The sequence below is a fragment of the Shimia sagamensis genome (genome assembly GCF_900182745.1).
Taxonomy (GTDB): domain Bacteria; phylum Pseudomonadota; class Alphaproteobacteria; order Rhodobacterales; family Rhodobacteraceae; genus Shimia; species Shimia sagamensis.
Genome location: NZ_FXTY01000002.1, coordinates 282,869 through 340,539, shown reverse-complemented (window position 1 = coordinate 340,539; position 57,671 = coordinate 282,869). Strand labels below are relative to the sequence as shown.

At 55.4% G+C, this 57,671-nt stretch carries 44 protein-coding genes (2 of these 44 running past the window's edge); 15 read left to right on the top strand and 29 right to left on the bottom strand.

Features of this window, described 5'->3' with window-relative positions; translation table 11 throughout:
• The 3 genes from QOL67_RS06085 to QOL67_RS06075 all read right to left on the bottom strand — a co-directional run.
• On the bottom strand, positions 1 to 1,512 hold the 5' portion of the coding sequence (locus tag QOL67_RS06085) for an ATP-binding protein (protein WP_283425077.1). The gene continues 1,197 nt to the left of window position 1, outside the view; only the first 1,512 of its 2,709 coding nucleotides appear in the window; the start codon lies at positions 1,510 to 1,512; its stop codon lies beyond the left edge, outside the window.
• On the bottom strand, positions 1,512 to 2,255 hold the full coding sequence (locus tag QOL67_RS06080; protein ID WP_283425076.1) for a substrate-binding periplasmic protein: 744 nt from the start codon (positions 2,253 to 2,255) through the stop codon (positions 1,512 to 1,514). Before QOL67_RS06080 ends, QOL67_RS06085 begins: the two co-directional genes overlap by 1 nt.
• A gap of 215 nt (positions 2,256 to 2,470) precedes the next feature.
• Positions 2,471 to 3,079: a hypothetical protein gene (locus tag QOL67_RS06075; protein WP_283425075.1), complete on the bottom strand. Its 609-nt coding sequence runs from the start codon at positions 3,077 to 3,079 to the stop codon at positions 2,471 to 2,473.
• 448 nt (positions 3,080 to 3,527) lie between these two features.
• Between QOL67_RS06075 and QOL67_RS06070 the strand changes: the two genes are divergently transcribed.
• The gene (locus QOL67_RS06070; protein ID WP_283425074.1) at positions 3,528 to 3,920 is read left to right on the top strand and encodes a BlaI/MecI/CopY family transcriptional regulator; all 393 of its coding nucleotides are present in this window, start codon (positions 3,528 to 3,530) and stop codon (positions 3,918 to 3,920) included.
• Positions 3,910 to 5,025 carry a M56 family metallopeptidase gene (locus tag QOL67_RS06065; RefSeq protein ID WP_283425073.1) on the top strand — a complete coding sequence of 372 codons (1,116 nt, stop codon included), beginning with the start codon at positions 3,910 to 3,912 and terminating at the stop codon, positions 5,023 to 5,025. The genes QOL67_RS06070 and QOL67_RS06065 overlap by 11 nt, the downstream gene beginning before the upstream one ends.
• Before the next feature lie 356 nt (positions 5,026 to 5,381).
• On the opposite strand, the gene QOL67_RS06060 is transcribed toward QOL67_RS06065, so the two are convergent.
• The 6 genes from QOL67_RS06060 to QOL67_RS06035 form a co-directional block, all read right to left on the bottom strand.
• A complete protein-coding gene (locus QOL67_RS06060; RefSeq protein WP_283425072.1) occupies positions 5,382 to 5,660 on the bottom strand; it encodes a DUF2160 domain-containing protein in 279 nt (92 codons plus the stop codon).
• A 1-nt stretch (position 5,661) separates the two neighbouring features.
• Complete coding sequence (locus tag QOL67_RS06055; protein ID WP_164642124.1) at positions 5,662 to 6,459, bottom strand: carbohydrate ABC transporter permease; 798 nt, start codon at positions 6,457 to 6,459, stop codon at positions 5,662 to 5,664.
• 11 nt (positions 6,460 to 6,470) lie between these two features.
• A complete protein-coding gene (locus tag QOL67_RS06050; protein WP_164642126.1) occupies positions 6,471 to 7,334 on the bottom strand; it encodes a carbohydrate ABC transporter permease in 864 nt (287 codons plus the stop codon).
• A complete protein-coding gene (locus QOL67_RS06045; RefSeq protein ID WP_283425071.1) occupies positions 7,331 to 8,422 on the bottom strand; it encodes an ABC transporter ATP-binding protein in 1,092 nt (363 codons plus the stop codon). Before QOL67_RS06045 ends, QOL67_RS06050 begins: the two co-directional genes overlap by 4 nt.
• A gap of 12 nt (positions 8,423 to 8,434) precedes the next feature.
• A complete protein-coding gene (locus QOL67_RS06040) occupies positions 8,435 to 9,496 on the bottom strand; it encodes an ABC transporter ATP-binding protein (protein ID WP_283425070.1) in 1,062 nt (353 codons plus the stop codon).
• A gap of 142 nt (positions 9,497 to 9,638) precedes the next feature.
• Positions 9,639 to 11,375 (bottom strand): ABC transporter substrate-binding protein, encoded by a 1,737-nt coding sequence (locus QOL67_RS06035; protein ID WP_283425069.1) that lies wholly within the window; start codon positions 11,373 to 11,375, stop codon positions 9,639 to 9,641.
• A 502-nt stretch (positions 11,376 to 11,877) separates the two neighbouring features.
• Between QOL67_RS06035 and QOL67_RS06030 the strand changes: the two genes are divergently transcribed.
• The 3 genes from QOL67_RS06030 to QOL67_RS06020 all read left to right on the top strand — a co-directional run bounded on the left by QOL67_RS06030 (position 11,878) and on the right by QOL67_RS06020 (position 19,690).
• A complete protein-coding gene (locus QOL67_RS06030) occupies positions 11,878 to 15,624 on the top strand; it encodes a calcium-binding protein (RefSeq protein WP_283425068.1) in 3,747 nt (1,248 codons plus the stop codon).
• A gap of 90 nt (positions 15,625 to 15,714) precedes the next feature.
• Entirely contained in the window at positions 15,715 to 16,413 is a 699-nt protein-coding gene (locus QOL67_RS06025; protein ID WP_283425067.1) for a fumarylacetoacetate hydrolase family protein, read from the top strand.
• Between the two features lie 64 nt (positions 16,414 to 16,477).
• A complete protein-coding gene (locus QOL67_RS06020) occupies positions 16,478 to 19,690 on the top strand; it encodes a 2Fe-2S iron-sulfur cluster-binding protein (RefSeq protein WP_283425066.1) in 3,213 nt (1,070 codons plus the stop codon).
• 139 nt (positions 19,691 to 19,829) lie between these two features.
• On the opposite strand, the gene QOL67_RS06015 is transcribed toward QOL67_RS06020, so the two are convergent.
• From QOL67_RS06015 to QOL67_RS06000, 4 genes are all read right to left on the bottom strand, one after another.
• Entirely contained in the window at positions 19,830 to 20,462 is a 633-nt protein-coding gene (locus QOL67_RS06015; RefSeq protein WP_283425065.1) for a MarC family protein, read from the bottom strand.
• A 151-nt stretch (positions 20,463 to 20,613) separates the two neighbouring features.
• Positions 20,614 to 21,774: an acetate/propionate family kinase gene (locus QOL67_RS06010; protein WP_283425064.1), complete on the bottom strand. Its 1,161-nt coding sequence runs from the start codon at positions 21,772 to 21,774 to the stop codon at positions 20,614 to 20,616.
• Complete coding sequence (locus QOL67_RS06005) at positions 21,774 to 22,715, bottom strand: bifunctional enoyl-CoA hydratase/phosphate acetyltransferase (protein ID WP_283425063.1); 942 nt, start codon at positions 22,713 to 22,715, stop codon at positions 21,774 to 21,776. Before QOL67_RS06005 ends, QOL67_RS06010 begins: the two co-directional genes overlap by 1 nt.
• Before the next feature lie 162 nt (positions 22,716 to 22,877).
• Positions 22,878 to 23,378, bottom strand: coding sequence for a flavin reductase family protein (locus tag QOL67_RS06000; protein WP_283425062.1), 501 nt, complete (start codon positions 23,376 to 23,378; stop codon positions 22,878 to 22,880).
• Positions 23,379 to 23,682: 304 nt separating this feature from the next.
• On the opposite strand from QOL67_RS06000, the gene QOL67_RS05995 reads away from it, so the two are divergent.
• On the top strand, positions 23,683 to 24,384 hold the full coding sequence (locus tag QOL67_RS05995; protein ID WP_283425061.1) for a trypsin-like serine peptidase: 702 nt from the start codon (positions 23,683 to 23,685) through the stop codon (positions 24,382 to 24,384).
• 64 nt (positions 24,385 to 24,448) lie between these two features.
• On the opposite strand, the gene QOL67_RS05990 is transcribed toward QOL67_RS05995, so the two are convergent.
• From QOL67_RS05990 to QOL67_RS05975, 4 genes are all read right to left on the bottom strand, one after another.
• Entirely contained in the window at positions 24,449 to 25,054 is a 606-nt protein-coding gene (locus tag QOL67_RS05990) for a LysE family translocator (protein ID WP_283425060.1), read from the bottom strand.
• A gap of 352 nt (positions 25,055 to 25,406) precedes the next feature.
• The gene (locus QOL67_RS05985) at positions 25,407 to 26,510 is read right to left on the bottom strand and encodes a linear amide C-N hydrolase (protein WP_283425059.1); all 1,104 of its coding nucleotides are present in this window, start codon (positions 26,508 to 26,510) and stop codon (positions 25,407 to 25,409) included.
• A 399-nt stretch (positions 26,511 to 26,909) separates the two neighbouring features.
• Positions 26,910 to 27,524, bottom strand: a complete 615-nt coding sequence (locus tag QOL67_RS05980) for a pyridoxamine 5'-phosphate oxidase family protein (RefSeq protein ID WP_283425058.1) — start codon at positions 27,522 to 27,524, stop codon at positions 26,910 to 26,912.
• Between the two features lie 153 nt (positions 27,525 to 27,677).
• Positions 27,678 to 28,679: an alpha/beta fold hydrolase gene (locus QOL67_RS05975; protein ID WP_283425057.1), complete on the bottom strand. Its 1,002-nt coding sequence runs from the start codon at positions 28,677 to 28,679 to the stop codon at positions 27,678 to 27,680.
• A gap of 128 nt (positions 28,680 to 28,807) precedes the next feature.
• Here QOL67_RS05975 and QOL67_RS05970 point away from each other — a divergent pair, with 128 nt between their 5' ends.
• On the top strand, positions 28,808 to 29,722 hold the full coding sequence (locus QOL67_RS05970; RefSeq protein ID WP_283425056.1) for a LysR family transcriptional regulator: 915 nt from the start codon (positions 28,808 to 28,810) through the stop codon (positions 29,720 to 29,722).
• Between the two features lie 344 nt (positions 29,723 to 30,066).
• Here the strand turns inward: QOL67_RS05970 and htpG are convergent, their stop codons facing one another.
• The 3 genes from htpG to QOL67_RS05955 form a co-directional block, all read right to left on the bottom strand.
• Positions 30,067 to 31,932, bottom strand: a complete 1,866-nt coding sequence (gene htpG, locus QOL67_RS05965; protein ID WP_283425055.1) for a molecular chaperone HtpG — start codon at positions 31,930 to 31,932, stop codon at positions 30,067 to 30,069.
• Positions 31,933 to 32,315: 383 nt separating this feature from the next.
• Positions 32,316 to 33,302, bottom strand: a complete 987-nt coding sequence (locus QOL67_RS05960; protein ID WP_283425054.1) for a hypothetical protein — start codon at positions 33,300 to 33,302, stop codon at positions 32,316 to 32,318.
• A 16-nt stretch (positions 33,303 to 33,318) separates the two neighbouring features.
• Positions 33,319 to 33,603 carry a hypothetical protein gene (locus QOL67_RS05955; RefSeq protein ID WP_283425053.1) on the bottom strand — a complete coding sequence of 95 codons (285 nt, stop codon included), beginning with the start codon at positions 33,601 to 33,603 and terminating at the stop codon, positions 33,319 to 33,321.
• Positions 33,604 to 34,000: 397 nt separating this feature from the next.
• On the opposite strand from QOL67_RS05955, the gene QOL67_RS05950 reads away from it, so the two are divergent.
• Genes QOL67_RS05950 through QOL67_RS05935 form a run of 4 tightly spaced genes read left to right on the top strand, consistent with a single transcriptional unit; the run spans position 34,001 to position 38,292 of the window.
• Positions 34,001 to 34,585 (top strand): alginate O-acetyltransferase AlgF, encoded by a 585-nt coding sequence (locus QOL67_RS05950; RefSeq protein ID WP_283425052.1) that lies wholly within the window; start codon positions 34,001 to 34,003, stop codon positions 34,583 to 34,585.
• Positions 34,586 to 34,589: 4 nt separating this feature from the next.
• A complete protein-coding gene (locus tag QOL67_RS05945) occupies positions 34,590 to 35,966 on the top strand; it encodes an MBOAT family O-acyltransferase (protein ID WP_283425051.1) in 1,377 nt (458 codons plus the stop codon).
• 11 nt (positions 35,967 to 35,977) lie between these two features.
• Complete coding sequence (locus QOL67_RS05940; protein ID WP_283425050.1) at positions 35,978 to 36,991, top strand: alginate O-acetyltransferase AlgX-related protein; 1,014 nt, start codon at positions 35,978 to 35,980, stop codon at positions 36,989 to 36,991.
• On the top strand, positions 36,988 to 38,292 hold the full coding sequence (locus QOL67_RS05935) for an alginate O-acetyltransferase AlgX-related protein (RefSeq protein WP_283425049.1): 1,305 nt from the start codon (positions 36,988 to 36,990) through the stop codon (positions 38,290 to 38,292). The genes QOL67_RS05940 and QOL67_RS05935 overlap by 4 nt, the downstream gene beginning before the upstream one ends.
• 849 nt (positions 38,293 to 39,141) lie before the next feature.
• Here QOL67_RS05935 and QOL67_RS05930 read toward each other — a convergent pair.
• Positions 39,142 to 41,769, bottom strand: a complete 2,628-nt coding sequence (locus QOL67_RS05930; RefSeq protein WP_283425048.1) for a response regulator — start codon at positions 41,767 to 41,769, stop codon at positions 39,142 to 39,144.
• A gap of 372 nt (positions 41,770 to 42,141) precedes the next feature.
• Here QOL67_RS05930 and QOL67_RS05925 point away from each other — a divergent pair, with 372 nt between their 5' ends.
• Complete coding sequence (locus QOL67_RS05925) at positions 42,142 to 42,657, top strand: fasciclin domain-containing protein (RefSeq protein ID WP_283425047.1); 516 nt, start codon at positions 42,142 to 42,144, stop codon at positions 42,655 to 42,657.
• Positions 42,658 to 42,802: 145 nt separating this feature from the next.
• Here the strand turns inward: QOL67_RS05925 and QOL67_RS05920 are convergent, their stop codons facing one another.
• From QOL67_RS05920 to QOL67_RS05905, 4 genes are all read right to left on the bottom strand, one after another.
• The gene (locus QOL67_RS05920) at positions 42,803 to 43,984 is read right to left on the bottom strand and encodes an HlyD family type I secretion periplasmic adaptor subunit (protein ID WP_283425046.1); all 1,182 of its coding nucleotides are present in this window, start codon (positions 43,982 to 43,984) and stop codon (positions 42,803 to 42,805) included.
• Complete coding sequence (locus QOL67_RS05915) at positions 43,981 to 46,308, bottom strand: type I secretion system permease/ATPase (RefSeq protein ID WP_430458937.1); 2,328 nt, start codon at positions 46,306 to 46,308, stop codon at positions 43,981 to 43,983. The genes QOL67_RS05920 and QOL67_RS05915 overlap by 4 nt, the downstream gene beginning before the upstream one ends.
• Positions 46,305 to 47,660, bottom strand: coding sequence for a TolC family protein (locus QOL67_RS05910; protein ID WP_283425045.1), 1,356 nt, complete (start codon positions 47,658 to 47,660; stop codon positions 46,305 to 46,307). The genes QOL67_RS05915 and QOL67_RS05910 overlap by 4 nt, the downstream gene beginning before the upstream one ends.
• Positions 47,661 to 47,726: 66 nt before the next feature.
• The gene (locus QOL67_RS05905) at positions 47,727 to 50,936 is read right to left on the bottom strand and encodes an Ig-like domain-containing protein (RefSeq protein ID WP_283425044.1); all 3,210 of its coding nucleotides are present in this window, start codon (positions 50,934 to 50,936) and stop codon (positions 47,727 to 47,729) included.
• 843 nt (positions 50,937 to 51,779) lie between these two features.
• On the opposite strand from QOL67_RS05905, the gene QOL67_RS05900 reads away from it, so the two are divergent.
• From QOL67_RS05900 to QOL67_RS05890, 3 genes are all read left to right on the top strand, one after another.
• Positions 51,780 to 52,895 carry a porin gene (locus QOL67_RS05900; RefSeq protein ID WP_283425043.1) on the top strand — a complete coding sequence of 372 codons (1,116 nt, stop codon included), beginning with the start codon at positions 51,780 to 51,782 and terminating at the stop codon, positions 52,893 to 52,895.
• A gap of 283 nt (positions 52,896 to 53,178) precedes the next feature.
• Complete coding sequence (gene tig / locus QOL67_RS05895) at positions 53,179 to 54,513, top strand: trigger factor (protein WP_283425042.1); 1,335 nt, start codon at positions 53,179 to 53,181, stop codon at positions 54,511 to 54,513.
• Positions 54,514 to 54,650: 137 nt separating this feature from the next.
• On the top strand, positions 54,651 to 55,064 hold the full coding sequence (locus tag QOL67_RS05890) for a DUF1330 domain-containing protein (RefSeq protein WP_283425041.1): 414 nt from the start codon (positions 54,651 to 54,653) through the stop codon (positions 55,062 to 55,064).
• A gap of 48 nt (positions 55,065 to 55,112) precedes the next feature.
• On the opposite strand, the gene QOL67_RS05885 is transcribed toward QOL67_RS05890, so the two are convergent.
• The 4 genes from QOL67_RS05885 to rplI form a co-directional block, all read right to left on the bottom strand.
• Positions 55,113 to 56,345 carry an HlyD family secretion protein gene (locus QOL67_RS05885; protein WP_283425040.1) on the bottom strand — a complete coding sequence of 411 codons (1,233 nt, stop codon included), beginning with the start codon at positions 56,343 to 56,345 and terminating at the stop codon, positions 55,113 to 55,115.
• A 3-nt stretch (positions 56,346 to 56,348) separates the two neighbouring features.
• Positions 56,349 to 56,765: a hypothetical protein gene (locus QOL67_RS05880; RefSeq protein WP_283425039.1), complete on the bottom strand. Its 417-nt coding sequence runs from the start codon at positions 56,763 to 56,765 to the stop codon at positions 56,349 to 56,351.
• A 72-nt stretch (positions 56,766 to 56,837) separates the two neighbouring features.
• Positions 56,838 to 57,311, bottom strand: coding sequence for a lytic transglycosylase domain-containing protein (locus tag QOL67_RS05875; protein ID WP_283425038.1), 474 nt, complete (start codon positions 57,309 to 57,311; stop codon positions 56,838 to 56,840).
• Between the two features lie 156 nt (positions 57,312 to 57,467).
• A protein-coding gene (gene rplI, locus QOL67_RS05870) for a 50S ribosomal protein L9 (protein ID WP_283425037.1) crosses the window boundary here: on the bottom strand, positions 57,468 to 57,671 show its 3' portion. 423 nt of this gene lie beyond the right edge of the window; 204 of the gene's 627 nt are visible here — the last part of the coding sequence; its start codon lies off the right edge, out of view — the gene reads right to left on this strand; the stop codon is at positions 57,468 to 57,470.

The following is a 57,671-nucleotide window of genomic DNA, read 5'->3' as shown; positions in this document are numbered from 1 at the left end:
CAAGGTTCCATGCATAGAGTGCTCAAAGCCGGTCACTGAAACTTCACTCCAGAACAGGGATCCATCTTTGCGAACATTGAGCACGTCGCCACCCCATCGGTCGCCCTTCAAAATTTTGTCGGCAATGGTCGACGACACTTCTTCAGGTGTGGTGTCCATTTTAGCATTAAGCAGGCTGACAACCCGACCTGCAAGTTCTCCGCGATCGTAGCCGAACGTGGAATCAAGAGACGCGTTTGTGTAGATAATCACCCCATCAGACACCCGCGAAACAAGTACACCTTCGCCAACAACTTCTATGATTTCACCTCGGAACGTGAGTTCTGTTTCCGCATTCTTGAATTCGGTAATATCCAGAATACTGACGGGAATACTGCTGAACCCTGCGTCTGTTGCAGGCAGGGGGAGCGAGATCACGCCAATAATTTCTTCGCCGGTTAAGGTGTAAAAAACTGTTTCTGCCCGAAACATTCTCTGTTTTTCCCAAATGGCGCAAAGCTGTTCCTCAAACATGTCAATTGTTTCTGGACCAAACGTTTTTTTGGACTGCTGCATCAGCTCGTTCTCAGACGCCGCCCCGAACAGTTTCAGAGTTGCGTCATTGGCACTCAATACTTCTATTGTTGTGAACAGCTGCCAGGCCGCATCCTTGTTCACGTCGAGATAGTGCCGAAGATCATCCACCCCTTCGTTGCGAAGGTGATTGAGTGATTTAATGACCTCCGAATAGTTGGCATTGGATAGCGAAACCTGACTGTTTGCGATCAAACGCCGGTACCTCCGCTCCTCCTCTTTGAGCCGCGTGACTGCCTGCGCGCGGGCGTGAGAGAGTTTGTTGTACTCAAGCGCAATTTCACTCAGTTCGTCGTTTTCGTGCGCTTTGGAAACAGGAAGTTCCGTTGCTCCCCGGTGGATGTGGTCAGCAATCTCCCTAAGCGGCTTGGTCAACATTTTATGGTAAATCAAGGCAAGGACCGTCGCCAATAATAGGTTTCTTAGGACACCAAATCCAAGGACGAGCCCAGAGCGTTTGAAAAAGTCTCTGGCAATAACATTTGTATCGACGCGAATAATCAACTCACCTGCGTAGAAGCCGGTTTCCTTCTCTAGCAGTGGCGTGGAATACGATTTGACCTCACCAAATATTCCTTCAGCCAACCAAGATAGGGACGTCTTCAATTGCGGGCGCGTCCTTGAATACATCGTGTCGCCATAGCTATCGATAATCGTCGCTTCAGAAATCGCCAACTGATGGAACACCCCATTCACAACGGTTTGGGCTAACACCTTGTCGAGTCCAAATGCCGCCTGAAACGCTGACTCTTCCAGTATTTTGAGAGACTGCTCAAATGTCGTGTCAATTTGTTGAATCTCTCGTCGCAGATCCGACAATATCTGGATGGCACTGAAGCCAATCCCCAATACAAACCCAACAAGCACCGCAACACGTGCCTGTCGAAACGAAAGGCTATTCGTAAACTTTTTGGGCGACGTGCTGTCCAGATCCGGCACTATTTGAACTCTGGCGGAATGTAACGCTGCACAAAGGCCTCAATGGCACCTTCGTCTCGCAAGGCAGTGGTCGCCTGATCCATTTTTGCCAATATATCGTTCGACACCTGACCTTTGGCACATTGCAGCCACAAGGAGTTGTTTTCCACAGGAACGACAACACCGATGTCACCCCGTGTCACGTTCTCGGTTGCAAAACTATGGTAAAGACTAACCGCAGTTCCAGCAATTGCATCAACCCGTCCAGCCCTCAACAAGTCGATGCTTTGCTCGTAGCCATTTGTCAAAACACGTTCAATATCTGGCTCGGTCGTGACGGGGGAACCTCGGAAAGTGCCGCGCGGAATTGCCAGTCGTCGGCCGTGCAGATCACTGATGCCGGTAATGTCAAGTTGGGGCCGTGTCGCAAAAATGATTTCCATTCGATCGTGGATTTCGGAAACCTGGATCAAATGCTCCAATGTCCACGGAGTTTCCAGCGCAACCACACAATCGGTAAGGCCGTGTTCCAGGTTTTTTATCACACGTGCAATGGGCAGTACGCTGTTGATAATAGGAACTTCTGCTCGATCAGCAATGGCCGTGGTGATATCCACAAAAAGGCCAAGGCGGCCTTCTGGATCATCGTGAAGAACATAAGGCGCAAAGTCGAATGTTCCGAACTCCACAGTTTCGGCAATACTCGAGTTTGTTCCGAACAATACGATTGTCAAAGCCAACATATAGCTCAATGAATGTTTCATAGCAAAATGTCCCGACTTAATGTCCGTTTCGACGCTGGCTCTCCTCAGGGCCGTGATTTGTTTACGTATGTTGTTACCTTTTCGGGCTCTGATCAAGCCCTCGAAACTCGACTTTTGAGCCGTTGGATGAATGCAGGCCGTCACAGCCGCGTGAGTGGCTCTACTCGAGTACTATGGCTCGCCAGGCAGTTTCGACGTAAGGTTGCTGTTATTGGTCAAAAAACTTTACAAAGTCCGCTTCCTGCGCATTGCCGCCACTCGCAAGCATGGTGGGGGGTGCGCTTCGCAAAGTCAAAATATGCAGTTTCGCACTTTCCCTTTCTGTTCGTCGTTGTCCTGTGAGAAAGGTATTCTAAGTTGTTGATATAGTGTAACCTTCGCTGTGAGGGCAAGTACGCCGGTACATCTGTAACCAAGTAAGCATGGGCGTTGGCTGCGGCGGCGTTCATCAAGGTGAACCGTTTGAAAGCTTCCTGTGTGTCGCCGAGCTTGTCAGCAATAGCGGCGTCCAGCCAGAGATGGGACGTTCGTTTGTCAGGCTCCAGTCCCGACACAGCGACATCTCCTGCAGCCCGTTTTGCTGCAGCGTAGTTTTTGTTTCGGAAGTGCAGCAGCGCAGTGAAATGTGCAACGGTGTCGGTAGCGGTTGGGCCGAGTGTTGCTACAAACTCCATGCGCGCTTGCAGATCTGCAAGCCTGTTGCGCTTTTCATAGAGCTCCAGAAGGCTCCAGGCGGCGTCTAGAGAATTTGGTTTGAGCGACAGGCAATTTTGGCGGTCGACATTTCGCCCGAAGCTTTTGTGGACATGCCCGTCAAGTTCCACAGAAAAGCCGAGGTGGGGTATTCGGCCACGGCGACAGAAAGTATCTGTGAAAGGTCCGTAAACTTGTTGGAATGTAGTGGTGCAAGTATCTGTTGTTGCAGACCTTTGGGCGGGTGGCTCAAATTTGGATATCTATTTTCTGGCTGAGTAAGAGCGGATTTTGCGCGCGGGTTTTTGTTGGAAATTTGCAGAGAACATTGCGGTAGAGGACGCGCCGTACGCAGCTCGCAAGATTTTTCCAACTGTTTGGCTTGTGCCAGAGTGCGTTGAACATTGAGTGCACCCATTCTGAGCCTCTGTACTGTGGTTTTGTTCTGGTTAGCCTACGAGGTTGAAGGGAGTCTGAATCTGACGCGCAAGGCGTGTTTAGATGCCGTACATAAATCTCTTCCCCCCAGAGCGCCAATGAAGTACTAATTTTCTAGTAATCAAACACGGAGTGGCCACGTTGGCACGTCGACGCAGTGAGATGCTCACGGATGTTGAGCTGGAATTTATGATCGCCCTTTGGGAGATCGGCACAGGATCTGTGCGGGATATCATGGGAGCGCTGGATGGTGAGCATCAGCGTGCCTATACGTCGGTGGCGACCGTGATGAAAATTCTGGACGACAAGGGGTTTGTGACCTCGGACCGCAAGGACCGGGCGCTGGTATATTCTCCTGCCGTTGAGAAAGGCGACTATGAAGGTCGCAGCCTGAAAAATCTGTCTAAAACCTTGTTTGGAGGAACCCCGACTGCGCTGGTGGCGCGACTGGTGGATAATGAGGATCTGACAGACGAAATGATCCAGGAAATCAAAGAGATCATCGACACAAGGATCAGAAAGGATGACGGTTGATCAAATCGTAGGGGGGGCGATCTGGGTTCAGCTTTTGATCCTGTTGGCCGCATGTGTTTTTGCCTTCTTTGAGGGCCTTTTTGTGCTGTCCGGCGGACGGCGCAGTTTTTCGACGCGACGACGATTGGGCATGGCGGCCATCGCCTGTCTTGCATTGGTGCCATTGGTCACGCCGTATCTAATTACAACGACCTATGCAGCCTCGGTGAACGCCACAGATGTGGTGGTTTCTCAGGTGCTTAGCGGGAATATCGCGCTTTCCGCACAGGAGATGTCTGCACTGTTGGCGATGAAAGCCCAGTGGCTGGATCAGATGTCTACCGGCGGGTCTGTGTTTGCACAGGTGTTGATTGCCACGTTTGCTGTCGGATTTGTGGTTCGCGCTATTTATCTGGCCATAAACATCGGACGTATTCGGCGCGCCATCACCGCAGGTCGTGTCGTGCAACGCACCAAATGGGTGTCTGTTGTTGTATCGCCTGCGGTGGAGGTGCCATTTTCGACTCGAGGTCTCTTCCGATATTACGTGGTGTTGCCCGTGTCGCTTTACCGTGATGCTTCGGGCGTGCAGATGGCCCTTGGGCATGAGATGCAACACATTCGCCAAGGGGATGTGGATGCGGAAGTTTTGTTGTCGTTGATCTCACCTCTGGCAGTGCTCAATCCCGGTTTCTGGTTTCTTTCCAGCCGGTTGCGAAAGCTTGGAGAATTGGCCTGTGATCGGGCTTATCTGGCGCGAAAAGGCTTTGATGCACATGGATACGCTTTGCGGCTTTTGGAAATTGCACGGTTCTCGCAGGCACAGGCCAAGGCGCAGCCGGCGGCGTTTGGGGTGCCTTTGGTGGGACGCAAAGTGCCGTTCCTGTCGCGCCGCTCAATGCTGAAAGACCGCATTGTGGAGATCGCGCGGGATCAGGATGAACCAGCCAAAGAGGCATTGATTTTGGGCGCGGGCATGTCGGTTTTGATGGCTGGCGTGGTGTTGCTTGGTGCGGTGTCGTTGACTGAGCCAGAAGACTGGAGCCATGAGCGGATCATGCTCAGCACGGTGGCCAATCTGGACCGTCTGAACGAGCTCAATACGCTGGCGCAGCGCAGCTGGTAACACTGTCAGAAACTTAGAAAACGGCCTCGTCACAGTGCTTTGTGGCGGGGCCGTTAACCTTTGAAATCAACGTCGGTATGGCGTCTGTATCGCGGCTGTTTTGCGGCGGTGCGTCTTTTGGGACGCCGGCCGCGTTAAGAAGTGTTGCCGGTGGGTAAGACATGGGGGCGATGCCCCCGTCGCCGGGGGCGACTCCCCCGGGATATTTGGCGAATGAGAAGACAGGGCGGGGCTCTGGCGGATTCTTGTCGTCAAAGTCCTAGTTGGAGGACCTATCGTGGGAGGGTGCCAGAGAAGGCAAATACAAAGGGCAGCGCTGTGATCGGCGCTGCCCTTTGCTGTTCTTCGTATGTGGGTCAGACCTTCCAGAAGCAGAAAGTGCCCCAGCACATTGCCAGACCAAGTGGCCACCAGAGCGGTTCGCCCATCAGACCCAGCCAGGCGAGGAAGATGAAGCTTCCCCCCAGACAGGTGAGGAACAGTCGGTCGCCGCGGGTGGTGACCAGACCCAGCACACCTTTGCGCTCGGCCCCGCCGGGATATTTTATTTCCAGCACAATCAGCAGGCCAATTGTGGAGAACAAGCAGATGAAGATTGCGGCCGTGGGCCAGGTCCATGCCATCCAGCTTAACATATCAAACTCTCCCCATCGCGAAGCCCTTCGCGATGTAGTTGCGGACAAAATAGATCACGATGGCGCCGGGGATGATGGTCAAGGTTCCCGCAGCGGCGAGCAGACCAAGTTCATAGCCCGCAGAGGACGCTGTCTTGGTCATCGTGGCGGCGATGGGTTTGGCGGCTACGGCCGTCAGGGTTTTGGCCAGCAGCAACTCCACCCATGAGAACATAAAGCAGAAGAAGGCCGCGACGCCGACACCAGCTTTGATTGTTGGGATGAAGATGGTCAGGAAGAAGCGCGGGAAGGAGTAGCCGTCGACATAGGCGGTTTCGTCCAGTTCCTTCGGTACGCCGCCCATGAAGCCTTCCAAGATCCACACCGCGAGCGGGATGTTGAACAGGCAGTGTGCCAGCGCCACGGCGAGGTGCGTGTCAAACAGGCCCACAGCAGAGTAGAGCTGAAAGAAGGGCAGGGCAAACACAGCCGCCGGGGCCATGCGGTTGGTCAGCAACCAGAAGAACAGCTGCTTGTCACCCAAGAAGCGGTAGCGGCTGAAGGCATAGGCCGCGGGCAGCGCCACCGCGATGGAGATCACCGTGTTCAGGGACACGTAGATGATCGAGTTGATGTAGCCCCAATACCATGTCGGATCGGTGAAGATCGTGATGTAGGCCTCCAGCGTGAAGGTCTGTGGGAAGAGCGAAAACCCGGAGAGAATCTCGTTTGTGGTTTTGAAGCTCATCGCCACCAGCCAGTAGATCGGCAGCATCAGGAAGAAGATATAGAGGATTGGAACGAGTGATCTTTTACGCATGATCGCTCTCCTTAGTTCAGGTCGTCTTTGGTCATCAGCGTGTAGAACAGCCAGGACACAAAGAGGGTGATTGCGAAGTAAATGAGGCTCATCGCGGCGGCGGGGCCGAGGTCAAACTGACCAAGCGCGATTTTCACCAGATCGATGGACAGGAGCGTGGTCGAGTTGCCGGGGCCACCGCCGGTCAGCACAAACGGCTCGGTGTAGATGTTGAAGCTGTCCATAAAGCGCAGAAGGATGGCAATGGTCAGCACGTTCTTCATCTTGGGCAGCTGGATGTAGCGGAACACCGACCAGTTGGAGGCACCGTCGATCTTGGCCGCCTGATAATAGGCATCCGGGATCGAGACGAGGCCAGCGTAGGCCAAGAGAACAACCAGCGAGGTCCAGTGCCAGACGTCCATGCCGATGATGGTGATCCACGCCGCCACAGGGTCCTGTGTCATGTCGTAGTTGATGCCAAGCACGTGGTTCAGGAAGTAACCCAAGAGGCCAATGTCAGGCAGGGCAAAGATGTTCCACATTGCACCAACCACGTTCCATGGGATCAGCATCGGCAGCGCCATGAGCACAAGGCAGACCGGCACCCAGAAGCCTTGGCGTGGCATGGCAAGCGCGATGGCGATGCCAAGGGGCACTTCGATGATCAGGATCATGAAGGTGAAGAAGAATTGACGTCCCAGTGCGGCGTGGAAGCGCTCTGATCGCAGGATTTGTTCAAACCAGGTGAGGCCTTCCCAGAAGAAGAGGTTGTCGCCAAAGGTTTCCTGGACCGAGTAGTTGACCACTGTCATCATTGGAATGATGGCGTTGAAGGCCACAAGCAGCAGCACCGGGGCCACGAAGAACCAGGCTTTTTGGTTTTCGGTTTTCATGCTGCGCTCTCCTTTTGCGCGGGCGTGGAAGCAATCCAGCCGTCGGCATAAAGCCGAGTCTGAGCGGCTGTGAGTTGTAGGTGCACGGTGTCGCCCGTTGCGGGTGGGGTGCCGTTCACAACGGCGGAGATTTTGGTGTCCGCTATTGTGACTTGCACCACGGCGTGACGGCCGACGTCGGAAACACGAGACACAGTTCCAGCGATACCGGTGTCGCCAAGCGACACAAACTCCGGGCGGATGCCAATTTCCAGTGTGCCTTTGGTGCCGGGATGGATGGGACCTTCCAGAGCGACGGCTGTGCCGTTGAACAGTGCTTGGCCGTCTTTGATGGTTGCTGGCAGCACGTTCATGCCTGGGGAGCCAATGAAGTGGCCCACAAAAGTGTGTGCGGGACGTTCAAACAGTTCTTCTGGTGTGCCGATTTGCACCACTTCGCCGTCCTGCATCACCACCACCTGATCGGCAAATGTCAGAGCTTCGGTCTGGTCGTGGGTGACGTAGATCATCGTGTGAGAAACACGCTGATGCAGCTCTTTGAGCTTGGTGCGCAACTTCCATTTGAGATGCGGGTCGATCACGGTGAGTGGTTCGTCAAACATCACGACATTCACGTCATCGCGTACGAGGCCACGGCCCATGGATATTTTCTGTTTGTTGTCAGGCGACAAGCCAGCCGCCTTGCGGTCCAGAATGTCGGTGACTTCGAGCATCTCAGCAATTTCTGCGACACGCTTTTCGATGGTGGCTGGATCGACGCCGCGGTTCTTGAGCGGGAACGCGAGGTTCTGGCGCACGGTCATGGTGTCGTAGATCACCGGGAACTGAAACACCTGTGCGATGTCACGCTGATCAGGTGGCAGTTTGGTGACGTCTTGGCCGTCAAACAGGATTTGGCCTTCAGACGGCTCCAGCAGGCCGGAGATGATGTTGAGAAGGGTGGATTTGCCACAACCGGAGGGGCCAAGCAGGGCGTAAGCGCCGCCGTCTTGCCAATCCAGATCAACTTCTTTGAGGGCAAAGTCATCTGGTCCCTTGGGATTGGGATAATAACTGTGCCGCAGGTTTTTGAGAGTGATTTTCGCCATTCTGTGTGCCCCTTAGCCGACGCGGGCGCCGTCGGGCGCAAAATAGAAACAGGTGGTGGGATCGAGGAAGAAATCGTGGTCTTCGCCAATCCGATACGGGTGGGTGCCATGGGCGAGGCTGACCCAGCTGTTGTCGCCAAAAGAAAAGTGCGCGGAGCTTTCGGAACCCGAGAGTTCGGTCACACCAATTCGGCCAGTCAAGGAAACATCTGCGCCGTCATGGGTATGTGGCAAGACATGGTGCGGGCGCACGGCCATGACGTAGTCGCCGTCAGTGAGACCTGCGGCATCGCCTGATGCGGTCCAGCTGAGGTTGCCGAGATGCATGGCGTCACCGCGTTTTGTGACGGGCGCATGGTTGATGGGCGGGTCAGAGAACACGCTCGCGGCGGTCAGCGATGCTGGTGCGCGGTAGATGTCCGCTGTGGTGCCAAACTGGGCCACGGACCCATCGACCATCAGGGCGGTCTCGCCGCCAAGCAGCAGCGCTTCTTCGGGCTCAGAGGTGGCATAAACCACCACGGCGCCGCGACCGGCAAAGAGTTCAGGCAACTGCTCGCGTAGTTCTTCGCGCAGTTTGTAGTCAAGGTTGGCCAACGGCTCGTCGAGGAACACCGCGCGGCTTTCTTTGGCAATGGCGCGAGCAAGGGCGCAGCGCTGTTGCTGGCCACCGGAGAGTTCATGCGGGCGACGCTGTAGCATGGGGCCAAGTTGCAGGATGTCTGCGGCTTCGGCGACACGGTCAGCAATTTCGGATTTGGCCATGCCTGCCACCTTCAAAGGGGAGGCAATGTTTTCAAACACAGTCATATGCGGGTAGTTCACAAAGAACTGGTGCACGAGGCTGATCTTGCGTTTTTGTGTGGAGAGGGCGGTCACGTCTTCGCCCTCCATGAGGATTTGACCGGAGGCAATGGGGTCAAGCCCTGCCATCATCTTGATCAGTGAGGTTTTGCCAGCGCCGGTTTCGCCCAGCAGCACGTTGAAGTGGCCTTTTCTCAACGTGAGTGTCGTGGGTTTGATGTGTGTCACACCTTGCACGACCTTTGTAATATTATTTATTTCCAGTGCCATGTACGCACCTATTGATCCTTGTGTCGCCCTGTGGAGGAGGGGCCCTGTTGATGAGGGAAGTGGGCAGGATGGCCGGGGCTTTGTAGGAAAGCCCCGGCCTGTTCGACCAATTTCACGGGGAGTGAATGGTCTGGAGGAACGCTTAGTTCTTGTTCCAGCGGGCAACGAGGTCGTCGTAGTTGACGGTCTCACCCTGTGGTTTTTCGTTGTCCAGCTTGGGCTTTGCGCCACCGTTGGCAAACCACCACTCCGCGTCTTTCTCTTCGTTCAGACGTGGGCCGCAGCCACCGTAGACATTCTGAGCTTCGTCTGCGCGTTGCATACGGGCCATGGTGATGTCCATTTCTTCGGCCAGACGGTTCATCGCTTCCTGCGGTGTAAAGGCGCCGGAGTTCACGTCCCCAATTTGCTGCCACCAGATTTGCGCCAGCTTTGGATAGTCCGGTACGTTCACGCCGGTTGGGGACCAAGCCACACGATCAGGTGAGCGGTAGAACTCGACCAGACCACCCAGTTTGGGGGCGCGTTCGGTGAAGCTGTCGTGGTTCACAGAGCTGTCGCGCGCGAAGGTCAGACCCACGTGGGACTTTTTCACGTCAACAGTTTTGGAGGTCACGAACTGGGCATAGAGCCACGCAGCCTGTGCGCGCTCAGACGGGGTGGACTTCAGGAAAGTCCAGGAGCCAACGTCTTGATAGCCGACCTTTTGGCCTTCTTCCCAATATGGACCGTGCGGGCTTGGCGCCATACGCCACAGTGGGTTGCCGTCGCCGTCTACGGTGTTGTTGCCTTCAGACTGAGGTTTCACCATGTCGGCGGTAAAGGCAGTGTACCAGAAGATTTGCTGGGCCACGTTGCCTTGTGCCAGAGCGGGCAGAGACTGATAGAAGTCATAAGACGCCGCGCCGGGAGGGGCGTAGTTGCGCAGCCATTCGTCCCATTTGCGGATCGCGTAGACCGCTGCTGGACCGTTGGCGGCACCACCGCGGGTGACAGAGGCACCAGCTGGATTACAGGAGCCTTCCTCCATGCGGATGCCCCATTCGTCGATGGGTACACCGTTTGGCTCACCCTTGGAGCCTGCGCCCGCCATGGAGAGCCATGCGTCGGTCATGCGCCAGCCAAGGTCAGGGGCGCGCTTGCCGTAGTCCATGTGACCGTAGATGTCGACGCCGTCGATGGTCTTCACGTCTTTGGAGAAGAACTCAGCGATGTCTTCGTATGCGGACCAGTTCACAGGCACGCCGAGGTCATAGCCGTATTTGGCTTTGAAAGACTCTTGCAGGTCTGCGCGGTCAAACCAGTCTTTGCGGAACCAGTAGAGGTTGGCAAACTGCTGATCTGGTAGCTGATACAGATCGCCATCCGGACCGGTGGTGAACTGGGTGCCCATGAAGTCAGCCAGATCGAGGGTTGGGGACGTTGTGCCCGCCCATTCGCCTTCCATCATATCGGTCAGGTTATACGCCAGTTGCAGACGCGAGTGGGTGCCGATCAGATCGGAGTCATTGACGTAGCCGTCATAGAGGTTCCGCTTGGTCTGCATCTGTGTTTGCACAGCCTGCACCACTTCGCCTTCGCCGAGGATCTGGTGGTTGACCTTGATGCCAGTGATTTCCTCAAAGGCCTTGGTCAGAACTTCGGCCTCGTAGCCGTGAGTCGGAATGCCTTCCGACAGCACGTTGATTTCCATGCCCGCAAAAGGCTGTGCAGCAGAAATGAACCACTGCATTTCGCCCATCTGCTCATCTTTGGACAGCGAAGACGGCTGGAATTCTGCATCGATCCAGCGCTTGGCTGCCGCGTCGTCGGCATGTAGCGATTGTGTACCCGCAATCACGGCAGACGCCGCGACGGCGGAGATAAGATACTTACGCATCTTGTCCTCCCAATTGTTTGTAGACCAGCCTAGCAGACCGGATGTCTAAAGGTGTCAAATGCGCTTTTTTCAGTCAACTAATAATTTAGTAGATTGAACATTCTTCGGTTGTTCTTGGGTTTTAGTAGTTGAAATATAACATAAAAAATCAACCTTTAACTTTGCGTAAGGGCGCATTTTGACGGGAAATTACCGTCAACTTTGCGATTCTGTAGATGTTCGAAATGTTCGATTATGCGCGAAAATGCTCTACCTCGTTTTGGAATCAGACGAAATTCCGACACACGAAAGAGGAAAATTTGACCTTTGAGTACGAGAGCTGTTCCCTGTGTGCGGCCGGCGGTGCAGGAAGGATTAGCTTCAATGTTGCCATTGTTCCTAATTTCGAAACAGTTCGTGTTTATTTTTTCTTAACGCTTACACGATTTTGGCGGTAGGCTACACGCACTGGCACTATTTCAATTATCTTTTAAGTTTCCAGCAAATCCTGTGGGGGCAGTCTATGTTGTTTTTGAGCGTTCTATTGCCTTTGCTGGCCGGACTTACCGCTGGCGTCGTGGACCCATCCACGCCTTCTGATGACGATACAGGAGACGGCACCCCGGATACCCGCGATGACACCGTGACCGGAGGGGATGGCACGGATGGCACAACTGGGGATGATGACACAACCGGGGATATTGTTCGTGCGATTGAGGATATCTTGGATGACTTGGGTTGGGGCGGGGATACGCCGGACGATGAGCCAATTGTCGCCAATCCCGGCGAAGAGATTTCCGGCACGGAGAGTGACGATACCCTTGTAGGTACCGAGCGCGATGACACAATGTCCGGCGCTGGCGGAAACGACCGTTTGGACGGCTCTAATGGCAACGACCTGATGGATGGCGATGCCGGAGATGATGTGGTCTTGGGCCGGTATGGTGTTGATGTGATCAGCGGCAATGACGGCAACGATCTTGTCAAAGGCGGAAAAGGGAATGATTTCCTATTTGGTAACGCTGGTGACGACACGCTGATAGGCTCTCCTGGGGATGATGTTCTGGTTGGTGGCAGTGGGGCAGATTACCTGCGCGGCGACCAAGGGGATGACCTGTTGGTTGGGCTGGACGATTTGTCCGAAGAGACCGCGCCGGACACTTTGCTGGGTGGTATCGGCAACGATCGACTTGTCGGAGATGACGGCGATGTTCTGACCGGGGGCGAAGGCGTAAACCGGTTTGGCGTTGTTGTGGGGGGAGCGCCAGTCACGATCACCGATTTTGATCTGTTTCACCCGCCTGGTTCAGAACTGGCGACAGATTTGCTTTCGCTGCTGGACGAAAACGGTGATCTGATCCCAAGCTATGATATTTTGGAGAATGGCGGACACCTAGAAGACACCGAAGATGGCACTGGCGTAAATGTCTTCTACGATGATCAGCTGGTGGCGATCATCGAAGGCTATGAGGCGCAGGATTTCCGATCTGACTCCAATTGGTTGGGCAACTTTTCTCCTGAGTTGACCGGGCGTTTGGATGGCAACGATCTGTTGACCGGGGACGCGGGGGACGTTGTCCGCAACGATGACATGAACGGTGGACTGGGGAATGACACGCTGATTGGTGGCCTTGGCGCGGACACACTGGATGGCGGTGAAGGCAACGATGTGATCAACACCGTAGACAGTGTAGCGGGTGCTGAGGGGCAAGATATTGCGCTGGGTGGCACAGGCAATGATCACTTCACAGCGGACGCCGGAGACCTCATTGGCGGGCAGGAAGGCCGCGACACATATGACATCTATGTGCCCACCGAAGATGGAATGGCACCAGTGGAGATTTATGGCTACGAGTTCTCAACGGAAAACCAGGAAGTTGAATTCCTGACATTGCTGGGGGCAGATGGAACGCCTTTGAGCGCGGAGGATGTGGCCGATAATCTAGTGATTTATCAGGACGAAGACGGTACCGACGCGGTCCTTGAGTATGATGGCCGTGTGATGGCGGTGATGCACGGGATTGACGCCAATTTGATCAGTGACCACACTCTGTGGATTGGAAATTTCGATCCGTCTCCGACAACCACAGCAGCGCCAACCAGCGGCAATGATGCGACGCAGATGTCCATGACACTACAAAGTTCGTCTGGCACCGGCATGGTTGTGTCGCAGGAAATGTTTGGCGCCAACACGGTCTTTAGTGTGAACACCGATATGGGGGTGCCACTAGAGAACTATGTTGAAGGCGCGCGGGCGCTGGAAATCCAGAACTTCCGCTTCCCGGCTGGGCAGGGCGACTCTCTGGATGGAGAGAACGAGGGTGTTGACTGGCTCAATGTGATTGATCTGGAAGAAAACGAAGACGGCGAAATGGTGCTGCGCGAAGAGGTGCGCAATGCCTTGGACGCGGCGATAGCGGCGCATGACAATGGCAGCGACGTGAAGGTCACCATGGTGATCGCAACAAAGCTGTACACGGTTGAAGAGTATGAGGACAAATACGACGACATTGCCCGCTTTGCCGAGATCATGGTCACAGATTACGCCGATCAGATCGAAGCAATTGAGATTGGCAATGAGTATTGGGCCATTGGCGAGACCAGCTATGGCTCCAAAGCTGATATTGCTGCGCGGGCTTTGGCGGAAGGTATGGAACGGGCTGGCGTGTCTGAAGACGATCAGCCAAGTATCATTGTGCAGATGGCAACGCCAAATGAGGGCAGCGAATATCATTCGTCAGTGGATGATCGCCCGTTTGGCGAACGCCGCGATGATGCCAATCAGCATATCATTGATCACTTGTCTGAAGAGGCGCGAGAGGCGATCGACGGTGTGGTGGAACACTATTACTATCGCCGCGACTATGACGAGTTTACCGGCGCGGGCGACGAGCAGGGCTTTATTCCCAATGACTATGCCATTTGGGAAGCCAATTTTGACAAAGAGCTCGATTTGCATGTGACGGAATGGAACATCCGCACCACCAATCTTGAACAGAACGGCATTCGCTCTGCTGGTATCCTGCCGGAGATGATGGAGTATATGGTCAGCTGGGGCGCCGATGCGGCACACGGATGGCCTGTGGTGCACAACACCACATCGATGCTCGCGGGGACACGCTCTGATATGCCGATCCTCAATGAAGACGGTTGGGTTGTGAACTCGGTTCGGGGGGCGACCTATGATGTGATGTCCTCGGAACTTGTCGGAATGCAGCTGTTGGAGACCAACTTTTCCAATGATGACGGCCGTATGGAAATTCAAGCGTATCAAGAAGATGGCAAGGTTGTTGTGCAGGTGGCTTCGCGGACGGGTGAAGCGGTGGACCTGGACTTGGACCTGTCGACCTTGGTGTCCGGATATGAGAATGCCTACGGTGTAAAGGTTGGCTATGACCGGTCAGCGGACAGCTCTGATGGGGTGTATCGCGACAACGGTGAGTATGTTCAGGCAGAGAGCACCATCATTGATGGCGAGCCGTATTACTTCAACGAGTATGATGTGCGGGCCACTGTGACGGATGTCGAGGTGGATGATGCGGACATGACACTGTCGCTTAACCCGTACGAGATGGTGCAACTGGTCTTCGAATTTGGGGACACGCCGCCTCCGCCCGCGGAAGAGGGGCGCGTGGTTGAGGGGACATCCGGCAATGATGAGATTGTCACCGAGGGTGGCAATGACTCTGTGGAAGGCCTAGCGGGCAATGACAATATCATCGCCAACGGCGGCTTCGACACCGTGCGTGGCGGTGAGGGCAATGACCGTATCGAAGGCGGCAAGCAGGACGACTACCTCTACGGTGACGAAGGCGATGACGCGCTTTACGGTCATTCGGGAGATGACAGTCTGAAAGCGGGTGAAGGCAATGACAGCATTTCCGGCAACCAAGGCGCGGACACCCTTTTGGGCAATGAGGGGAATGACGTGCTGCGCGGCGGTGATGACAACGACAGCATGAACGGTGGCCAAGGGGATGACACGCTGAAAGGCGGCAACGGACGCGATATCATGACCGGGTACAATGGAGCGGACACCTTTGCGTTTGAGCTTGAAGACATGATGGATGGCGACATCATCACCGATTTTGAGCCTGGCAAAGATGTGATTTCACTGGACTACGATGACATTTCGTCGATCGACGACCTGACCATCTCAGAAGTGGAGCAAGGCATTGTGATTTATGTCGGGGACCACGGGGGAATGTTGTTGCAAGGCGAGTTGTCGCTGGCGCAGGTGGCTGATCCGCGCAATTTCCTGTTTGCCTGATATCTGGGTGAGCTGCCTTTCCTCTGACGCGTGACAGCGCTAAAATGTCCATGTTCCTTGGTGTATCGAGGGGCTTGGGGAGGAAGGACCATGCGCTACTTGTTTGACCCACCAGAGTTTTTTGCAGTTCCTGTCAAAGGGGAGGCCGCGACCTATCCCATTCGGCGCATTTTTTGTGTTGGGCGGAATTATGCGGCGCATGCCGCCGAGATGGGCGGTGAGGTGGACCGCGAGGCACCGTGGTATTTCACCAAGTCGGTGGCGCATGCGGCGTTGAGCGGTGCGGAACTGCCCTATCCGGCGGGCACGTCAAACTATCATCACGAAATGGAATTGGCCTTTGCCATTGGCGCGGAGGTGTTTGAAGCCAGTGAAGCGGAGGCCGCGGCGGCAATTTTTGCCTATGGCTGTGCACTTGATATGACGCGGCGCGACCGGCAGCAGGATGGCAAAGATCATCGGCGACCTTGGTCGTTGGGCAAAGACGTGGAAGGGTCTGCCGTTTTGGCGGAGATGACCCGTGCGACGGAATTCGGCGCATTGGCAGATCAAGCTATTGCTTTGAAAGTAAACGGAGAGGTGCGGCAGGAAGGGCAGCTCTCTGAGATGGTTTGGTCGCCGGTTGAGATTGTGATGCATTTGTCGAAATTCTATCATCTGGGTCCAGGGGACATTGTGATGACGGGCACACCTTCGGGCGTGGGTCCGGTTGTGGAAGGCGATGCAATTTGCGGAACAATTGAGGGGCTTTCGCCTGTCGAACTGGCGTTGATGGTTACAAAAAGCTGACGTACTGAACCTGTTAAGAACCAATGCGCCGGGGATGGCGTGTGGACAGGCAAGAAGGGATACCATGGGGATCAAGTTTTTTTCCGACAAGGCGCGGCCGGTGCATCTGGGCCCGTACCCATTGGAACGACTAAAGCGGCAGGACACTGCTGCCTGGCGCAATGTGCCGGATGACCCTGTGATGAGCTTTCACCGTCCTGAGAAACCCGAGAGCATTGTGAATGCCATGGGTGAGTTTCAGGCGATGATGGATGCGCTGCGCGATGGCATGGTGAACGGCGTGCAATCCGAGGTGCCGTCAGATCCTGTGGAGCGGGCAAACCATTTGAAATCATTTGGATATTTCAACGATGTCTCGATGGTTGGTGCGGGGCCGCTGACGGATGAGGCGCGGCTGGATGTGCCACGGCGCAATCCGGACATCGACCGATTGGCGGAGGCGTTGCGGACGCGACAGATCAAATCCCTAGCGGCAGGCATCGACCTGATCATGGCGGATTTGAAAGACAGCATGGAGATGCCGCCAAGCTCGATTGAAGATCACAAACATGCGCTGGTGTTTTTGATTGAACATAATCGTGATCCGGAGCGGGGTGAACCGGGCAGTGATTGGATTTTGGACGCGCAGGATCATCGAGCCTGTTTGCGGGCGACGGAAAGTGCCGTGGTTATTGCCAATTATATCAGGCTGTTGGGCTTTGGGGCTAAGGCCCATACGGCGACGTCGTCTGATGTGGATTTGGGCAAAGTGGCGCTGTCTGCGGGTTTGGTGAGCTGTGAAGACGGCACGCTTGTGGCGCCCTGGTTGGGCACACGGTACGGGTTGGCGGTGATCACCACCGATATGGAACTGGCACATGACGGCGCGTTGGCACCGATGGCGGAACAGCCGTGGTTCAAAACACAGGGGCCGGCTTGGTGGTTGGGAAAAGGCTTTGCCAAATCCGCGATGACCCAAGACCCGTTCCGCAATCGCGACTACGTGAAAGGCGCGCAGCCGTTTGAGCGTTTGAAACGGGTTAAGGCACCGACAACTTACATCGATGAGGCCAATGTGGCACGTGTGCCCAAGCGGGCGGACCTGTTTGCGCGGGCGCAGTTTGGTGACATGGGTAAGTCGCTGCAAGACGCCGCGAAGGGTGGCTACTACGTGCGCAAAGCGGCGCCAAGCATGGCGCAACGGCGGGCCCTCGGCGCTTTTGTTCTGCTTCAAGATGGCGCAAGTTCTGAGGTTGAAAAGTCAACAGATTCAGGGCGTAACGCGGCAAACCTAAAGGCAGCGACCTACTTCTTGGGTGTCGATGCGGTCGGTTTGAGCCGTTGTCCGGAATGGGCGTGGTACAGCCACGATGCCACCGGTACGCCAATCAACCCAATCCATGACAATGCTATCAGCATGATTGTTGATCAGGGGTATGAAACCATGGAGGGTGCCAGCGGGGATGACTGGATCAGCGTTGCGCAATCCATGCGGGCGTATCTGCGGTTTTCGCTTTTGGGCGGCGTGATTGCGCAGCACATTCGCAACCTTGGCTTTAAGGCGAAGGCGCACACAGTGATGGACGGTGAGGTGCTTCAACCGCCGCTGTTGTTGCTCTCTGGCTTGGGTGAGGTGAGCCGGATTGGGGAAGTGATCCTGAACCCGTATCTGGGGCCACGTCTGAAATCCGGGGCTGTCACCACAGATATGCCAATGGATCACGACCAACCAATTGATTTTGGGCTGCAAAATTTCTGTGAGAACTGCAACAAATGTGCCCGAGAATGTCCTTCTGGGGCCATTACGGCTGGTCCGAAGCTGATGTTCAACGGGTATGAGATTTGGAAGTCGGACAGTCAAAAATGTGCGACCTACCGGATCACCACACCGGGCGGGTCGATGTGTGGGCGATGTATGAAAACCTGTCCTTGGAACCTTGAGGGGCTGTTTGCCGAAGCCCCATTCCGTTGGGCCGCAAGTAATTTCCCGAGCCTTGCCAAACCCTTGGCCAAGTTGGATGACGCTGTTGGCAATGGCAGCTTGAACGACACCAAGAAGTGGTGGTGGGATATTGAGCTGGAAGAGGACGGGGCGTATCGGCCAACGCAACATCCGCTCAACCGTCGGGATTTGCAGAAAGATTTGGACCTGAAATATGAGGACCAAACGCTGGCAGTCTATCCAGCGGCGCTGGCCCCACATCCGTGGCCATACCCGTTTCCGATGGACCGAGAAGCAGGGATTCAGGCATATGAATCAATGGTTTCTGCAAATGAGTACAAGGCACGTGTGGCCTCTGGTGATGACAGCGTCATTGACCGTTATGTGGTGCCGGATGCAGAGGATGCGCCGGTGGTGCAGGTGCAGATTTCGCATGTGGAGCCGATGACGGCGGATGTGACCAAATACGAATTCCAGACTTTGGATGGCACGCCGTTGCCGGAATGGACAGCTGGGGGGCATTTGGATGTGTTGGTCGCGCCAGAGTTTTTGCGCCAGTACAGCATGTCAGGCGATCCTAAAGATCGGTCAAAGTACCAGATCGGTGTGTTGCGTGAAGACGAAGGTCGCGGCGGAAGTGCGTTCCTGCACAGGATTTTCCGCGAAGGGCGTAAGGTGTTTGTGTCCAAACCAATCAACCACTTCGAGCTGGTTGAGGACGCGAGCAAGAGCTTCCTGATGGGCGGCGGCATTGGCATTACGCCGATGATTGCCTTTGCCCATCGCCTGCATGACATGGGGCGTGATTTTACGTTACATTACTCCGCGAGCCGCGAAGATGGCGCAGGATATATCAATGATATCAAAGCGATGCCCTGGGCGGACAAGGTGCAGTTCCACTTCTCTGATAAGGGAACGCGGGCGGACCTAGATCAGGTGCTGAGCGGCTATCAGGATGGTTGGCATGTCTACACCTGTGGGCCGGATCGGTTCATGGAGGGGGTGATGGATGCCGCCACACGTCAGGGCTTCCCCGAAGAGGCGCGGCATTTGGAGTATTTCAATGTTCCGGAACAGCCGGACTATGAGAATTTCGACTTCACTTTGCGGCTTAAAGATGGGCGTGAACTGCTTGTTCCGGCGGACAAAATTGCGACCGACGTACTGCTGGAGAACGGTGTACATGTGGACGTGAAATGTGCCGACGGGATCTGCGGTGTCTGCAAATGTGGGCTGGTGTCTGGCGAGGTGGAGCACCGCGACTTTGTGCTCTCCAACAAGCAGCGCGAGGGTGCCGTGATCCTTTGTCAGAGCCGGGCAAAAGAAGCCGGTGGGGTAATCGAAATCGACCTATAGGGCGGTGCGTTAACTGATGGGATTATCGACGATTTGCACGTCGGTATGACGTCTGTTTCGCGGCTGTTTTGGGGAGGTGCGTATTCTGTACCGCAAAAAGTTAATCGGCCAGCGTCCGGAGAGGCGCTGGCCGATTTTGTTAGACCAAGCCGGTTTTGCCAATCTCAAGCACGGCGCCGATTACGAGGTCGGCGGCGACGGAGGCGAGGATCATGCCCATGACGCGGCTGACAATCGCGGCGCCGGAGTTGCCAATCAGGCGGATGATTGGGCCCGCAGCCAGCATGCAGAGATAGGCACACAGCAAGACCACCAGCATGACGGCGCCGGTGAGGAGCTGATCGGGGATGGCGACGGTGTTGTTGTCGGTCAAAAGAACAATCGCCAGCATCGCGCCGGGGCTGGCCAAAGACGGCACCGCAAGGGGGAAGACGGCGGGCGAGGGTTTTTCGTCCAGATCGGCATCTGCATCCGCGGCGTGTTTGTCGCTTTCCGGTTTGCTTTCACCAAAGATCATGGTGAGCGCAAAGAGGAACAACACAACGCCGCCTGCAATTTGGAAGGACAGCAGGCTGATGCCAAGGCCGTCGATCAGCAGTTGGCCAAAGACCAAGAAGAAAAGCAGTACACCGGCGGAGACAGCGGCGGCCATGAGCGCCGTTTTGCGGCGTTCCGGTGCGGTCATGGCTGCGGTGACAGCGATAAAGACGGGAATGGTGCCAATCGGGTCGATCACAACCCAGAGGGTGACAAAACGTTCAAATAAATCCATGGGGGCAGGCTAGGGCGGATTGGCGGGGATGTCATTAGGGGAGTTTCCGGGCGGTCCAATCTGGCGTTGAGCGTTCGCCCGGGTGGGTGCGGAACGCGCCCGCCATGGGGCGGGCGGACGCGTGCCCGCCGCTGGCGCGACGGGCGTTGAACTAACCCGCGACCAGGCGTTGGGTTTCGCCCGCGATGATGCCTTCTTCGTCGGTGGGAATGACAAAGGCAGACAGGCGGCTGTCAGCCGTGGTGATACGCGATTTGCCAGCGGTGTTGGCGGTGTCGTCGATGTCCGCGCCAAGCCAAGCACAGCCTTGTAAGATACGCGCGCGGATGGCGGCGGAGTTTTCGCCGATGCCGCCAGTGAACACAATAGAGCCAACGCCGCCCATGGAGGCTGCTAAGGCCCCAATTTTCTTGCAGGCTTGGTAGACAAACAGGTCCACAGCCTCTGCCGCCGCAGGGCTGTCAGACGCCAAAAGGTCGCGCATGTCGGAGCTGATGTCAGAGACCCCCATGAGGCCGGATTTGGTGCCCAGTGTGTCTTCGATCTCGGCCACGGACATGCCGCGATCCCGCAGCATGTGAAAGATCACACCGGGGTCAAGCTCGCCACAACGGCGGCCCATGACCAGACCGTCGAGCGCAGTGTAGCCCATGGTGGTGGCGACAGACTTCATGTTTTGCATCGCACACATCGAGGCGCCATTGCCGAGGTGAGCGACAATCACCTTGCCATTGGGTTTGTCCAAGTGGTGCGGCAGTTGGGTGGAGATGTAGTGGTAGCTCAGCCCGTGGAAGCCATAGCGCAGCACACCGTCGTCCGAGAAGCTGCGCGGGATGGCGAAGAGCTGCGCAATACGCGGCTGGGTGCGGTGGAAGGCGGTGTCAAAGCAGGCGACCTGTGGGATGTCAGGCCAGCGACGGGCGACAGCCTCGATGCCGGCGAGATTGTGCGGCTGGTGACCGGGGGCCAGTGGGGCGAGGGTGCGCAGTTTGGCGATGACCTCGTCGGTGACCCGCGCAGGGGCGGCAAAGTCTTGGCCGCCGTGCACGACACGGTGCCCTGCGCCAATGATGCGCAGGTTGTCAGAGAGGCCTGCGATATGGGTCAGAAGCCAGTCAAGAATTTTGGCGTGGGTGGCGTTGTCTGCCACCGGCACGTCAATGTGTTTTGCGCCGCCATGGTATTGTGGATCCAGGCCGATGCGGTCGACCTGCCCATGCAATATCTGTTTTAGATCAGCGCCATAAACGGCGTATTTGATTGAGGAAGATCCGGCGTTCAGGACCAGAAACGCGTCGTGTGTCTCTGCCATCACATCAGATCCTGACCAAGGTTGTGATGCACCATCAGTTGCGCCAGAGCGGCGGAGACCAGTCGGGAGAGTGTGCCGTCCGCGCGGGAGGTCAGCATGATGGGCACGCGGGCGCCCAGCACTAGGCCGGCGCTGTCTGCACCGGCGAGATACATCAATTGTTTGGCAATCATGTTGCCAGCCTCGAGGTCTGGGGCGACAAGGATGTCAGCTTCGCCAGGGACGGGAGACTTGATACCTTTGGCGTCTGCGGCTTTGCGAGAGATGGCGTTGTCAAAGGCCAACGGGCCGTCCAACACACCGCCGGTGATCTGGCCTCGGTCGGCCATTTTACAGAGCGCGGCGGCTTCAACGGTGGAGGGGATCTTGGGGTAGATGGTTTCCAGTGCGGAGAGGATGGCGACCTTGGGTTCGTCTACGCCAATGGCGTGCGCCAGTTCGATGCTGTTTTGCACAATGTCCGCTTTGACCATCAGATCCGGGAAGATGTTAATCGCCGCGTCGGTGATCAGCAACGGCTTAGGATAGGTGGGCACATCAAGCACAAAAACGTGGCTCATACGGCGCTCGGTGCGCAGGCCAGTGACCTTGTCGACCACGGCGCTCATGACCTCGTCGGTGTGCAGCGCGCCTTTCATCAGGGCCTGCGCTTTGCCCTCGCGCACGAGGCGTACAGAGGCTTGGGCGCTGGCGTGGCTGTGCTTGGCATCGATGATTTCAAGACCGTCGATGTTGAGGCCTTCCTCGGCTGCGATGGCTTTGATGCGGTCCTCTGGCCCGACCAGAATGGGGGTGATCAGGGTTTTGTCGCGGGCTTCCAGCGCGCCAATAAGGGAGGCGGCGTCACAGGGGTGCACAACGGCCGTGGCGATCGGGTCCAGCGGCGCGGTGGCGGCCAGCATGGCGTCAAAACTGTTCACGTGTGGGGCGGACTGATCCAAGGGAGGCTCCAGTGCGGTCAAGGATAATGTGTTTGCGCGTTATGGCTCCAATATGGGGCGCTCACTTTGATTCACAACAAAAATAATGGGAAAAGCCATGTCGAAGGCGCAACCCTGCGTCACCATGAGCGGGGCTGTATAAGCGTCTGAAATTGTGGAGGCTTAGGCGTTTGCGTCAAAGCAGCCAAAGTTGGATTGGGCAAAGACCAAAGGTTTGCCTTCGCCAATCCAGAGGCGCTCAATTTGGCCAACAACAATGTCATGGTCGCCGCCGTCATGTACCGCGTAGGTGCGGCATTCAAAGCGGGCGAGGCAATCCGGCAGCAGCGGAACGTGATTGCTGTTGGTGGCGTGCTCCAGAGTGGCAAAGGGATCGCCGTTGCGGGCAAAGTCCAGCGCCAGATCTTTTTGGTCGTCGCGCAGCATGTGGATGGCAAAATGAGACGCACCCGCGAAAAACGGGTGGCGTTCCGAATTGCGGGCCGGGCACCAAAGCACCAATGGCGGGTCAAGCGACACAGAGGAGAAAGAATTGGCAGTCATGCCAAGTGGGCCTTGCGCGGTAGGAACAGTGACAACGGTCACGCCAGTGGCAAAGCAGCCAAGCGCATCGCGAAAGCGGCGTTGGTTCTCAACCGTTGGGGCAAAGGTTTCCGAGGTCATGTGCAGGCTGTCTTTCATGTCGCGCAGTATAGCGCAGCAATGGGCCGAAATTGGGGCAGGCGCAAGAGTCTTGTTTTCAAAGCCTTTCGCTTGGAAAGCGCCTGTGACCACGGTGCCGCGGATGCTCCTTATATATACAGCGACTTTTACGCAAATTGTCAGCGCTTGGATTAGTCGGCCTGCCTTTGTTTGGCCGCAAGTCGAACACCCCAAGCCCTAGAAACCGACCGTAAATGGCGCTGATTTGGTCCGATTGCCGCCTCAGATGCTTGTTTAAGTGATTTTTAGGATTTGAGGAGAAACCATGCGCGCCTTTAGAATATTAGCCACACTTGCTGCTTTGCTTCCGGGCGTTGTGCATGGGGAAACCACCATTGGAGGGAAACTGCCGGGAGAGGCTGCCGTGGGGCGCTTGATGTTGTCGGGCAAAGCCATGTGCACCGGGGCGTTGATCTCACCGGTTCTTGTGCTGACCGCCGCACATTGCCTGTATAACCCACGCACCGGCAAAAAGCTGAAACCTGGCCAGATGGAGTTCCAAGCGGGTCTGAAGGGTGGCAAGGCCAAAGCGATACGTCAGGTTTCTGTGGCCACGGCCCATCCGGATTACATCCACCGTCACAAAGGCAATGCCCAGGTTGGCAGCGACATTGCGTTGCTCAAATTGAGCAAGCCAATTTCCAAGAACTCCGTGCTGCCGATGCGCTACGGCGCCAACTTGGCCAGCGGCGATATGCTCGGCGTGTTGAGCTACACCATCAACAGCCGCACCGATCCCATATTGGAATACCCGTGCCGCGTGCTGGCCCGTCAGCAGGAAACGCTGGTGATGAGCTGTGAAGTGAATTTTGGCGCCTCTGGTGCCCCGGTTCTGGCGCTGACCAATGGCAGCAACCCTGCGGTGGTGTCTGTGGTGTCCGCCAAGGCGGCGATGGGCGGACAGAATGTCTCTGTGGGCACGCTGTTGAGTGCTGACACGCTCAAACAAATGATTGCTGGCGGGTAGAGCCTCCTGCTCTGGCTCACCCGCTATGACTTGGCGGCCCTTCGGGGCCGCTTTTTTTGATGACTTATTTGCCAAACAACAGGCGCAGACCGAGCGCGGAGAGCACCAGGGCGGCGATGCGGTCGAGGTAGAGTTTGGCGTGCAGGTAGGCGTTGCGGGCGGTGGACGTGCTCATGCCAAAGGCCAGCAGGCTGTAGAAGATCAGCTCAATGGCCAAGTGGTTGGCAAAGACAAAGCCCTTTTGCGCCAATGTCATGCCGGGTGGGAAGATCACCACCAACACGGCGGCAGCAAAAAGCACAGACTTGGGGTTCATGATTTGAATGGCGACGCCTTGCCAGAAGGCGTGGCGGGCGGGTTTGACATCGGTGGGGGCCAGCGGCGCGCGTGCGCCTTTCCACATGCCGTATGCAATGTAGAGCAGGTAGAGCGCGCCGACGGTTTTCATGGCGATGTAGGCCCATGGGAAGGCGGCAAAGATGGCTTCGAGGCCCAAGAGAGCCGCCAAGGTCCAGAGCGCGGCGACAAGTGCGAGGCCAGCGCCAACAGCGAGACCTGCGCGGCGCCCGCCGGTGAGGGTGGTTTTTACGGATATCAGAAAGGCCGGACCGGGGCTGGCAATGGCGGCAGCCAGTGCGAGGTTGAAGGTAAGGATATGGGTAAGGTCCATGGCACACGGCTCCTGTTGGTGTGCTTTAGGAGTAGGAGAGCTGGGCGGCCAAGTCACGGTATAGTTGCGGGGAAAAGGAATGTGGCACAGGCAGTGCTGATAATTTGTGCGGCGGGAATGTGGCGGGGGAGGAAGGTCTGAAAGGAGCCGGTATCACCGTATGATGGGCTAGGCACCAATGACCGCTTTGCGCAGGGAGTGGGCTTTGCAAAGTTCCGCGGACGGCCCAATCAAGACTTTCGCGAAATTCGCGGCGAACGGCTGTAAACTGGGCGATAGCCGCCACCTCAGACGCTCTTGGCCGTTTCGGTTCTACCAATAGGGACACCTTAAAAGCTGGCGGCCACCGATGTTAGAACTCCCCCGTTCTGTCGCGGACCTCGAAACCGCTTTCCATGATAAGCGTTGTAGGCTCTGTTATCGACGACACGACTTTTTTAACGTCTATGCTCTCAACGCTTTGGGTCAAATACGTTTTGTAAAAGTAGCGCGCGTTGGTCGTGTCGGCTGCAGATGTCCATAGCGTGTAGTCAGTGTGGATGCCATCGCCAACTGACTCGCGAATAGAGCCCTTTGGAATGTCAAAAACGTTCAAGATGTGGAACGCTTTAAATATGGCGTCATCCACATCATCAGACGGAAGAGAGGTGTTTGCGAAGGCAACAGCGCGGACAAATCGAGCAGGAGAGGAATGGTCACCCGGCAAGCCCAATAGGCCGCTGCCTTGTCCGAATGGCGCGATACTCTCGGAGCCTACCCTCATTGACCCGCGATTTTCACTTTGCAGTCCGACATAATTTCTAAGGTTGGTCAGGTGCCAATCGTAAGATGGGTTGTTTGTGACGGCATTGACTGTGTTGTCGTAAACGGTCAGGCCACTCTCGGTGTACTCAATCACAATCGAGGTGCCTGTTGAATCGGTCACTGCATAGTGAAACGGCGCAAATCCGTCAATTTCAGCAACGTAGGTGCCCACGACGTCAATCGATGGAAGTGCAGCCCTTACTTCAGAGACAGTAGAGAACTGACCAAGAATCCAGTTTCCCATTTCTTCGGATGAAACGGCACGGTCGCGATTTTCATCGGTCAGTTCAGAGAAAACCGCGTCACCAGCAAAGTAAAATGCGCCAAAGTATAAGCCTTCTGAGTTAACGCCTTCAAACACAATTGGCATGTCCAATCCGTTTGCACCTAGAAAGCCGTATTTTGCCTGGTACGAGAAACCCGTCTCATCAGGATTCAAACCGAGTGTTTCAATGGATGCCCCGGCCGGGACGGCAAAAATATTTGACTGAATGTCAAAACCAAACTCCATGGTTCGCGCTGGCACTGTTGTGCCGTCTGCCGACTTAAGAACGATGCCGGTGCACGCCAAGGCGGATTGAGCAGTGAAAGCCACGATTAGAACTGCAGAAGTTACAACATTTCTAAACTTCAAAAAATGTACTTTGACCATTGTTCTTCTTCCCTCTTTGGAATGCACCCAGTTTTTAAACTACGGTCGAGAAACAGAAACGGATCAAAGTAACAACTGGCATTCCTCAAATGTATCATTCGCTGCGGCCACCCTGAATGACATTTTTGGGGCCATTCCTTTGAATGTTGACGTATTCTGCGAACGTCCGTTTTGTCCGCATCTTGTCGGTTTATCGGAACCGGGGTGAAGGGCCGCTTTCTCTAGGTAAGTAGGCCATGACCATGTCCGCTTCGGGCTGGCTGCTGCCATCGGACAACCAATGTTGGGCCCGATCTCGCTGTAAACATGTTGCCGCAGCGCCGCAAGGCGGCTCTGAGCCCAAAGCGACGGATGCTGCGGAATGCACCAATGTCCGCGATGCTGCATTGGCCTGTGTACTCAGTTTCGTGCGTTTTTTGCCCTCAGTTTTGCTTTGAGTTCCAATATTGTGGTTTGCAGGGGTGACACTTCATAATCCGCTTCAGCACTCGTGAATCGGGGTGTGATGTATTGCGGGCAGTTCCAGTCGAATGCCTCCACAGATATCAGTAATCCTCGCTCCGTCCGCGCTTGATAGCGGTCTTCCAGCGACAGTTTTTGCAGAATGTGCTGATCAGATGGGCTCAGTGTATGAACCCTGCCCAATAGTTTGAGGCGGGTTCTGTTCGGGTAGTCCATAAAGAACAGCGACACACGGTCGTTCTGGCTTAGGTTGCCCACGCTTACATATTGCCGGTTACCCCGAAAGTCGGCAAACCCCAGTGTCTTATCGTCCAGAATTTTCACAAACCCAATCGGACCACCGCGATGTTGAACATAGGGCCAGCCCGTTTCGCTGACCGTCGCCATGTAAAAGCTGTCGCGCGCGGCAATGAATTGGGCTTCGTTTGGGCCTAGAACGTTGTTGTAGTCGTCACCAACTTCCATTCTCGCATATGAATTGCGGGACCCTTGGTCGGACTGGATGCTTTTCACGGCGTCCGTGAAGGCGAGCTCGGCGAATTTGTGTCCCATTTGGCGGACCCTTTTTGAGTTGCAGATGTTGCAGGCCGAGATCAAACACTCCCGGCTGGACAAACAGCCACCAAGGATTGCGCTCACTTTTGGTTGGGCGCGGATCATTTGGGCTGGCGAAACGGTGCAGGGTGGCCCCTGCACCGAATTGGCTTAGTTGGTCTTGTTCTTGGACAGGAATGTCCGGATGGTTGCCGCAACCTCAGGGCCGTGGGATTCAAGGATGAAGTGACCGGCGTCAATCAGATGCAGTTCCGCATTCGGTAGATCACGCAGGTACGGTGTCGCCCCTTCGGCTGGGAAGATTTGGTCGTTCTCGCCCCAAACGATCAACGTGGGAGGTTGATAGGCTCGGAAGAATTCCTGGAAATCCGGATAGAGATCGACGTTTGTGCGGTAATCATAAAACAGGTCCAGTTGGATTTCCTGGTTTCCGGGCCGATCAAGATACGTTTGATCCAGCATCCACGCATCAGGGCTGACACGGCTTAGGTGGGTGTCGGGCACCCCATGGGTGTACTGCCATTCGGTTGCGCTGACATTCAGGAAGCCGCGTAAGGGCTCACGATTTTCATCGGTCGCGTCAGTCCAGTAGGTGCGAAACACATCCCAGAACTCCAATAGGCCTTCTTCATAGGCGTTGCCATTTTGAATGATCAGCGCCTCGATTGCCTGTGGTTCTTTCAGGGCCAGGCGGTATCCTATGGGCGCGCCGTAATCCATCACGTAAAGGCTGTAGGAACTCAGCTCCAAGGTATCGGTAAACCCGTCCATCAGAGATGCATAGTTGGCAAAGCTGTATTCAAATTCGCTGGGGTCTGGCATCGCGCTGCGCCCAAATCCGGGATAGTCCGGTGCGATCACGTGATAGTCGCTTGCCAGTTCGGGAATGAGATTGCGATACTGTTGTGAAGATGTCGGGAAGCCGTGCAACAACAGCAAAGTAGGCGCATTTTCATTTCCGGCTTCGCGGTAGAAGATTTCCTGCCCGTCAATGTTAACAGTGTTGTAGCGAACCGCGTCTTGGCCAATCGCACTAAGTGCAGCGGGTGACGTAGCCGTTTCCTCTGCGAAGGTTGCTGTTGCGTGCGGCACTGAAAGCGCCAATGCGACGAGGCCAGACAAAAGGGTCGGCTTGATCGAGTTCATTCTCATTTCTGTATCCTTCGATTTGGGCCGCGTTTCAGTGAGCGTTGCTGCGGCGTGTGAGCAACAGATAACGACCTTCCAATGGTGGAAGAATGGTGATAATTGTGAATTCATTATTGCAAAAAGTGGAATAAATGGATCGCATCCAGCAAATGGAGGTTTTTGCTGCCATCAATGACACCGGCAGTTTTGTGCAGGCCGCCAACCGGCTTCGCATATCGCCACCGGCTGTAACGCGGGCAATGAATGCACTGGAAGAAAGGCTGGGCGTTCAGTTGCTGACGCGATCCACCCGTCAATTGACACTTACTGATGCTGGAGCGCGGTTTTTGATCGCAGCCCGCCAGCTCCTTGCCGAGATCGAGTCAGCCGAAAAACTGGCGGTCGGCGAAGAAGGCGTGGCGCAGGGTCATTTGACTGTTTCGGCGTCGTTGGCCTTCAGCCGAATGATCGCCGCGCCAGTCATTCGATCTTTCCTCGCTTCGCATCCACGGATTTCAGTGTCATTGGTCGCGGTCGACCGCGTGACGAACATTGTCGAAGAAGGAATTGATGTCGCGATAAGAATTGGTGAATTGCCGGATTCCAACCTCATGGCAAAACGTCTGGGCGTTGTACGTCGTCTTTTTGTCGCCAGCCCGGAATATCTGGATCGCCGCGGTACTCCGAATGATCCATCGGAACTAAAGCTGCATTCGATCATCGGGTTCACCGGGATCATGTCGATCCATGACTGGCATTACAAGCACGGCAAATCACGGGGGCACGTCCAATTGCATCCCCGGTTTGAAGTGAATGATGCAACCACGGCACTGACGGCCGCGACCGCTGGTGAGGGGATAACAATGGCCTTGTCATACATGGTCGCCGACGAAATCCGTTCCGGCCAGCTTGCGCCTGTGCTGGTCGATTACTTGCCGCCTGCGGAGCCTATCCATCTTGTGTATCCGCAAAGCAAAATCGTCGCCCCAAAAGTGCGGTCGTTTGTGGATTTCGCAGCGGACCGGCTAACCGATGCTATTGGGCAGTCGGAACTTGTGCTGAGTTAGTGGAACCTCTGGCGACTCGTCTGTTCGCGACAGTCGAAACAGCATCACATCCCGTAAAGCAGCTGTCGCAATTCACGTTCCGGATGGCAGGTTTGATCCGCATTGCTGACCTTCACCCTCCCAAAATGCTGTTCAATGCCCGAATGTCTGGTTTGGTGAAGCTGCACTGCGGCCAAGTCGCACCTGATGAATGCCGGCAATGGGCCGATTGCGGCACCGTTGTTTTCCGAAGAAGGTCATGCCTTCGCGGCCTGTTACGCGACTATCGGCCACCAACGGAATAGTTCTGCATTGAGAAGGCAGAGGCGATGTCACGCCTCTGCTGTTATTTTGTATGACTGTAATCAAACGCCAAAAGCTTGGGCCATAAGTCCCCCTAAACGACGGGCAAAATCAGATGGATCCTTTGGTGTTTCGCCTTCGATTATCCGTGCCTGATCGAACAGGATGTGGGCAGCATCACTCAAGAGTTCATCAGAGCTGGCACCTTCCAGCTTTGCGCGCTCCGCCAGCGTGGCAATGGTCGCGTGGGTTGGGTTTAGCTCCAACACACGCGGCGCACCGTCCTGCAACTGACCGTGGCGTTTCAGCAATCGCTCGAGATTCACGTCCATATCGCCATCGTCCGCGATGAGGCAAACGGGGCTGTCGGTCAAACGCTTGGATGGGCGCACGTCTTTCACAGCATCACCCAACTCGACCTTGATCACCGCAATGAGCGCAGACAGATCGGCCTCTTTCGGTTTGTCCTGACTGTCTTGTTTCTCGTCTGCCTTGACTTGATCGAGATCCGCCGTACCACGGGTGATGGATTGGAACGGCATGCCGTCGAATTCTGTGATGTGCTGCAGCCAGAATTCATCAACATGATCAGACAGTAGTAGCACCTCGACATCTTTGGCTTTGAATCCCTCAAGATGGGGAGACTTGGCCAATTGGGCCCTATCTTCGCCCGCAATGTAATAGATCGCCTCCTGGCCATCTTTCATGCGCTCAACATAATCCGACAGGCTGGTGAGCGTGTCGCCACCAGTTGTATCAAAGCGGCACAGTTCCAGAATGCGATCCCGCAAAGAGGCATCTTCGACGAGCCCCTCTTTCAAAACCGCGCCAAAGTTGCCCCAGAATTGCGCGTAGTCATCCGCTGCCTTGGTCGCCTTTTTCTTCAGCTCGCTCAGGACCTTTTTCGACACTTGCGTCTTGATTTTCGCAAGTTTCGGATTGGTTTGCAGCATTTCCCGCGAAACGTTTAGCGACAAGTCTTGACTGTCCACAGCCCCGCGCAAAAAGCGCAGATAGGCCGGGATCAAATCTGTGGTGGTTTCAGAGATAAAGACGCGGTTCACGTAAAGTTGCACATGGCTTTTGCGTTCTGCATCAAAAAGATCAAAAGGTGGGGTGCCGGGCACAAACAGCAGGCTGGTGTGATTAAGTGAGCCTTCGACCTTGTTATGCATCACATGCCAAGGCGCATCATATGCGTGTGAACTATGACGGTAAAAATCGGCATATTGCTCTTCGCTGATATCTTTGGCAGGGCGGGCCCAGAGGGCCTCGGCCGCGTTCAGCGTCTCGTCTCCAAGTTTGATCGGAAAGCTGATGTGCTCTGAGTAAGTCTTGATGATGTGTTTGACCCGGGCTTCCTCAGCGAACTCTTTGGCATCGGCTTTTAGGTGAAGGGTCACGGTGGTGCCGTTGGTCTCTCTCACTGTGGGTTCAATGGAGAAAGCGCCTTTGCCATCAGAGGACCAGAGCCAGGCTTCGACCTCACCGGCTTTTCGGGTCACAACATCCACTTTCGAGGCCACCATAAAGGCCGAATAGAACCCAACGCCAAACTGACCGATCAGTCCAAGCCGATCCTTTTCCTCGGCCTTGAGCGCTTCGATAAATGCGCCTGTGCCAGACTTGGCAATCGTGCCAAGGGTTTCCAAGAGATCAGCATGGTTCATGCCAACACCATTGTCCGCGATCGACAAAGTCTTGGAGGTGCTGTCAATCTCAAGTGTGACTGCCAAATCGTCGGCCGAAGCCAGGCCGGTTTCTGTCAGCGCCGCATAGCGTAGCTTGTCGCAAGCGTCTGACGCATTGGAGACCAGCTCACGTAGGAAAACTTCGCGGTTGGAATAGAGCGATCCAGCGACAATTTCCAAAAGTTGACCAACTTCGGTCTGAAAGGAAAACATTTCTTTCTCGAGGGTCTCAGACATGAATTTCATCTCCAGTTTCAAATTGCACAGACGATTTAAGTGAGCCCGGTGCCAGATACAACTCTTGGACATTAGGCCAATTCGAACCCGTGCGTTTTTGCTTGGAAACACTCGAGAAAAACCGATTTGTTGTTGGGCGATCGCGCGGTGGCAGTGCCCACCCTTTAGGCAATGCTGAAGCTGACTTAGTACGGAAAAGTGGTCGAGGAGAGTGTGATGGCGTGTAGGCTCCCACGGTCGGCTAAGCGCAGGAAGTGGGCTTTGCAAAGACTCTGCGGTTCTCTGAAGCGAACATTCAGGCCGATTGCAGCTAAAGTCGCATTTGAGCCCTTTTTACTTGATGCTGCGCATTGTATGAATGTCGGCGTTCTTTCCGCGCTGGATCATTGGCACAGATTTCTGAACTGCAGGCTGTCACCAAATCGTGAGACACGAAAATACGCAACTTTGCACCCTGATGGAGAGAAAGCCAACGGCGGCTCAATTCGTCCTTTGATCTCGTGAACCCATTCTGTTCTGCCCTCACCAACGTCTGCAACTCGGTACAAACCACGCTGTGATGTTGGCAGCGGAAAGCCTGAATATAGAAAAAACGCTTCACCGTTCACGACATAGACATCTTCCTGAGTGTAACACCCGCACCCGCATGAAAAACAAGCGAGCTTCTCCTTGACGAACAACGGGTCATCGTTTGGCAGGAGGAAACTAGAAAGCACCTGTAAATCAGCGTCCAGCCACCACGCCGTTCGGGTGCAAGTGCCATCAGGATCGTCACGAAGGCACATCGTTTGGAAGGCAAAAAACTGACCTGTAACACTATCCCGCTTCAAAACAGGCGATGATAAGTTGTCATCATTCTGGAGTGGTAGCTCGATTTTTTGCACTGAGGCATTCGCAAACGTTACCAATCCAACTTTTCCCATGTGCAAGTAAGTATAAAAATCAAGGTATTCGCCCTTTGGAAATCCTTGATTAAAGCCAACAAAGCGTCCTCTCAACCATGGCTTTCGAACTCGGTGTTTGTCTCCGTTAATCTCGACATACTGGTCCGTTCTTAGGTGTATTTCACCGCTATGCACCTCCTCAGAACAAATCTGATTGGAGCTTCTGGGGGCCACTTGAATGCCTAACGGATTTTCAATTCCTCCCCCTGCTGCGTCAAACTTTGAGGGAATTAGGTTGCCGTTCGGATCGTAGAGAAAATACTCGTTGTCCAATCGTATAAGCAACTCATCTTCACTGATCCATTGTACCGGTGTTATCTTGCTTGCTAGGTCTAATTCTTTCTCTGGTACGCACCTCGCGATCAAGAAGACGAGCAACAAAATCAGCAGTGAAATTGCGAGTATTCTTCGAATGCGTTTGGTCAAAGTACCTACCTATCAATTAGCCTTTGCAGCAGCTTACCGAGTCGACAAGCAGAACTGGTATGCCTGCAGACAAAGCAATATAGACGGTTTTGGGCAGCCCATAGCAAGCCGCGTTTGATCGAAAGCTGCCGTTGCCCCACACGCAGCGAAGGCTCACTTTGTCCCGCAACTCGGTCATAGACACTTTGAAACTCGCTGCAGCCACAACGAACGACCGCTTTTCTAGCTGCAGCGCGGCGCGTTGTCCGGGTTGTTTGTGGCGGCCATTTTTCTGCGGTCGCACGATTGGCAATCTGGCCATGTCTGCTCTGAGCTCTAAACCGCCATGCGGCAGCGCGGTAGCGTGTCCGCAGCGAAACTGCGTGCGAAGCAAGGTGGTCAACTGCTGGTGTCGGCTCAAAGTGGACATGATCGATCTGTGCGGAAGGCGTATAGCAGACCTTCGCTGCTTTTTGCTTCAACATCCGCACTGCCAGAATCTCGTTTGCGAAAATCTAGACTGCCCCTTGGCCGCTGTTTGCTCTCGTTTAAAGACAAAAGCTTCTGCACGCCCATATGCCGGTTCTAGCTCGTCCAAGATTTTGCCAGCTCAGTTCCCAAAGAGGAGCGTGATAACCTTTGGACACAGGCGACTAACCATTTGCTAGTCCTGATAGGTATCAACGTATCGATACACCTTTTCCAAAGGGAGTATGCCGATGCACCGATCAAGAATTGCCGCGTTTCTAATTTTTGCGGTTTCTATCCCGCCAAGTTCTGTCTGGGCGGCCGACAATGAACTCTATGACGCCCCCCCCCCCGAGGACGCGGTCTTTGTTCGATGGATTGAGGAAGAAACCGCGCCGAGAGTACTGGGCATTCGAATGCCTGAAGAGCCCGGTGACGTCTTTTATCCAGTCTCTGCCGCTCTGACCGATGGTGGACTCGTAGGATCGTTTTACACGGCAGCCGTTGATGCTAAAGGCAATGTCCATGTCATTCGAGAGCCAGATCGAGGAGACAGATCAAAAGTACTTTTGACGCTGCTAAACCTTACCGATGAGCACGCGCGGCTTGTTCTATCAGATCAAAACATCGACGTCATCGGCACCACTGACATCAACAGCGCTGGTAGCAGGACCGTCAATCCTGTCGCCGCCACACTTTCGGTTGTTACCTCTTCAGGGGCCGTTCTGGGGCGTTTCGATGTTCAACTGCGAAGAGGACAGACCATCACGTTTGTGGCGCGCCCCGACGGAGCGGACCTCATAGAGAACCGGTTCGGTCCAAATATCGGGGGATGATGGAATGGTGTTCTCAACCCCCATCTTCGTCTTCGGTTTCTTGCCTTGCTTTCTGGCGGCCTATTATGCTCTGCCAAGAACTCTTAGGAACTGGCTAATCCTGCTGGCCTCAACGTTGTTTTATACCTGGTGGCGCGCCGATGCCCTTGTCGTGCTCTACGCCATCGCTGGTGGCAGCTACCTTGCGGGCCACGTCGCATCAAAAACCAAAAGCCCCAGAACAAAGGCATGGGCGGTCAGGCTTGGGGTTACCTTTAACCTCGCCGTCCTCTGTTGGTTCAAATACACAACCTTTCTGCTCGGCAACCTGAATACGGCACTTGGCGGGGATGCCCTGATTGTGCCGGAGATCATCCTGCCAATCGGGCTGTCGTTCCTGGCGTTTCAATCCATCAGCTATGTGATTGATGTGGCGCGCGGCGATGCGCCTGCCGCTAGGAAACTCTCGGACTTTCTCGCGTTCTCTTCCCTGTTCCCGCAGCTGATTGCGGGGCCGGTATTGCGCTACAAAGATCTCGCGCATCAGTTTGAGCACCGCACCCACTCTCTGTCGCTTTTCTCCAAAGGCCTTCGCAGGTTTCTACAAGGGCTGGCGATGAAGCTGCTAGTGGCAGACAGCGTCGCGCCGCTCGCCGACAGGATGTTCGCTTTGTCTGCCCCAACCATGGCCGAAGCTTGGCTTGGGGCTGCTGCGTACTCCATCCAACTGCTGTTTGACTTTGCAGGCTATTCGGCCATGGCGATTGGCTTGGGACTGATGATTGGGTTCCACTTCCCGGAAAACTTCAACGCGCCCTATGTCAGCCGGTCGATCACCGAGTTCTGGCGCCGCTGGCACATCAGCCTGTCCAGTTGGTTGCGTGATTACCTCTATGTCCCATTGGGCGGCAACAGACGCGGCAAGATCAAAACCTATCGCAACCTGCTTTTGACAATGGTTCTAGGGGGGATTTGGCACGGCGCCAATTGGACCTTTGTGATCTGGGGCATTTGGCACGGCGGCCTTATGGCAATTGAGCGGGCCTTGGGTGCGAAACACCGAGAAACGGTGTGGCCAAAGGCCATTGCGTGGCCGCTGACCATGGTGTGTGTCATGCTTGGCTGGGTTGTGTTCCGCGCAGAAACGCTTGCCGACGCCGAGGCAATGTATGCCGGCATGGTGGGCGCACATGGCATCGCAATGCGACCGGAGTTGGTCACGCTCACCACCACAACGGAACTGTGTTTTCTGCTGATAGGGGCCGCCATGTCCCTCGGGCCGCGTCTGGCGCTTCCCAGGCTGGCACTGTCACCAGCGCTGCAATCCGCCTTGCTGTCGATCCTCTGTTTTGTCGCTCTGCAGGCGCGCACGAACAGCCCTTTCCTCTACTTTCAGTTTTAGGGAGCAATCATATGCAAGCTTCGTTGGACAGCCTTTGCACACTCGGGATCGCCGCACTTCTGGCTGGACTCTCGGTCACAGCGTTTTCGCACACCGATACGGGCGACCCCTCAAAGGGATGGGCAAACGGCACCTATCAAAGGGGTTATGAGGACCGTTTTGAAACCTCTGTCCCGGCCCATGAAAGCGCGGTGGCGCTGTGGTCTGCGGCCAAATGGGTGTTCTTTCGTGAGCCCGCAACCGGGGCGGTTGCTGGTTACGGCGGCTGGCTTTTCACCGCCGAGGAATTTATCGAGCCGGACAACCCCAACAATCTCGCAACCGAGTTGGCGCAGGTCATCGACGCGTTGGCGGCGGACGGCATAACGCTCGTCCCTGTGATCATTCCCGACAAGGCGCGCATGCACGCACACCGGCTCAAGCGCGGGCGATCTGAAGGGTACGAAGCCCGCTATGACGCGGCCCTGGCTGCGATCCGGGAAGCCGAGTTGATCGAGATTGATCTGCGCGAAGCCCTTCGGTTTGAAGGCAGCTTCATGCGCACAGACACGCACTGGAGCCCGGAAGGCGCGCAAAGCGCCGCGGCAACCATCGCCAAGTCACTGGGAGACATAACGCTACCGGAGGCTCAAGTTAACATCATTGCAAAAGGCGCGGCGCCGTTTGACGGTGACTTGTTGCCGTTTGTCGCGACCGGTCGCTATCGGGATCGTGTAGGTCCCGCAGCCGAATTCATTAACACGTTCGAAACCAACGTGACCTCATCCGGTGGACTATTTGGCGCCGCCGATATCCCCGTTGCCCTCATAGGCACGAGTTACTCGGCCAAGGCAGAGTTCCACTTCGAAGGCTACCTGAAGCAGGCTCTGCAGGCCGACGTTCTTAATCTCAGCCGCGTTGGCCAAGGCCCCTTCAAACCTATGGATGCGTTCCTAGAGGACCGCTCCAACCTTTCATCCCTCCCGTCCATCGTTGTCTGGGAGATCCCTGAACGTTTTTTGACCAGCCGGAGAAAGCTCCCATGAAATATCGCATCCCATTGATCGCGAGCCTTGTTCTAGGCTCTGCCGCGCAATCCGCCCCCTATTGCGCAGATCTTCGCAACCGAGAGGCCCTTCCCAAAAAGTACGCAAAGATAGCCCCAATCTACAGCGATCAAGCTGGTGGCTGGATCTTCACGCAGGATCAGTTGAAAGACCGCTACGAGATGAAGTCCTCCTCACTAAGACTGGTCCAGGCTATCGTTGACGAATTTGTGGCGCGTGACATGCCTCTGGCCATTGTGGTCGCGCCGCCCCGACCCGTTATCGCCGGGCAAGACAGCCTTGATGCGGCCATGGGGCAGTACCTTTACAGCGTGGCAGACGCACGCTCGTCTTTTGACAAGATGATCGAGCAGCTCGCAAGCACAGGCGCCATTGTGCCAAACCTGTCGGATGTGGCTCTGGCCGCCCCAGACATCAAGGACCATTTCTATTTTCGGCGCGACACGCATTGGACCGCCGTCGGAAGTGCCGTGAGTGCCACTGCTCTCGCACACACCGTGAACGCGCAAGCACCTGATCTCTTTGCCAATGATGGAGAGCTGACCTTCCGAGAACTTGAGGCGTCGGGCGTGATACAGGAAGAAGGGTCCCTTGCCGAAGTTGTTCACAAAGCTTGTGGAACAGACTTGCCCCCAGAAACGTCGGAGACCTTCAACCTGTCTCGAAGTGGCGGCCTTCTAGACGATCCCTCGGACGCCCCCGCAATTGCCCTTCTCGGGAGCAGTTTTTCCAATCGTTACAAACGAGACCACTACAGGGTCGCGGACGCGATGGCCCGCGCATTTGATGCTGATGTTGAGAACTTCTCCGTGTCAGGCGGAGGCCCAATTGGTGCCATTGAGGCGTATGTGATCTCCGGCGCATTGGATCGCAAAGACCACGACCTCGTGGTGTGGGAACTGCCCTATACTGAAAGCTTCAATTCCCAATCCTTTTTGCGCCAATTGCTAGGCGCCCTCAGCGAGAGTCGCGCACCAATCAAAGCCGCAGACTTGCAACAGCAACCTCAGACAACTCTGGTTAAACTTGCAGAAGGCGTGGCGACTTCCGGTATCGAAATAGAGGCCGAGGACATCGCAAAACAGAGTTTTAACTTGGAGGTGCGCTTCGACAATGGATCAACTGCCAAAGTCTATCTTGGGCGCCGCAACTCTGTGCCTGTCGACGTTCGTTCAGCCAGATTGAGAAGCAGCCTATCCCACTTTGGAAACCGAGCGCCTGTTGAAATTGTGATCTCTCCCATCAAAGGTGCGCGTGTCAAAAATGTCGCTGTGTTCTAGCGATGTCGTCCACGGTGCGGCAAGCGGCCCCTACAAAATGTGCGTTGCTTCTAGGCTAGTCTCTCGTAATGCCCACAAGCCATACAAGTCGCGCCACCGAGTAAAGTACTGCCCACGCCCGCGTCAACCAGGTGGCGCTTTCGCGAACAATCCGGCCTCTGATTATCAAATAAACAACGCCCGCAAAGGGCCGTCCACTTGACTTTGCAAAGCACGCTATCTGCGCATTGCTGCCACAAGCGCAGTCGAGGTAAACAATTGATCCGCTGAATGTCCGGTTTCGGGAAACTTGTGATCAAATGTTGCTGATGCAGCATTGACGGCTCATTGCGACCTATATGGTTCCGCTTTGGGCTGACACCTGCCGTCGGGCAACCGTTGTTGGGCTCGATCTCGCTGCAAACATGCTGCCGCAGCGCCGCAAGGCGGCTTAGAGCCCACTTTGACCGATGCTGCGCGGGGCACGAGCGGCAGCAATGCGCAGAAAACGGACTTTGCAAAGTGCTTTGAACGGCCCTTTCTGGACATTTGCAAAAAATGCGACGGCGACCATACTGCAGGCGCGACACTCAGTGACCAGTTTCCCGAAAGCAGATGTTCAGAGACCCAAGTCAGCCGAAGCCGATACCTCAGTACTTACCAACGGCTGCAATACTCAGGAAGAGGGGCTTGCAAAAAAGTGCCGTTCTCTCAAAGCAGGCGTGCGCTTAAGTTCCTGTCCTTAAATGCTGAATATCTCCTGACGACTGTGCGCCGCGGCCGTGTCAAAAGAGGGGCTATTGGAGATTTCCGGTGGTCATCCCCTGCATACGTCAATTCAATGAGCGCAACGCAACTAGGACGTCGTCATTACGCTTGTCTCAATTGAGACATTAAATTGGATGCGACATAACGTGTTTCGACTAGCGAACGCTCCGCAGTGTCAAGCAAATCGCTAGAGGAACTCAATTTTCCGCGCTTCAGACTATCTTCGATTTTTCTAAAACTTCTGTGCAATGCCTTAGCGCCCAGGAAGGCGCTGGCACCAGCTGCGTTGTGGACACGGGTTTTCAAAGCCTTCTCCCTAAAATGTGACGCGTCGCAGGATTTCAGCCTAAGAATGATAGAAGTGGCTTCATCCAACAGTTCATCTAGAACTAGGTCAGTTGGTCCAACGCCGTTTGCTCGAACCAGGCCTTTAAGCTTTTCCGTTTCAAACACGGATCGGTATGCTTCGTTATCGAAAGTGAAAAATTTCTCTTTTTCTGCCAAGGTAGCTAAGGTTGACCGAAGCGCTTCAATTGAGATGGGTTTGGTTAAAACACCCTGCATCCCAGAGGAAAAAATCTTTTCTTGGTCCTTCGGGCTGGCATGAGCGGTTTGAGCGATAATTTTTGTTCTGCGATTAGGTCCGTCACTTTCTCGCAGTCTTCTGGAGACCTCGGTACCGTCGATGTACGGCATACTGATATCCATCAAAATCAGGTCAAAACGCTCATCCATTGCCGCCTCAAGTGCAATCGAACCGTCTTCAGCCTCAGAAACTGAGTGCCCCAATCCTTGAAGCATGTCCGTAAGTAGCAGGCGATTAATTTTGTTGTCATCGACTACAAGAACTTTTTTACGTTCCTTGTTTTTGATGAGTTCAGGATCATTACGCAAAGAAGGGGCTTCTAGACTGTCGCGGGTGGTAACCTCGTTGCAGCTATCCGGGAGATCAACTGGAATTTGTACGCGGAACTCACACCCGTTGCCAAACTCGCTGTGCAACTCTATCTGACCGTCCAATGCCTCGACAGACGTTGCTACAATGCTCAACCCAAGACCGGTGCCTTCAGAGTGGCGGCCATAGGATGCGTCAAGCACTGTAAATGGTTCAAAGACACTTTCAAAATCAGATGATTGGATTCCTGGACCGCTATCTTTAATTGTAAACTCGAGAGTTCCAATCGAAACTTGCTCCACTGAAATGCTGATTTTCTCGCCTGCTGCAAACTTCACTGCATTGCCGACGAGGTTTGCGACTATTGTCTTTAACAGCCTTCGGTCGGTCTCTACGTTAATTGGAGTATTTGGTGCGAATGTGAGTGTGATCTGACCGCCAGACTGCTCGATTTGTGCGGAATTTTCTTGAACTATATCACTCATCAGGTCTCTAAGGTTGACTAATTCCTTCTCGAGTATGACTTTGCTGCTGTCGAGCTTGCTCACTTTTAGTACGTCATTGACGTGCTTAAGAAGTGTATTTGAAGAGGTGCTCACGTAGCCAAGGTATTTCTTTTGTAAGTCGGTTAATTCAGTCCGCTCCAGTAGGTCGACAGCTCCGATGACGCCATTCAACGGCGTACGCATCTCATGACTAAGCACCGAAATAGATTGCGACTTTCGTCTATTGGCTTCCTTGGCAGCTTCCAGGGAACTCTCCAGCAACACTCGATTGTCGGACCAATTGTCCAACAAGCCATTGAAAACAAATCGAAGATTTACCAGTTCTTTCGGCGTCAAACATTTGAATTCGGGTACTCGCGCCGCCAGGTCGCCGCTGCGAACTTTCGTAACAGCTTTAGATATAGATTGGATAGGTCGCGCAATCAGACCCGATAGCAACCAGCTGACCAAAGCTGCAAATAAAAGGAGCAGTAGCAGTTTTTCCAGAAGCTCATTAGCTTCCATTTTCGCAGCTTCTTCAAGCTCGGAAACGGGCTGCGGTACCATCGCTCCCCAACCCGTGGATGGAACGAATGTGAAGCCGGCAATGACGTCGGCCTTCAATGGTGGAGCATAGAATTGCATTGCTCCGGTTTGTCCTGATGTCATTCGTTGCACGACCTCAAGTCCAGTTACGTCTTTAGACGTTTCAACCCAATCTTGCTTCGGATGTGCTAGAACTCGACCCTTGCTGTCCACAATCATAGCATGACCGCGCTCTCCAAATGCAATTTCAGATTGTTGCGAAATCACGAAACCCGTGTCGATGGCTCCGACCAATAGAGCTCCTGATACTGACACGCGAGCTATGTAGATAACAGGACCAAAGGGCGACTGCTGGACACCTGAAAAGTTTGAACTGTCGCGAACGGCAATCTCGCGAAGACTGGCTACAATTTCCTGTGGTGGGGCATCGAATTCTCTGGAATATAAAATGTCGACAGAGCTTTGTTCGAAATTGAAAACTGATAGCATTCTAAAATGGTATGAATCCAGCAATGCATCCATCGAGCCTGGAGTGAATGAGAGGGCTTCGTTCGCCATCACAAAGTCAAAAGTTGCCCGAACATCAACTGCGTAGCGTTCCAACGTCGAAGCAAGGTTCTCAGCGATTACTAGATGTGATTGCTCTGCATTAGCTAACGCACGTTTATATGCTACGTTGTAGCTGTTTTGTACAAGTATGGTTTCAGCCAGCAATAAGACAAATAGCATGCCCAAAAAAATGTAAACACGAACTCTTTGAATTATGCCGCAAAGTATTCCGGATCGTCTTCTAACTCGCGCCACTGAAGGACCTCCCGTTGCTGCAACAACGGCTAACCTATCTATACAAATGAGCTGGGAGGTATGAAGACTATTACATATAACCTTTCGTATATTTCAACTAACCTTCTGCCTGTTTGACGCGATGAGTTGAAAGCTCCAACTGCAGTGACGCAAAATTCGAAAACGACGCTTGAGGATGCGGGAAGGGCATTTTTGGGTGGCGTCTGTAACATTTCCAAGGAAAGTATTCAGAATACGCTGATTATTGATGCAAATCAGTGCTTCTAAGGTCGAATTCTCACGTTGGTGTGAAGGGCAAATCTGAGTTCGGCCGCGGGTGCGTACTTCTCCACACTCAAATGAGCGTGAATAATACAAAGGTAAGGCATTGAAATGAAAACCATCCGCAAATTCACCGCAGCCGCGGCCGCAGCCATGACACTGAGTTCCGCCGCGAGCGCTGGTGACATCGTTGAAATCGCATCGGGCGCTGAGCGTTTCTCGACCCTTGTGGCCGCCGTCAGTGCTGCTGGTCTGGTTGAGACACTGCAGGGCCCCGGTCCATTCACTGTATATGCGCCCGTGAACGACGCTTTTGCTGTGCTGCCTGAGGGTACTGTGGAAACGCTCCTTAAGACTGAGAACAAAGCCCAGCTGACCAATGTGCTCTTCTACCATGTCGATGACCGCAAGCTGAGCGCCGAGATGATCCCGAGCGGTTCGAACTACTTCAAGCCAGTTTTAGATTCGGAGCGATTGTGCATCACTAAAACCTCGTCTGGCGTGTCGATCGCAGATGGCACTGGCGAACTCGCCAACGTGATTATCGCAAATATCGAGGCCGACAATGGTGTGATCCATGTGATCGATAAGGTGTTGCTGCCTGGCACCCGCCCCGCCTGCCACTGAAAAAGCCCTAAAGTGTAATACAGGCCTCGGCGACATTGAAGCCTGTATCGCTTCCGCTTTGGGCTGGGAGCGGTCAATGTTGTTATCAAAATCACCAGCAGCTTCGTCCGCATACCAGACCTATGCCTAGGTCTTGTGGTTCACCCTAAGGCTCGCGAAACGCTTCTTTGCTTTTGTAGAGCGGCTTCATCAGGTAGCGCAGGACGGTTTTGGAGCCGGTGTGCAGTTCGATTGTGGCGCGCATGCCAGGGCGGATCTCGATGGCTTTTTGGCGCTCGGTCAATGCATCCGCGTTCACGTTTACGGTGACCTTGTAGTAAGGCGGCGCGGACGGGTCGCGCTCGTCTTCAAAGGTGTCAGCGGAGATGAAATCCACCTTGCCCTTGAGCGAGCCATAGATGGTGTAGTCATAGGCGGAGAGCTTGATAGAGGCGTCTTGGCCCGGCTCGACGTTGGCGATGTTTTCCGGGCGCACTTGGGCCTCGACAAACAGTTCTTCGCCCAAGGGGATGATCTCAAAGATTTCTTCGCCAGGGCGCACAACGCCGCCGATGGTGGTCACGGCGAGGTTGTTGACGATGCCCCGCATAGGCGCGGTGATCACGGTTCGGGAGAGTTGGTCCTGTGCGAGGCGCATTTCCTGGCGCAAGGAGGTGATCTCTTTGAGGGTCTCGGAGTATTCTTCCGCGAGCGCCAGTTCAGCTTGTGTGAGTATGTCCATGTAGCGGATCTCAGCCTCAGAGGCCTTTTCGCGGGCCTTGTTGACCTCCAGAAGGGCGACAAACTCTTTCTTATAGAGCCGCTCCATGTTGGAGAGTTCCTCTTGCGCCTGTTCGAGCTGAGTGAACGCGCCTTCGCGGCGGCTGTCGATGTCGGTTTGGCGGGCCTCGATCAGGGCTTTTTCGGAGGCCAGAATGCGCGGGGCGCGGGTGGCGAGGGCTTCAGGCACATCAAATGCGAACTGACCGTCGATCTCGGCCTCAAGACGCAGGCGGCGCAGCTCCAGCGCGTCGATCTGGTCTTGCAGATCGTCAAAGGCGGAGCGGAAGCGGGTGTCGCTGAGGGTGGCGAGGATTTGGCCGGATTCAACAAGGTCACCTTGTTTCACGGCGAGATCGGCGAGGATGCCGCCTTCGAGGTTTTGCACCGATTGGGAGCGGGAGGAGGAGACCACCTGGCCGTCTGCGCGTACAATTTCGTCGACCCAGGCAAAGGCGGCCCAGATGACAAACAGCCCAACTGCGATGGCAATCAGGCGGATGGTCAGGCGGGAGGCTTTGAGTTGCTCGTCGAGGCCGGTTTCATTGTCAAATTCGGATGTGGTCATCCGTTGGCGCCTTCGGCGAGGTGGGCGAGGACTTGTTCGCGGGGGCCATCGACCACAAGGCGGCCGTTTTGCAGGATCAACGTGCGGGTGGAGAGCGCGAGGATTGGCGTGCGGTGTGTGGCGATGAGCGCGGTGCGGCCTTCGAGCCAAGTTGAGAGGCGGCTGACCAAGGTGCGTTCGAGGGTCTGGTCAAGCGCGGCGGTGGGTTCATCCAGCAGCACGATGCTGGGGTTTTGCAGCCAGAGGCGGGCCCAGCCGATGGATTGGCGTTGGCCGATCGACAGGCCTTCGCCGCCGTCGCGGATTTGCAGGTCCAGCCCCTGCGGGTGGTTACGCAGGAAGGGGCCGAGGCCCGCAAAATCGAGTGCGTCCATCAGGCGGTCATCGTCACGTTCGAGCTGTGTCAGATTAAGGTTGTCACGCAGGGAGCCCGCGAACAGGCGGACGTCCTGGCTGAGGTAGCCAATGTTGCGGCGGATGTCGCGCTGGTCGATCTGGCCCATGTCGGTGCCATCCAGCAGGACGCGGCCTTTGGTCGGGCCGTAGAGACCGGCCATGAGTTTCAGCAAGGTGGATTTGCCGGAGCCGTTGGCGCCGAGAATGGTGACGCGTTGCCCTGGTTTGATGACCACGCCGGGCACGTCGAGTGAGGCGCCGCTGTCCTCGTCATAGGCAAAGGACAACTCGCGCAGTTCAAACTGGCCTTCGAGTTTCTCGCGGCGCAGGTATTTGCGTTCGCCGTCTTTCTCTTGCTCAGAAAGGGCAATGGCATCAAGGCTTTCCAGTGCGCCTTTGACGTTGGACCAACGCGCCAGAGTGCCGGCAAATTGGGTCAGAGGTGCTAGAGTGCGCGAAGTGAGGATGCCGCAAGCAATGATGGTGCCAACGGTGAATTCGCCAGCAAATACGAGGTAGGTGCCAATCACCACGGTGGCGATATAGGTCATCTGCTGCACGCCCTGAGACCAGTAGGTCAAGGCGGAGCTGAGGCGGCGTTGTTCGGCACTGGAATGGGAGGAAACAGCGTTGAGTTCGTCCCAGAGGCGCAGCACGCGGTCTTCGCCACGTTGGGTTTTCACGGTGTCGAGTTCGGTGATGACCTCTTGCAGCAGGCGGCCGACTTTGGCTGACGCACCCTGAGTTTCGCGCGAAAGATTGATCATGCGTTTTTGCAAGACATACGCCGGGAGCACCATGAGAATGCCGCCAAACATCAGTACCCAGACAAGGTTGCCTGCGATGGAGGCCACAAGCGCGAGGAAGATGAAGATAAACGGCATGTCCGCCAGCACCGAGATGGTGGTGGAGGTGAAGAAGTCGCGTACGGATCCAAAGTCGCGCATTGCCGCAAACAGGCCGGATGGGGGCAGGGGGCGGCGGTCGGACCGCATGCCTAGCAGGCGCTTCATCAGGCGGTGCTGGATGGAGAGTTCCATACGGCGGCCTGCGGCGTCGCTCATTTTGGCGCGGGCGAGTTTTAACAGGCCTTCGAGGCCAATCGCGAAGATCGCGCCAACGGCCAGCACCCAGAGGGTCGCTTGCGACTGGTGCGGGATCACGCGGTCGTAGACTTGTAGTGAGAACAGCGCGACGGCCACGGCCAGAAGGTTGGCGACCAGCGAGCCCAACATGATCTCGCCCATGTGGCGGCGGTATTTTGTAAACTCCCCCCAGAACCAATGGCCGGACATGCCGTCTGCGATTTGCGGCACGTGGCGTTCAGCCAGTTGGCGCAAAGAGACCTTGGCGCGCAGGGCGGTGCCGGAGAAAAACGGTTCAAACTCGGTGACAGGCACTTCGGCGCGGTTGTCGGCGCAGCTGTCGTCATAGACGTAGAGCGTGTCTTCGTCCTGAGAGAGCACCAGAATGGCCTGCCCGTTGTTCATCATCGCCACAGCGGGCCAAGCGGCGGCGGTGACCTTCATTTTGTGATGGGCTTTTGGCTCCACCCCGGCGTGGGCGAGGGCACCAGACAGCGCCTTGATCGACACATCACCGGGCGCGTTGGTCCACATGTGTTCTGCCACGTCAGTGACCGGCACGTCGACGCCGTTGAGCGAGGCCAGAGTGGAGATCAGTGTGGCGCGGTGTTGGATGCGGGTGGCGGTGGCCTCGACCAAATCATGGATCGCGTCAGATGGCGTCGGAGTGGCGGCAGGCTTGTTTTGCGCCGGATCGACAACCGTTTTGGGTGTGATTTGAGCAACTTGCGTTGATGCGGGAGCTTGCGCGGGCGCAGGCGCTTTGTTGGCGGCTTTGATGGACTTCACCGCAGCAATGGAGAGCACCACCGGCGCTTTGCCTTTTGATGTCCCGTCGCTCAAATTGCGTCTCCGTCTGCCAGCAAACCCAGATCACGGGCGAGCTCTAGTTGTGCCAGCAGCTTGTCGTATTTGGCATCGACGCCGTCAAGAGAGCGCAGCACGGATTGTTCGTACACATCGACCACTTCCAGCACAGAGCGCTGACCCGCGCGGAATTGGGCCTCAAACAGCTTATAGGTGTCGCGCCCTTCGCGGGCGAGTTGGTTGGCTTCGCGCTCCTGCCGTTCCAGGCTTTGGATGTTCTTTTCAAGACGTTGGCGCGCACGCGCGCCGTCCTCGCGGGCCTCATCCACCTGACGGGCGGCGATGTCTTTGGAGGCCTCAATTGCCTTCAGGCGGGCGCCGGTGCCAAGACCGAGGCCCACATCGTTGGAAATGTTCAGGCCAGCGCTGTTGCCCTTGTTGGTGGTGCGAGCCGAGGCTTTGAGGCCGGGCAATTGTGCGGCGCGTTCCACTGTGGCTTGCGCCACGGAGCGTTCGGCTTCGGCGCGAGCACGCAGCACGTCCAACGGCTCAACTGCCGGGTAAGATTGGGCAGACACCGAGGACACTGGCTGCAAGGCAAAGGCGGTACCCGTCATGGCCTTGAGTTCAGCCAGAGCGGTGCCTGCACTTTCGGAGGCGGTTTCGCTTTTGGTTTCAAGCGTCTGGATTTTGCTACGCACCATGCGCAGGTCGCCTTTGTTGGAGACGCCACCATCGACGCGGCCCTGCACGACGCGCTCAAAGTGACGCATTTGCTTGAGGCCCCGTGCGCCAACCTGCGCTTTCTCTTGGCCGCGCAAGCCTTTGATATAGAGGGCCAAAGCCGTGTAGCTGCGCTCGTTAAGATCCTCAGACAGAGTTACGGCCGCGACTTCGACATCTGCCGCCGCATATTCGCGTTCGGCCTTTTTGCGGCCGTGATCAAACAGCACTTGCTCAAACACCAGACCCGCAATCACGTCGCTGAGTGTGTTGAGCGAGATTTCCGGGCTGAGCGTGGGCAACCAGTTTTTGTTTTCTGCCTGAGCGCGCAGTTTGGCGGTTTGCAATTGTGCCTCAGCAGAGCGGCGTGAGGAGGTCAGTGCCACGTCCGCGACATGGCCCAGTGTGCTTTCAGCGGGCACAACCGAACGGCGGGCCAGCAGGGTGTTGAGAATTTCGCTTTGGGCGTCTTTGTCGGCGTCTTGCTCAAAACTGGTGCGTTTGCTGACCTCAGCTGCGGCTTCGGCACTTTGTGGTTTGCCCTTGAGCAGCCCCATGGGCTTGCTCATATCCGGCAGGTGCTCGCTCATATTGGCCATGCAGCCGCTCAGAAGCGTGGCACCTAGAAGCAGGGGCAGGCTGGTTTTGAGAGTGCGGCGGGACATGTTTGGCTGAGGTATTCCGGAGCTTTGAATTTGCGTGGGGCGGCCCGTGGCCGCCCCAGACGATCATCAGATGATGACGTTGATGTCTTGGTCGACGATCAGGGTCACGCCGTCGTTGCCCACCGTGTAGACATCATAGGCCTCGCCTTCAATGTCGACAGTTTGGGTGGTTTTGGTGGCGTCGGTAACGGTGATCTGGTCATCCGCACCGCCGTGGATTGTGAGCGTGTCGGAGGTATCCGACAGGTCTTTGATCTGCGCTTCGGTCAGGGTCAGGTTGGCATCAGAGGCGTAGTCAAGTTCGATGCCTTCGATGTTGAAGTTGCCTGCCGCCGCATGATCCAACGTGCCTGCGTTGGTGACGTTGTCATCCAGTACCAGAAGCGTGTCTGACTGGTTGCCCGCGTCATCGGTGGAGGCGATCACCAAGTGAGTGCCGTCAGAGGCTTTGGGATTGAGCACATAGAGTGACTCGTCACCTCCCAGGGCCACTTCAGTGGTGGAAAGCTCGGCAGTGGAGCCGTCTTGGTTGAGCGCGTGCACCTCGTAGTCCTGGTTCTCCGTGCTGAGAGACAGGGAGGTCACGTCATCATCGGAGAAGGTCACCGATTGAACCACCGGGTTGGTGATCTCGGTGTCCACCGCGAAAGTGGCGTTGGCAGTGGCTGTGTTGCCTGCCGCATCGGTCACTGAAAGCGTGGCGTTGGCGGTGTAAGTGCCTTCGGCCAGAGCGCCGTTCTCATAGGTTACAAACCAATTGCCGGAGGCGTCGGAAGTTGTGCTGCGCACAACGCCGTCGACTGTCACAACCACTGAGGAGTTTGGTTCTGTTGTGCCTTCGAGGACCACGCCACCCTGCATCTGCGCTGCATTCACAGGCGCAGCAAACACACCTGCGGAGAGGTCCACGTTGATCGAGGTAGCGGTGTCCACATGAATTGTGGAGTTGGCTGTGGCTGTGTTGCCAGCCGCATCGGTTGCGGTCACGGTCACGGGGGCATCATATTCGCCTTGTGGGATATCGGCGGCGGTGAAGTTCGCCACCCAAGTGCCGTTGCCTGCGGCGGTCACGGTGCGGGTTGCGCCCGCGATCTGCACAACCACGTTGCTGCCCGCGTCTGCGGTGCCGGTGAGGCTCAGGCCGCCTGCGACCTCAGCGGCGTTGGCGATGTCGTCGCCACCAGCCTGACCAGCATTGATGCCTGCGGCCAATTCGGTGTCCACAGCCACGGTGCCTGTGGTGGTTGCCGTGTTGCCAGCCGCATCGGTTGCAGCGATAGAGACCGTGCTGTTGTAGGTGCCTTGTGGGATTTCATCCGCCGAGAAGGTCGCTGCCCAAGTGCCGTTTGCGGCGGTGGTCACCGTGTGGGTCACACCTTCCATGGTCACAGCCACAGACGATCCTGGCTCGGCAGTACCGGTCAGGGAGAAGCCTCCAGCCACTTCGCTCGCGTTGGCAGTGTTGTCGCCACCGAGCTGGCTTGCGTCCATCGCGGCTGAGATTTCAGTGTCCACGCGGAAGCTGTCAGAGGTGGAAGTCACATTGCCTGCCAGATCGGTTGCAGTCACAGACACAGTGGTCTCGTAGGTGCCTTGTGGGATTTCACCGGCGGCAAAAGTGGCCGACCAGCTGCCATCGCCTGCGGCAGTGACAGTGTGGGTTACGCCTTCGACGGTTACAGCCACAGACGAGCCTGCCTCTGCGGTGCCGGTCAGTGTCACGCCGGCAGCAGCCTCAGCGGCGTTCACGATGTCATCCCCTGCAATTGGAGAGGTGATGGTCGCATGGCCTTCGGTGTCGATGTGAACTGTGAAGGTCTCAGTGTGGCTGTTGCCTGCAAGATCGGTTGCCGTGATCGAAACGGTGCTGTCATAGGTGCCCGTGCCAATGGCAGAGGCCGCAAAAGCTGAAGACCAAGTGCCGTCGCTTGCAACGGTCACGGTCTGGGTCACGCCTTCGAACTGAATTGAGAGTGACGATCCTGCTTCGCCAGTGCCGGAAAGCACAACCCCATCAGAGGCTTCTGCGGCGTTGATGACGTTGTCACCTTCGACAATACCCATGTCCACGCCCGGGGCAATGGTGTCCACTTCCAGCGTGTCAGTCACGGTGGTGACGTTGCCACGATCATCCGTCGAAGTGATGGTGACGTCGGTGGTGTATTCGCCGGTGGACAGCTCAGAAGAGTCAAAGGTTACGGACCATGTGCCATCGTCCAGAACGGTGGTGGTCTGTGTGACGCCATCGATTTCCACGGTCAGAGACGCGCCAGCTTCGCCGGTGCCGCTGATCACATGGCCGGTGGTGTGTTCGTCTTCGTTCACGATGTCACCGGTGGAGACGGTGCCGTCCATGACAGAAACGTCTGGCGGGGTGGTGTCGATATCCACCGAAGGGCCGTCCAGATCGTAGACAGTGCCATCGGGGTCTTCAACGGTCACGCTGACGTCATAGTCGCCGTCGTCTGGCAGATCGCCAGGAACAAAAGTAACTTCGTAGGTGCCGTCATCGCCAATCGTGCCAGTGCCGGTTTCGTCGCCGATGGTCACAGTCACAGTGGAGCCCGGCGCGCCGGTACCGGTGATTGTCACGCTGTCGTCGCCGGTGCCGCCTACCAAACGTGGCACGTCGGCGTCGTCTACGGTTGGCGTGATTGTGGTGTCGTCGTCGTTCCCATCCGGATCGCCGTCGTCGCCATCATCGCCGTCGCCCCCACCATCATCGCCGCTTCCGTCACCATCTGAACCGTCGTCGCCATCAGAGCCATCATCGTCACTTCCGGTGCCGTCATCCCCGTCGCCACCCAGCGTGGAAGCCACAGCTGCGGCGCCGCCAACACCCAGAAGACCGGGAACCAAACCTGCAATCGGGGCCACAAGTGGAGCCACCACGGGTTCAACACGTTCTAGGTCGAGGAACGCCAATTGGTCGTATTCGCTCCATTTGTCGGTCATGGAGATGGCATCATACTGAGCAAAATACTGGTCGTTAATCGGATCGCCGAGCTCAACCGCCTGAATTTGCCCGTCTTTGGAGAGCAGCAGTTCGCGCTCATCGCCAGAGAAGTAGTTTTCGAGCGTGATGGTTTCGCCGCTCACCAAGTGAATCACCAAATCACCGCCGTCATTCACATAACCGGCAACTTCGGAGGGGGAGAGGTTTAGGGAGACTTGCGAGGCTTGTTGAAGTGCAACAGTACCATTTGCTGCTTCTGCTGTTTGACCACGTACAACAACTCCGTCCGTACCGCGGACGGCATAACTATAACTACTCATGAATTTTACCGCTCTAGGTTGATCGGGCTTATGCCCTTGTTTGATTTGTTAAGACTATAAGTGTGACGGGTACGTAAGCCAATCACTTTTTTGCCACATTTGTATAAAACTAAGGGATTTCGTAGTTTTTGGACAACGGTTTTGGCCCGCCATTTGTAACCAAATGCCTTTGTTACGGTTTTCGGCGGAATTCTTGTGGGTGTGCTCAAGTATTTGTGGGTGAGAACCGTGCAGCACGCTTTAGTTAGGGTTAAATTGTGGCAGGTGCCAAAACTTTCACAGGGCCGTTTTAGTGCGAGATATATCTCCTTAAAGTTGAGTTAGTGGAATTCATAAGTCGACATTTGTGTTCTGTTCAGTGCCATGACACGGATTTGTGCGCTTCATCGTCGTGTCCGTGTGAGTTGCTTGGGCTATCAGAGAATATTGGCAAAAAAAGGCCTATTGAGGTGCTGCGACAAAAGAGGTTCCGCCTCTTGAATTCTAGGGCGCTGAAATCTCAGGGAAAATGAGAAAAACGGAGACTTCTTCCCCCATTGTCGTGCCGTATATTTCCGAGAGATCAGGCCAAAAATCTGCGAATTTGCGCCTTTGTGCAAAAAGGTGCTTATTATCGGCTAAAATCAGCCTGTTGACGCGTTTGTCATTTGGAGGTGAGCGTCTTAGACGCCAAGTGGTCTATTGTCGTGGAGCGCCAGAGGTGGCGTCTTGGAGGGAGCGGTGATCTGTTTCTTGTCGGCAATTGACTGTTGAGTGGAGATCCGAGGATTGGCTGGTCGTGCGGCTGGTTTCGGGTTCATAGCAAGTCCCCAATCAAGCAAATGGGGAACATGGAGACAAACGATGGTTGGATTTAAACAATCAGTGTGGATTGCGCCAATGGCTTTGGTCGCGGGCAGTGTGGCAATGACGTCAACGGCGTCAGCGCAAGAGGGGTTTCGGTTCTACGGATTTTTGAATGGTGCTGTTACTAGTGTGGATGATGGTGTCCAAAAACGTAACGAGTTCAGCGACAACAGCAATGCGCCAAGCCGGATTGGCGCCTGGTATGAAATGGGGACCGCGGGCGGGACTCTGAAATTCAACTTCGAAACCGCTTTGGGTTTTCGAGGAACTTCCAACTTAAGCATGACGTCCGATGACGACTTCTTTGATTGGGAAAAAACGGATATTCGTAAGTTTGAAGCGATTTACGAAACCGATCGCTTTGGGACGTTCTACTTGGGTCAAGGTTCCATGGCGGCGGATGGTATTTCCGGTGGCACTGACCTGTCTGGTACCGACCTGTCTGGTACTGTTGCCGTGGCGGATACCGCGGGCGGCTTTGCGTTCCAGCCAACAGCTGGTGGTGCGGCGGGTCCAACCATTGGCGATGTGTTCAAAGACTTTGACGGTAGCCGCAAGGGCCGTGTGCGCTATGACTCGCCAAGTTTTGGCGGGTTTGTGGTATCTGCATCGGCAGGGACGGAAATCCTGAAGGATAATGACGACACCAATTTCTATGATGTGGCGCTGCGGTATGGCGCCGATCTTGGTGACACAACTATGCGGGCTACGTTGTCCTACGCACAAACCGATGGCGCCTCAGACGATTCAAAATCAGTGGTGGGGTCTGTAGGGGCATTGCACAATCCGACCGGCATTAGCGGGACTGTTTCTCTTGGTCAGAACGATCGAGACAGTGGCCGGAAGAGCGACTACGTTTATGCCAAGCTGGGCTATCAGCGCGATTGGTTCAGCTTTGGTCGCACCCACCTGTCAGTTGACGCTTACCGGGGTAACGACATGGCGTCTGTTGGTGACAAATCGGTCAGCTATGGCTTTGAGGCGGTGCAGAAGATCGACAATGCCAATGTGGACCTGTTCTTTAGCTACCACCAGCACGGCTACGACGTGACCACTGGCACCACATACAACGATGTGGATGCCTATATGCTGGGCGCGCGCTGGAGCTTCTGATTCAGATGAATTGAGAGTTGACGGAGAAAGGCGGCCCTTGGGTCGCCTTTTTTTAAAGGCTACGTCTGCGGTTTCTTGCCGTGGGTTGTCGTGGGTAAGGATGTGATCTGGCGGGCTTTCTTGCAGGCGGGATCATCGGTTTGCTTATACAGGGCTTCAGATCCTGTGTTTTGAGGGCAAATGGCCCTTGCGCCGCCCCTCAGGGACCACTAGAAGAGCACAAATTTTTCTCGACTGCGCGCGGACTCATTGTATCGTGCGCCGCTACTTATGGGGATTCCCGATGCAGGTTACTGAAACGCTGAACGAAGGTCTGAAACGCGGCTACACCATCAAGGTGGAAGCAGCTGAACTGACCGCGACTGTGAACGACAAGCTGAAAGAAGCTCAGCCGGAAATCGAAATGAAAGGTTTCCGCAAAGGCAAAGTGCCTATGCCGCTTCTGAAAAAACAGTATGGCGAGCGTCTGCTGGGTGAAGCAATGCAGGAAACCATCGATGGTGCGATGAACAAGCACTTCGAAGAGTCCGGTGACCGTCCTGCGATGCAGCCAAAAGTCGAAATGAAAGACGGCGAAAACTGGAAAGAAGGCGACGACGTAGAAGTCGAGATGTCTTATGAGGCACTGCCAGAAATTCCAGAAGTTGACCTGAAAGGCATCAAGCTGGAAAAAATGGTTGTGAAAGCAGCCGAAGCCGATGTTGACGAAGCGCTGGCCAACCTGGCCGAAACCGCGCAGGATTTCAAAGCCCGCAAAAAAGGCTCCAAAGCCAAAGACGGCGACCAGGTTGTCATGGACTTCGTAGGCCGCATCGACGGCGAAGCCTTTGACGGCGGTGCTGGCGAAGAGTTCCCACTGGTGCTGGGCTCCGGTCAGTTCATCCCTGGCTTTGAAGAGCAGCTGGTTGGTGTGAAAGCCGAAGAAGAAAAAGACGTGACCGTGAACTTCCCAGAAGAGTACGGCGCTGAAAACCTGGCTGGCAAAGAGGCTGTGTTTGCTTGTGTCATCAAGGAAGTGAAAGAGCCGGTTGCTGCGGAAATCAACGACGAGCTGGCCACCAAATTTGGCGCCGAAGACCTGGCTGGTCTGAAAACTCAGGTGACTGAACGTCTGGAAGCGGAATACGCCGGTGCGGCACGTGCCGTGACCAAGCGTGGCCTGCTGGATGCACTGGACAAACTGGTATCCTTCGATCTGCCACCATCCCTGGTAGAAGCGGAAGCTGGCCAGATTGCACACCAGCTGTGGCACGAAGAGAACCCTGAGGTGGAAGGCCACGACCACCCAGAAATCGAGCCAACAGACGAGCACAATGCACTGGCTGAACGCCGCGTACGTCTGGGCCTGCTGCTGGCAGAGCTGGGTCAGAAAGCCGAGGTTGAAGTGACCGACGCAGAGATGACCCAAGCGATCATGAACCAGGCACGTCAGTACCCGGGTCAAGAGCGTCAGTTCTTTGAGTTTGTTCAGCAGAACCAGCAGATGCAGCAGCAGATGCGTGCGCCAATCTTTGAAGACAAAGTTGTCGACTATGTCTTTGAACTGGCTGAGATGACAGACAAAGAGGTCTCCAAAGACGACCTGCAAAAAGCCGTAGAGGCACTGGACGAAGAATAAGTCCAACCCCCAGTAAAATGGGACAGTGAGAGGCCGCTCCAAATTGGGGCGGCCTTTTTTGTTGCACGCGTGACGGGGCGGCAGAGTTGACGTTGTGTCGCCATCCGGTTTGCTTGGTCTCAAGAAGAGGAGCACTCATGGGATACACAACATTCGACAAGGCCGGGTATGACGCGTTTAAGGCCAATGATCGTGACGGGCCTGTGCATATGCTGAACTTGGTCAAGCTACGCGCGCAGGCAGAGTATGCGGATGGACGCGTGGCAACCGGGGAGGAGGCCTATGCAGCGTATGGGCGCGAGAGCATGGCGACCTTTGCCAAGCTGGGCGGCAAGATCATCTGGCGTGGCGACATGGAACAGATGCTGATTGGGCCGGAGAAACAGTGGGATCTGTGTTTTATCGCGGAGTACCCAAGCGTTGAGGCGTTTACCTCCATGCATAAATACCCAGAATATCGCGCGGCGGTGGTGCATCGACAGGCCGCGGTGGAAGACAGCCGGTTGATCCGGATGGCGCCCAAAGATTTGGGCGGGAATTTTGGGGAATAATATTGCCCCGGCCAAAGGCCGGGGCTTTTGCTTTGCAAAGGTATGGGGTCAGTGCCCTGACAGCACCAATGTGTTGACCGGCAGCAACAAGGCCTGAATGCGGAGGATCGCCGCATGCGCAATGCCAACCGCATCAATCGCGTGTAGGGCAATCCACTGCATTGTACCAACGTCAGGATCGCCCAAGCGATCATGGTTGTTGGTGTAGAGATTGGCGATGCATTTACTGCCCGGCGGAATATGCGCGGTGGTGTTTGGGTACAACGGCTCCAGCGCCACGGTGACCGTGCCAGGTTTGGCGTACTCCTGTATGTCGACAAGACGATCAGTTGGTCGGAATTGACCGGCTGGGATCACGTCTTGCACAAGAACGACCACCATAGGCACAATCCGCATGGGAGAAGAGAGGCAGGTGATTTCGGCAAGCATGCCTTCGTGAATGACCTGGCGGTTGATCTGAGCAAAGCCTGCTTGAAACCGGTTTACGCCAGAGCCTTTGGGGATCAGGATACCTGCCGGGCGCAGAAGTGGATTAACATAGTCACCTACTTGTAGGTCAAATTGTTGAATTTGCCCATCGACCCCCGCCACAACTGTAAGCTTGTCGATTTCGGTCTCTGCCTGATTGAGAGATGCTTCTGCGCTGTCTTTTTGAGCCGGGTATTGGGTGTTGATGCGCGTTTCAACTGTGTGCTGATTGGAGAGGGCGGCTTCCAGTGCACCTTCTCGTTCGGCAACGGTGTTTTCCAAGCGTTCCACTTCGCGTGCGGTCACAGCAGGGGAGTTTTGTTTGAACAATGTGACCTTACGGCGTTGTTCATCCAGGGATTGTTCCAGAGCGGCTTCGGCTTGATCCACAATGGCTTCGGCGGAATCGAGTTCCGATTGGGACACCGCAATCAGGGCATCAATTTCCGAAATGCGTGCGCGGGCAGTAGCAGCCGCTGCTTCTTGACTGGCGCCGTCGAGGCGGAAAATGGGATCGCCTTTTTTCAGATATTGCTCGTTCTTGATGTAGACCTCCGCCACGCGCCCCCCTCCCTCTGAGACAACTGTGACAGTGCGGAAATAGGAGATCACATTGGTTGTGGATGGGTGATAATAGAACACCACGGTGATCAGGCTTAGTGTCAAGAGAAGGCAGGTGGTCAGCCCCCATCGCAACTCGTACCACAACGTGTAAATGGTGATTTCCTGTCCCCAGCGCTTGCCTTGTTTAAATCGGCGGTAGAGCCAATCAGGAAGGATGGTGATCATTGAGCAGAACAGAAATTCCAGCATGGATCAGACCTCCTTCTCAGTGGTTGGCATCGGGGTGGCGACGTCCTGCGGCGGTTGAGCGCCTTTTTGGCCGCTTATGTTTTCCAACGCGCTTGCAATGCGTCGCAAAGGTTCAAGTAAATCTGGTAGGTTGATGCCAGCCAAAAGTAGGGCGAGGATCCAGAACAGATTGTTGTGGGTGAAGAGCGCCAAAAGGGCCAGTACACTGACGATTTGCATTTGCGCCGCGCCGACCCCATGCGCCATTTGCTCTGGTAAGGCATGTAAACGCAAATAGAGAATGCCGAGACTGACAAACAACGCCACGACAAAAAATGCCATTGCGGTCATAAACGGGTCGCCCGTGGCTGGATCGGGCATCCATCCCGGGATGAAATGCGGCGCCATGGGGTGCAATTCAGTGCTGGCAGCGGTGGCCACGGCAGCTCTCCTCAAAGTTAGTCATTCAATAGAGAAGGAGCCTAAGGCGAGTTTTCAAAGATGCCAAGCTTGCTACGGACGCAAACCGGTTTCTTTCAGCAATCCAGCGGCTTTGGCTTCGGGGTAGTAACCTTTGGCGTAGAGGAAGACGGAACGGTCGTAGTTGCCTTTGGCAACCATGTAGGCACCGCGCAGGTATTTTACGGCGTAGGTGAGGTTGGTTTCCGCATCCAAAAGCCCTTGGCGGCCGCCGGTGTAGCCCATGCCGCGCGCGGTGGGCAGTTGGATCTGCATCAAGCCAATGTTGGGGCCGTTGGTGGCCCAGGGACGGTGAGTGCTTTCGCGGATGATCACACGTTGCACCAGATCGCGGGGAACTTCGTAGTGATCAGCCCATTTGTTGATCAGCGCGCGTAGCTCCGGCGTTTCGTTTGGGTAAAGCGGGGGATTATAGGATTTGGCGTCCGGCTCAGATCGGCCACAAGTGGCAAGCGGGAGGCTGGCCAGCATAAAGAGGGCAGTGCGGCGGGTGAACAAACGGGACATGAGGCCTCCAGTGAAAGGGTTGGCGCCAGTATGGCTTTTGTGACTGTGAAGGGAAGGTCTCAGTAAGGGATGCGCGGTATCTTGCGGACCTGCATAGAAAAAGCCGCGCCCAGGTGCACCCGGACGCGGCTCTGCGAATTCTTCGCGGTGAAGTGCTTACTGCTCTTCGGCAGGCGCTTCTTCAGCTTCGGCCGCAGCCGGAGCGAAATCATCGTCATCGTCAGACGCTGCAGCACCGATATCGTCGAACAGTTCGGCGATTTCGAATTCTGCTTCAGCTTCTGCTTCCGCGGCCAGTTCCTGAATGGATTTGCCAGAGGCCTGAAGCTCAGCTTCTTCCTCAGAGCGCGCCACATTCAT

Coding starts and splice junctions, on each gene's coding strand:
- QOL67_RS06040 (WP_283425070.1), bottom strand. CDS start 9,496: ATGGCACTGGAAATAAATAATATTACAAAGGTCGTGCAAGGTGTGACA.
- QOL67_RS05970 (WP_283425056.1), top strand. CDS start 28,808: ATGGATCGCATCCAGCAAATGGAGGTTTTTGCTGCCATCAATGACACC.
- QOL67_RS05940 (WP_283425050.1), top strand. CDS start 35,978: ATGCAAGCTTCGTTGGACAGCCTTTGCACACTCGGGATCGCCGCACTT.
- QOL67_RS05890 (WP_283425041.1), top strand. CDS start 54,651: ATGGGATACACAACATTCGACAAGGCCGGGTATGACGCGTTTAAGGCC.
- QOL67_RS06020 (WP_283425066.1), top strand. CDS start 16,478: ATGGGGATCAAGTTTTTTTCCGACAAGGCGCGGCCGGTGCATCTGGGC.
- QOL67_RS05910 (WP_283425045.1), bottom strand. CDS start 47,660: ATGTCCCGCCGCACTCTCAAAACCAGCCTGCCCCTGCTTCTAGGTGCC.
- QOL67_RS06055 (WP_164642124.1), bottom strand. CDS start 6,459: ATGCGTAAAAGATCACTCGTTCCAATCCTCTATATCTTCTTCCTGATG.
- QOL67_RS05905 (WP_283425044.1), bottom strand. CDS start 50,936: ATGAGTAGTTATAGTTATGCCGTCCGCGGTACGGACGGAGTTGTTGTA.
- QOL67_RS05945 (WP_283425051.1), top strand. CDS start 34,590: ATGGTGTTCTCAACCCCCATCTTCGTCTTCGGTTTCTTGCCTTGCTTT.
- QOL67_RS06035 (WP_283425069.1), bottom strand. CDS start 11,375: ATGCGTAAGTATCTTATCTCCGCCGTCGCGGCGTCTGCCGTGATTGCG.
- QOL67_RS05975 (WP_283425057.1), bottom strand. CDS start 28,679: ATGAGAATGAACTCGATCAAGCCGACCCTTTTGTCTGGCCTCGTCGCA.
- QOL67_RS06060 (WP_283425072.1), bottom strand. CDS start 5,660: ATGTTAAGCTGGATGGCATGGACCTGGCCCACGGCCGCAATCTTCATC.
- tig (WP_283425042.1), top strand. CDS start 53,179: ATGCAGGTTACTGAAACGCTGAACGAAGGTCTGAAACGCGGCTACACC.
- QOL67_RS05925 (WP_283425047.1), top strand. CDS start 42,142: ATGAAAACCATCCGCAAATTCACCGCAGCCGCGGCCGCAGCCATGACA.
- QOL67_RS06010 (WP_283425064.1), bottom strand. CDS start 21,774: ATGGCAGAGACACACGACGCGTTTCTGGTCCTGAACGCCGGATCTTCC.
- QOL67_RS05875 (WP_283425038.1), bottom strand. CDS start 57,311: ATGTCCCGTTTGTTCACCCGCCGCACTGCCCTCTTTATGCTGGCCAGC.
- QOL67_RS06080 (WP_283425076.1), bottom strand. CDS start 2,255: ATGAAACATTCATTGAGCTATATGTTGGCTTTGACAATCGTATTGTTC.
- QOL67_RS05935 (WP_283425049.1), top strand. CDS start 36,988: ATGAAATATCGCATCCCATTGATCGCGAGCCTTGTTCTAGGCTCTGCC.
- QOL67_RS05995 (WP_283425061.1), top strand. CDS start 23,683: ATGCGCGCCTTTAGAATATTAGCCACACTTGCTGCTTTGCTTCCGGGC.
- QOL67_RS06065 (WP_283425073.1), top strand. CDS start 3,910: ATGACGGTTGATCAAATCGTAGGGGGGGCGATCTGGGTTCAGCTTTTG.
- QOL67_RS05885 (WP_283425040.1), bottom strand. CDS start 56,345: ATGCTGGAATTTCTGTTCTGCTCAATGATCACCATCCTTCCTGATTGG.
- QOL67_RS05955 (WP_283425053.1), bottom strand. CDS start 33,603: ATGGCCAGATTGCCAATCGTGCGACCGCAGAAAAATGGCCGCCACAAA.
- QOL67_RS06045 (WP_283425071.1), bottom strand. CDS start 8,422: ATGGCGAAAATCACTCTCAAAAACCTGCGGCACAGTTATTATCCCAAT.
- QOL67_RS06025 (WP_283425067.1), top strand. CDS start 15,715: ATGCGCTACTTGTTTGACCCACCAGAGTTTTTTGCAGTTCCTGTCAAA.
- QOL67_RS05920 (WP_283425046.1), bottom strand. CDS start 43,984: ATGACCACATCCGAATTTGACAATGAAACCGGCCTCGACGAGCAACTC.
- QOL67_RS06030 (WP_283425068.1), top strand. CDS start 11,878: ATGTTGTTTTTGAGCGTTCTATTGCCTTTGCTGGCCGGACTTACCGCT.
- QOL67_RS05980 (WP_283425058.1), bottom strand. CDS start 27,524: ATGGGACACAAATTCGCCGAGCTCGCCTTCACGGACGCCGTGAAAAGC.
- QOL67_RS06015 (WP_283425065.1), bottom strand. CDS start 20,462: ATGGATTTATTTGAACGTTTTGTCACCCTCTGGGTTGTGATCGACCCG.
- htpG (WP_283425055.1), bottom strand. CDS start 31,932: ATGTCTGAGACCCTCGAGAAAGAAATGTTTTCCTTTCAGACCGAAGTT.
- QOL67_RS05985 (WP_283425059.1), bottom strand. CDS start 26,510: ATGGTCAAAGTACATTTTTTGAAGTTTAGAAATGTTGTAACTTCTGCA.
- QOL67_RS05990 (WP_283425060.1), bottom strand. CDS start 25,054: ATGGACCTTACCCATATCCTTACCTTCAACCTCGCACTGGCTGCCGCC.
- QOL67_RS05950 (WP_283425052.1), top strand. CDS start 34,001: ATGCACCGATCAAGAATTGCCGCGTTTCTAATTTTTGCGGTTTCTATC.
- QOL67_RS06050 (WP_164642126.1), bottom strand. CDS start 7,334: ATGAAAACCGAAAACCAAAAAGCCTGGTTCTTCGTGGCCCCGGTGCTG.
- QOL67_RS05900 (WP_283425043.1), top strand. CDS start 51,780: ATGGTTGGATTTAAACAATCAGTGTGGATTGCGCCAATGGCTTTGGTC.
- QOL67_RS06000 (WP_283425062.1), bottom strand. CDS start 23,378: ATGACCTCGGAAACCTTTGCCCCAACGGTTGAGAACCAACGCCGCTTT.